The 53,551-nt window shown below is 65.7% G+C and carries 60 protein-coding genes and 1 tRNA gene (1 of these 61 only partly in view); 29 read left to right on the plus strand and 32 right to left on the minus strand.

Going from position 1 to position 53,551, the window contains the following annotated elements; translation table 11 throughout:
• Positions 1-109: 109 nt before the first annotated feature.
• Complete coding sequence (locus J2T47_RS09865) at positions 110-616, minus strand: DUF3015 domain-containing protein (RefSeq protein ID WP_253445365.1); 507 nt, start codon at positions 614-616, stop codon at positions 110-112.
• Between the two features lie 175 nt (positions 617-791).
• On the opposite strand from J2T47_RS09865, the gene J2T47_RS09870 reads away from it, so the two are divergent.
• The gene (locus tag J2T47_RS09870; RefSeq protein ID WP_045216617.1) at positions 792-1,160 is read left to right on the plus strand and encodes a PilZ domain-containing protein; all 369 of its coding nucleotides are present in this window, start codon (positions 792-794) and stop codon (positions 1,158-1,160) included.
• 68 nt (positions 1,161-1,228) lie between these two features.
• Here J2T47_RS09870 and radA read toward each other — a convergent pair whose 3' ends face one another.
• The 3 genes from radA to J2T47_RS09885 form a co-directional block, all read right to left on the minus strand.
• Positions 1,229-2,608: a DNA repair protein RadA gene (gene radA / locus J2T47_RS09875; RefSeq protein WP_253445369.1), complete on the minus strand. Its 1,380-nt coding sequence runs from the start codon at positions 2,606-2,608 to the stop codon at positions 1,229-1,231.
• Positions 2,609-2,681: 73 nt separating this feature from the next.
• Positions 2,682-2,924: a hypothetical protein gene (locus J2T47_RS09880; RefSeq protein WP_253445373.1), complete on the minus strand. Its 243-nt coding sequence runs from the start codon at positions 2,922-2,924 to the stop codon at positions 2,682-2,684.
• Between the two features lie 76 nt (positions 2,925-3,000).
• The gene (locus tag J2T47_RS09885; RefSeq protein WP_081520069.1) at positions 3,001-3,243 is read right to left on the minus strand and encodes a YdcH family protein; all 243 of its coding nucleotides are present in this window, start codon (positions 3,241-3,243) and stop codon (positions 3,001-3,003) included.
• Positions 3,244-3,414: 171 nt separating this feature from the next.
• On the opposite strand from J2T47_RS09885, the gene mscL reads away from it, so the two are divergent.
• Entirely contained in the window at positions 3,415-3,831 is a 417-nt protein-coding gene (gene mscL / locus J2T47_RS09890; protein WP_045216609.1) for a large-conductance mechanosensitive channel protein MscL, read from the plus strand.
• A gap of 24 nt (positions 3,832-3,855) precedes the next feature.
• Here mscL and J2T47_RS09895 read toward each other — a convergent pair whose 3' ends face one another.
• The 3 genes from J2T47_RS09895 to J2T47_RS09905 all read right to left on the minus strand — a co-directional run bounded on the left by J2T47_RS09895 (position 3,856) and on the right by J2T47_RS09905 (position 7,525).
• The gene (locus J2T47_RS09895) at positions 3,856-5,406 is read right to left on the minus strand and encodes a TerC family protein (RefSeq protein ID WP_253445377.1); all 1,551 of its coding nucleotides are present in this window, start codon (positions 5,404-5,406) and stop codon (positions 3,856-3,858) included.
• Between the two features lie 229 nt (positions 5,407-5,635).
• Entirely contained in the window at positions 5,636-6,412 is a 777-nt protein-coding gene (locus J2T47_RS09900; protein WP_024764776.1) for a ferredoxin--NADP reductase, read from the minus strand.
• A gap of 120 nt (positions 6,413-6,532) precedes the next feature.
• Positions 6,533-7,525 carry a TRAP transporter substrate-binding protein gene (locus tag J2T47_RS09905; protein WP_253445380.1) on the minus strand — a complete coding sequence of 331 codons (993 nt, stop codon included), beginning with the start codon at positions 7,523-7,525 and terminating at the stop codon, positions 6,533-6,535.
• A gap of 336 nt (positions 7,526-7,861) precedes the next feature.
• On the opposite strand from J2T47_RS09905, the gene J2T47_RS09910 reads away from it, so the two are divergent.
• The gene (locus tag J2T47_RS09910) at positions 7,862-8,986 is read left to right on the plus strand and encodes a methyltransferase (RefSeq protein WP_253445385.1); all 1,125 of its coding nucleotides are present in this window, start codon (positions 7,862-7,864) and stop codon (positions 8,984-8,986) included.
• Between the two features lie 65 nt (positions 8,987-9,051).
• Positions 9,052-9,915, plus strand: coding sequence for an alpha/beta fold hydrolase (locus tag J2T47_RS09915; RefSeq protein ID WP_253445388.1), 864 nt, complete (start codon positions 9,052-9,054; stop codon positions 9,913-9,915).
• A gap of 201 nt (positions 9,916-10,116) precedes the next feature.
• Here J2T47_RS09915 and J2T47_RS09920 read toward each other — a convergent pair whose 3' ends face one another.
• From J2T47_RS09920 to J2T47_RS09940, 5 genes are read right to left on the minus strand one after another with little or no spacing between them, the layout of a single operon-like run.
• On the minus strand, positions 10,117-10,683 hold the full coding sequence (locus tag J2T47_RS09920) for a nucleotidyltransferase family protein (RefSeq protein ID WP_253445392.1): 567 nt from the start codon (positions 10,681-10,683) through the stop codon (positions 10,117-10,119).
• Positions 10,680-11,651: an XdhC family protein gene (locus J2T47_RS09925; protein WP_253445395.1), complete on the minus strand. Its 972-nt coding sequence runs from the start codon at positions 11,649-11,651 to the stop codon at positions 10,680-10,682. Before J2T47_RS09925 ends, J2T47_RS09920 begins: the two co-directional genes overlap by 4 nt.
• 3 nt (positions 11,652-11,654) lie before the next feature.
• Positions 11,655-12,866, minus strand: a complete 1,212-nt coding sequence (locus J2T47_RS09930) for a cytochrome c (RefSeq protein ID WP_253445398.1) — start codon at positions 12,864-12,866, stop codon at positions 11,655-11,657.
• Between the two features lie 2 nt (positions 12,867-12,868).
• On the minus strand, positions 12,869-13,408 hold the full coding sequence (locus J2T47_RS09935) for a (2Fe-2S)-binding protein (RefSeq protein ID WP_253445401.1): 540 nt from the start codon (positions 13,406-13,408) through the stop codon (positions 12,869-12,871).
• Entirely contained in the window at positions 13,401-16,232 is a 2,832-nt protein-coding gene (locus J2T47_RS09940; protein ID WP_253445404.1) for a xanthine dehydrogenase family protein molybdopterin-binding subunit, read from the minus strand. Before J2T47_RS09940 ends, J2T47_RS09935 begins: the two co-directional genes overlap by 8 nt.
• Before the next feature lie 321 nt (positions 16,233-16,553).
• Between J2T47_RS09940 and J2T47_RS09945 the strand changes: the two genes are divergently transcribed.
• The gene (locus tag J2T47_RS09945; RefSeq protein WP_253445408.1) at positions 16,554-17,765 is read left to right on the plus strand and encodes an MFS transporter; all 1,212 of its coding nucleotides are present in this window, start codon (positions 16,554-16,556) and stop codon (positions 17,763-17,765) included.
• 83 nt (positions 17,766-17,848) lie between these two features.
• Here J2T47_RS09945 and J2T47_RS09950 read toward each other — a convergent pair whose 3' ends face one another.
• Genes J2T47_RS09950 through J2T47_RS09960 form a run of 3 tightly spaced genes read right to left on the minus strand, consistent with a single transcriptional unit; the run spans position 17,849 to position 20,457 of the window.
• A complete protein-coding gene (locus tag J2T47_RS09950) occupies positions 17,849-17,998 on the minus strand; it encodes a DUF2474 domain-containing protein (RefSeq protein WP_253445412.1) in 150 nt (49 codons plus the stop codon).
• Positions 17,999-18,009: 11 nt separating this feature from the next.
• Positions 18,010-19,017 carry a cytochrome d ubiquinol oxidase subunit II gene (cydB, locus tag J2T47_RS09955; protein ID WP_151188409.1) on the minus strand — a complete coding sequence of 336 codons (1,008 nt, stop codon included), beginning with the start codon at positions 19,015-19,017 and terminating at the stop codon, positions 18,010-18,012.
• Positions 19,018-19,020: 3 nt separating this feature from the next.
• Positions 19,021-20,457, minus strand: coding sequence for a cytochrome ubiquinol oxidase subunit I (locus J2T47_RS09960; protein ID WP_253445415.1), 1,437 nt, complete (start codon positions 20,455-20,457; stop codon positions 19,021-19,023).
• A gap of 478 nt (positions 20,458-20,935) precedes the next feature.
• Here J2T47_RS09960 and J2T47_RS09965 point away from each other — a divergent pair, with 478 nt between their 5' ends.
• From J2T47_RS09965 to J2T47_RS09975, 3 genes are all read left to right on the plus strand, one after another.
• On the plus strand, positions 20,936-21,715 hold the full coding sequence (locus J2T47_RS09965) for a MetQ/NlpA family ABC transporter substrate-binding protein (RefSeq protein ID WP_253445418.1): 780 nt from the start codon (positions 20,936-20,938) through the stop codon (positions 21,713-21,715).
• A 118-nt stretch (positions 21,716-21,833) separates the two neighbouring features.
• Positions 21,834-23,024, plus strand: coding sequence for a trans-sulfuration enzyme family protein (locus J2T47_RS09970; RefSeq protein ID WP_253445421.1), 1,191 nt, complete (start codon positions 21,834-21,836; stop codon positions 23,022-23,024).
• Positions 23,025-23,043: 19 nt separating this feature from the next.
• On the plus strand, positions 23,044-24,018 hold the full coding sequence (locus J2T47_RS09975; RefSeq protein ID WP_253445424.1) for a sigma 54-interacting transcriptional regulator: 975 nt from the start codon (positions 23,044-23,046) through the stop codon (positions 24,016-24,018).
• A gap of 54 nt (positions 24,019-24,072) precedes the next feature.
• Here J2T47_RS09975 and J2T47_RS09980 read toward each other — a convergent pair whose 3' ends face one another.
• Positions 24,073-24,408, minus strand: coding sequence for a hypothetical protein (locus J2T47_RS09980; protein WP_253445427.1), 336 nt, complete (start codon positions 24,406-24,408; stop codon positions 24,073-24,075).
• Between the two features lie 772 nt (positions 24,409-25,180).
• On the opposite strand from J2T47_RS09980, the gene betT reads away from it, so the two are divergent.
• Complete coding sequence (gene betT, locus J2T47_RS09985) at positions 25,181-27,139, plus strand: choline BCCT transporter BetT (RefSeq protein ID WP_253445430.1); 1,959 nt, start codon at positions 25,181-25,183, stop codon at positions 27,137-27,139.
• A gap of 106 nt (positions 27,140-27,245) precedes the next feature.
• Here the strand turns inward: betT and J2T47_RS09990 are convergent, their stop codons facing one another.
• From J2T47_RS09990 to yedA, 9 genes are all read right to left on the minus strand, one after another.
• Positions 27,246-27,611, minus strand: a complete 366-nt coding sequence (locus tag J2T47_RS09990; protein WP_253445433.1) for a type II toxin-antitoxin system VapC family toxin — start codon at positions 27,609-27,611, stop codon at positions 27,246-27,248.
• Entirely contained in the window at positions 27,605-27,820 is a 216-nt protein-coding gene (locus tag J2T47_RS09995; RefSeq protein WP_253445436.1) for a ribbon-helix-helix protein, CopG family, read from the minus strand. The genes J2T47_RS09990 and J2T47_RS09995 overlap by 7 nt, the downstream gene beginning before the upstream one ends.
• A gap of 134 nt (positions 27,821-27,954) precedes the next feature.
• The gene (locus J2T47_RS10000; protein WP_253445439.1) at positions 27,955-29,994 is read right to left on the minus strand and encodes an OPT family oligopeptide transporter; all 2,040 of its coding nucleotides are present in this window, start codon (positions 29,992-29,994) and stop codon (positions 27,955-27,957) included.
• Positions 29,995-30,283: 289 nt separating this feature from the next.
• Complete coding sequence (gene tauD, locus J2T47_RS10005) at positions 30,284-31,120, minus strand: taurine dioxygenase (protein ID WP_253445442.1); 837 nt, start codon at positions 31,118-31,120, stop codon at positions 30,284-30,286.
• Between the two features lie 231 nt (positions 31,121-31,351).
• Entirely contained in the window at positions 31,352-32,170 is an 819-nt protein-coding gene (locus J2T47_RS10010; protein ID WP_253445445.1) for an ABC transporter permease subunit, read from the minus strand.
• A complete protein-coding gene (locus J2T47_RS10015) occupies positions 32,160-32,951 on the minus strand; it encodes a taurine ABC transporter ATP-binding protein (RefSeq protein ID WP_253445448.1) in 792 nt (263 codons plus the stop codon). The genes J2T47_RS10010 and J2T47_RS10015 overlap by 11 nt, the downstream gene beginning before the upstream one ends.
• A 181-nt stretch (positions 32,952-33,132) precedes the next feature.
• On the minus strand, positions 33,133-34,152 hold the full coding sequence (tauA, locus tag J2T47_RS10020; protein WP_253445450.1) for a taurine ABC transporter substrate-binding protein: 1,020 nt from the start codon (positions 34,150-34,152) through the stop codon (positions 33,133-33,135).
• A 215-nt stretch (positions 34,153-34,367) separates the two neighbouring features.
• Positions 34,368-35,270 (minus strand): acyl-CoA dehydrogenase family protein, encoded by a 903-nt coding sequence (locus J2T47_RS10025; RefSeq protein WP_253445452.1) that lies wholly within the window; start codon positions 35,268-35,270, stop codon positions 34,368-34,370.
• Positions 35,271-35,431: 161 nt separating this feature from the next.
• The gene (yedA, locus tag J2T47_RS10030) at positions 35,432-36,319 is read right to left on the minus strand and encodes a drug/metabolite exporter YedA (protein WP_253446164.1); all 888 of its coding nucleotides are present in this window, start codon (positions 36,317-36,319) and stop codon (positions 35,432-35,434) included.
• Between the two features lie 166 nt (positions 36,320-36,485).
• Between yedA and J2T47_RS10035 the strand changes: the two genes are divergently transcribed.
• Positions 36,486-36,929, plus strand: coding sequence for an Lrp/AsnC family transcriptional regulator (locus J2T47_RS10035; protein WP_253445454.1), 444 nt, complete (start codon positions 36,486-36,488; stop codon positions 36,927-36,929).
• Positions 36,930-37,224: 295 nt separating this feature from the next.
• Here the strand turns inward: J2T47_RS10035 and J2T47_RS10040 are convergent, their stop codons facing one another.
• Entirely contained in the window at positions 37,225-38,502 is a 1,278-nt protein-coding gene (locus tag J2T47_RS10040) for an acetyl-CoA C-acetyltransferase (protein WP_253445456.1), read from the minus strand.
• 166 nt (positions 38,503-38,668) lie between these two features.
• Here J2T47_RS10040 and J2T47_RS10045 point away from each other — a divergent pair, with 166 nt between their 5' ends.
• The gene (locus tag J2T47_RS10045; protein ID WP_253445458.1) at positions 38,669-40,024 is read left to right on the plus strand and encodes a 3-oxoacyl-ACP reductase; all 1,356 of its coding nucleotides are present in this window, start codon (positions 38,669-38,671) and stop codon (positions 40,022-40,024) included.
• 134 nt (positions 40,025-40,158) lie between these two features.
• On the opposite strand, the gene J2T47_RS10050 is transcribed toward J2T47_RS10045, so the two are convergent.
• Together J2T47_RS10050 and J2T47_RS10055 are read right to left on the minus strand one after the other, a co-directional pair.
• The gene (locus tag J2T47_RS10050) at positions 40,159-40,563 is read right to left on the minus strand and encodes an EF-hand domain-containing protein (protein ID WP_253445461.1); all 405 of its coding nucleotides are present in this window, start codon (positions 40,561-40,563) and stop codon (positions 40,159-40,161) included.
• A gap of 64 nt (positions 40,564-40,627) precedes the next feature.
• Positions 40,628-41,635 (minus strand): AraC family transcriptional regulator, encoded by a 1,008-nt coding sequence (locus tag J2T47_RS10055; protein WP_253445463.1) that lies wholly within the window; start codon positions 41,633-41,635, stop codon positions 40,628-40,630.
• A gap of 205 nt (positions 41,636-41,840) precedes the next feature.
• On the opposite strand from J2T47_RS10055, the gene J2T47_RS10060 reads away from it, so the two are divergent.
• Genes J2T47_RS10060 through J2T47_RS10075 form a run of 4 tightly spaced genes read left to right on the plus strand, consistent with a single transcriptional unit; the run spans position 41,841 to position 44,464 of the window.
• Positions 41,841-42,698, plus strand: a complete 858-nt coding sequence (locus J2T47_RS10060; protein WP_253445465.1) for a MaoC family dehydratase — start codon at positions 41,841-41,843, stop codon at positions 42,696-42,698.
• A gap of 46 nt (positions 42,699-42,744) precedes the next feature.
• Positions 42,745-43,062: a nucleotide pyrophosphohydrolase gene (locus J2T47_RS10065; protein WP_253445468.1), complete on the plus strand. Its 318-nt coding sequence runs from the start codon at positions 42,745-42,747 to the stop codon at positions 43,060-43,062.
• The gene (locus J2T47_RS10070; protein WP_253445471.1) at positions 43,059-43,829 is read left to right on the plus strand and encodes a methyltransferase domain-containing protein; all 771 of its coding nucleotides are present in this window, start codon (positions 43,059-43,061) and stop codon (positions 43,827-43,829) included. Before J2T47_RS10065 ends, J2T47_RS10070 begins: the two co-directional genes overlap by 4 nt.
• A gap of 53 nt (positions 43,830-43,882) precedes the next feature.
• Entirely contained in the window at positions 43,883-44,464 is a 582-nt protein-coding gene (locus tag J2T47_RS10075) for a DUF4136 domain-containing protein (protein ID WP_253445474.1), read from the plus strand.
• Here the strand turns inward: J2T47_RS10075 and J2T47_RS10080 are convergent.
• On the minus strand, positions 44,449-45,375 hold the full coding sequence (locus J2T47_RS10080; protein ID WP_253445477.1) for a glycerophosphodiester phosphodiesterase family protein: 927 nt from the start codon (positions 45,373-45,375) through the stop codon (positions 44,449-44,451). The genes J2T47_RS10075 and J2T47_RS10080 overlap by 16 nt on opposite strands.
• Before the next feature lie 144 nt (positions 45,376-45,519).
• Between J2T47_RS10080 and J2T47_RS10085 the strand changes: the two genes are divergently transcribed.
• From J2T47_RS10085 to J2T47_RS10125, 9 genes are all read left to right on the plus strand, one after another.
• Entirely contained in the window at positions 45,520-46,080 is a 561-nt protein-coding gene (locus J2T47_RS10085; RefSeq protein WP_437180971.1) for a DUF4136 domain-containing protein, read from the plus strand.
• Between the two features lie 23 nt (positions 46,081-46,103).
• Positions 46,104-46,598: a GNAT family N-acetyltransferase gene (locus J2T47_RS10090; protein WP_253445484.1), complete on the plus strand. Its 495-nt coding sequence runs from the start codon at positions 46,104-46,106 to the stop codon at positions 46,596-46,598.
• Positions 46,585-46,959, plus strand: coding sequence for a DsrE family protein (locus J2T47_RS10095; protein ID WP_253445488.1), 375 nt, complete (start codon positions 46,585-46,587; stop codon positions 46,957-46,959). The genes J2T47_RS10090 and J2T47_RS10095 overlap by 14 nt, the downstream gene beginning before the upstream one ends.
• A complete protein-coding gene (locus J2T47_RS10100) occupies positions 46,935-47,417 on the plus strand; it encodes a glycine cleavage system protein H (RefSeq protein WP_437180972.1) in 483 nt (160 codons plus the stop codon). Before J2T47_RS10095 ends, J2T47_RS10100 begins: the two co-directional genes overlap by 25 nt.
• Positions 47,414-48,097 carry a M15 family metallopeptidase gene (locus J2T47_RS10105; protein ID WP_253445494.1) on the plus strand — a complete coding sequence of 228 codons (684 nt, stop codon included), beginning with the start codon at positions 47,414-47,416 and terminating at the stop codon, positions 48,095-48,097. Before J2T47_RS10100 ends, J2T47_RS10105 begins: the two co-directional genes overlap by 4 nt.
• Before the next feature lie 203 nt (positions 48,098-48,300).
• A complete protein-coding gene (locus tag J2T47_RS10110) occupies positions 48,301-48,924 on the plus strand; it encodes a GrpB family protein (RefSeq protein WP_253445497.1) in 624 nt (207 codons plus the stop codon).
• A 72-nt stretch (positions 48,925-48,996) separates the two neighbouring features.
• Positions 48,997-49,200 (plus strand): hypothetical protein, encoded by a 204-nt coding sequence (locus J2T47_RS10115; RefSeq protein ID WP_253445500.1) that lies wholly within the window; start codon positions 48,997-48,999, stop codon positions 49,198-49,200.
• Between the two features lie 83 nt (positions 49,201-49,283).
• Positions 49,284-49,499 carry a DUF6434 domain-containing protein gene (locus J2T47_RS10120; protein WP_253445503.1) on the plus strand — a complete coding sequence of 72 codons (216 nt, stop codon included), beginning with the start codon at positions 49,284-49,286 and terminating at the stop codon, positions 49,497-49,499.
• On the plus strand, positions 49,500-49,922 hold the full coding sequence (locus tag J2T47_RS10125) for a hypothetical protein (RefSeq protein WP_253445506.1): 423 nt from the start codon (positions 49,500-49,502) through the stop codon (positions 49,920-49,922).
• On the opposite strand, the gene J2T47_RS10130 is transcribed toward J2T47_RS10125, so the two are convergent.
• Together J2T47_RS10130 and J2T47_RS10135 are read right to left on the minus strand one after the other, a co-directional pair.
• On the minus strand, positions 49,884-50,321 hold the full coding sequence (locus J2T47_RS10130) for a hypothetical protein (protein ID WP_253445509.1): 438 nt from the start codon (positions 50,319-50,321) through the stop codon (positions 49,884-49,886). The two genes, J2T47_RS10125 and J2T47_RS10130, sit on opposite strands and share 39 nt — an antisense overlap.
• Positions 50,322-50,383: 62 nt before the next feature.
• Positions 50,384-50,620: a DNA-binding protein gene (locus J2T47_RS10135; RefSeq protein ID WP_253445512.1), complete on the minus strand. Its 237-nt coding sequence runs from the start codon at positions 50,618-50,620 to the stop codon at positions 50,384-50,386.
• A 291-nt stretch (positions 50,621-50,911) separates the two neighbouring features.
• On the opposite strand from J2T47_RS10135, the gene J2T47_RS10140 reads away from it, so the two are divergent.
• A complete protein-coding gene (locus tag J2T47_RS10140; protein ID WP_253445515.1) occupies positions 50,912-51,205 on the plus strand; it encodes a hypothetical protein in 294 nt (97 codons plus the stop codon).
• On the plus strand, positions 51,202-51,498 hold the full coding sequence (locus J2T47_RS10145; RefSeq protein WP_253445518.1) for a hypothetical protein: 297 nt from the start codon (positions 51,202-51,204) through the stop codon (positions 51,496-51,498). Before J2T47_RS10140 ends, J2T47_RS10145 begins: the two co-directional genes overlap by 4 nt.
• 133 nt (positions 51,499-51,631) lie before the next feature.
• Here the strand turns inward: J2T47_RS10145 and J2T47_RS10150 are convergent.
• A tRNA-Sec gene (locus J2T47_RS10150) sits at positions 51,632-51,727 on the minus strand.
• 145 nt (positions 51,728-51,872) lie between these two features.
• Here J2T47_RS10150 and J2T47_RS10155 point away from each other — a divergent pair.
• The 3 genes from J2T47_RS10155 to J2T47_RS10165 all read left to right on the plus strand — a co-directional run.
• Positions 51,873-52,118 (plus strand): carbon storage regulator, encoded by a 246-nt coding sequence (locus J2T47_RS10155; protein ID WP_253445522.1) that lies wholly within the window; start codon positions 51,873-51,875, stop codon positions 52,116-52,118.
• A gap of 120 nt (positions 52,119-52,238) precedes the next feature.
• Complete coding sequence (locus J2T47_RS10160) at positions 52,239-52,937, plus strand: hypothetical protein (RefSeq protein WP_253445525.1); 699 nt, start codon at positions 52,239-52,241, stop codon at positions 52,935-52,937.
• A gap of 39 nt (positions 52,938-52,976) precedes the next feature.
• A protein-coding gene (locus J2T47_RS10165; protein ID WP_253445528.1) for an alpha/beta hydrolase crosses the window boundary here: on the plus strand, positions 52,977-53,551 show its beginning. Its footprint extends 3,316 nt past the window's final position; the window shows 575 of its 3,891 coding nt (coding positions 1-575); its start codon is at positions 52,977-52,979; the stop codon falls past the right edge of the window.

Consider the following 53,551-nt stretch of genomic DNA (forward strand, 5'->3'; position numbering starts at 1 on the left):
TTAGTCTAGAGCGGTTACGCGCTTATTGCCGGAGGTCAACGCGCTCGACCGCCGGGTCAGGAAATGAAAAAGCCCGCCTGAGGCGGGCCTTTTGCGGTGCAACAGTCGGTCAGGCCGGCTGCTTGGCATACTGCGCCAGGGTCTGGTCACGGCTCATCACGGCCAGGGTGTTGTTCAGCACCTGCTCGCCGGTGGCGTCCTTGGAAGTGAAGATCTCACCGAAGTGCTGTTGGGTGACCTGGGCGAAGTGCGCGCGATCCTGGGTCGGAATGCCGAGCAGGACGGCGTAGGCGTCCAGGGCCTCGCCATGGCCCTGGGCCATGTTCTCGGCGATGTTGTCGAGCATGCCGTTCATGGCGAAGATCGAGCGACCGCCGTAGCCCAGACGCACACTGGAATCACAGCCGTTAGTACCGGAGGTCAGGCCGAAGGTGGCGTTGCCCGAGGTCCCGTTGGTCGTGGTCGCCAGCAGATGCGGGAACAGCCCGCGCTGGCCCTCGAACACCATGTTGCCCCAGCCGCAGCCACCGCCCCCCGCCTGGTCGGCCTGCGCCAGCAGACTGGCGGCACTCAGTACGCCGAAGATCAACCCCTTGCTCACGAGCTTTTTGTCCATGTTATGCACTCCGCAGTTGTAGTGGTTAGACGCACATGGAGCTTTGGCGAGGGTCCGTAGGCTGTCAAACCGGCGCAGGCTGCGTCTGACGGAACGTCAGCAATCGACGTACGACGCGTCAGTAATGCCTTACGTCTATAGTGAGGCGAAGCAGAAACGGCCGGAGAGCCACGACATGACTGACGATCACGACGAGCGCCGGCGCTTCCAGCGCATCGCCTTCGACGCCGGCACCGAGATCAGCCAGGGCGACCTGCGCTGGAAGGTGACGCTGCTCGACCTGTCCCTGCAGGGCCTGCTGGTGCAGCGGCCGGAACACTGGAGCATCGTCGCGCAGGAACCGGTGCAGGTGCGCATCTACCTGGGCTTCGACGTCAACGTCTATATGGAGGCCGACCTCGCCTGGGAGCGCGAAGGCCTGCTGGGCTTCAACTGCCGGCACATCGACCTGGATTCGATCAGCCACCTGCGCCGGCTGGTGGAGCTGAACCTGGGCGACGAGTCGCTGCTGGAGCGTGAGCTGACGCTGCTCAGCGAACACTGAAACTCCCTGCAGGAGCGCCCCATGGGCGCGATCGCGGGCATGGCCCACTCCTACAGGAGCACGACGATCTATTCGAACAACGCATCCAGCGCCTGCTCCAGGCGCGTGACCGCAATCACCTGCAGGCCGGGCGGCGACTCCTTCGGCGCGTTGCCCTTGGGCACGATGGCGCGCTTGAAGCCGTGCTTGGCCGCTTCCTTCAGACGTTCCTGACCGCTGGGCACCGGCCGCACCTCGCCAGACAGGCCGACCTCGCCGAACACCAGCAACTGGTGATCCAGCGGACGGTTGCGCAGGCTGGACATCACCGCCGCCATCAGCGCCAGGTCTGACGCCGTCTCCAGCACCTTCACACCGCCGACCACGTTGAGGAACACATCCTGGTCGTAGGTCGGGATGCCGCCGTGGCGGTGCAACACCGCCAGCAGCATGGCCAGGCGGTTCTGGTCCAGGCCCAGGGTCACGCGGCGCGGATTGGCCAGGTGGCTGGTGTCCACCAGCGCCTGCACTTCCACCAGCATCGGTCGCGAGCCTTCCCAGGTGGCCATGACCACGCTGCCCGGCACCGACTCCTGGGCGCGGGTGAGGAAGATGGCCGACGGGTTGGAAACTTCCTTCAGACCACGGTCGGTCATGGCGAACACGCCCAGTTCGTTCACCGCGCCGAAGCGATTCTTCACCGCCCGCAGCAGGCGCAGGCGGCCGTCGGATTCGCCCTCGAAATACAGCACCGTGTCGACCATGTGCTCCAGCACGCGCGGGCCGGCCAGGGAGCCTTCCTTGGTGACGTGGCCGACCAGGAAGATCGCCGTGCCGCTCTGCTTGGCGAAGCGCACCAGCAGCGCCGCACTTTCGCGCACCTGAGCAACTCCGCCGGGCGCGGACTGCAACTGTTCGGTGAAGATGGTCTGGATCGAGTCGATCACCATCACCTTGGGCTGCTCCTGGCGCGCCGTGGCGATAATGGTTTCGATGCAGGTCTCGGTCATGACCTTGAGCTTGTCTTCGGGCAGCCCCAGGCGGCGGGCACGCATGGCGACCTGCTGCTGGGATTCCTCACCCGTGACATAGAGCGCCGGCAGACGCGTGGCGATGTTGCAGAGGGTCTGCAGGAGGATGGTGGACTTGCCGATGCCAGGGTCGCCGCCGATCAGCACCACCGAGCCGTCCACCAGACCGCCGCCCAGGGCGCGGTCGAGCTCCGCCGAGGCGGTGGAGAAGCGCGGCATTTCCTCGACGCTGACTTCGGCGAGGGTCTTGATGTTGGCCTGCTGGCCGGCCCAGCCGCCACGGCCGGACGGGCTGCTGCCCGAGCCGCCGGTGGGAGTGGTGTCGATGACGGTCTCGACCAGGGTGTTCCAGGCGCCGCAATCAGGGCATTGACCGGCCCACTTCGGGTAGGTGGCGCCGCACTCGGTGCAGCCGTACATGCGCTTGGCCTTGGCCATGGGGGACTTCCGTCGAATGCAAAGTCCCCATCATAAGCCAATCGAGGGAGCGCTTCAGAACGTAAAAAAGTTCTTAGCTCGCCAGGCGGCGGTACTGGCTCTCCATATCGTGCTTGAGGCTTTCGCGACGCATCAGCAGCGAAGCCAGGGTGCAGTCGGGGCGTTCGATGCCTTCTTCCACGCGACCGATGCGCTGGTCCAGCAGCTCGTATTGCAGCTTCAGGCGGACCAGGCGCTCCTGGGCGCGCAGGGCTTCGACGTTGCGTTTCGGGAGCTTGGTGACGGACTTGCCAGAGGACGAGATGGCTTTACGCATGGCGGTGGCACCGGTTGGAAAGAGATGACGGGAGCCTACGCCTCGCTCCGACACACACCTTTGACTTTGATCAAGCTCAGCCGGATCGCTTGAGCAGGTCGGAAATCTCGTCCTTCAACGCCACGCGCTGCAGCTTGAGGGAATTGAGAGCGAGGTCGTCCATCGCCTGGCGGCCGTCCTCGATGTCGTAGATCTTCTTGTCCAGCTCCTCGTAACTGGCAGCCATGCGGGTGAAGTTCGCGTCCTTCCCGTGCAACCGGGTCATCAGCGCCTTCTGGTCGGGGAATTCACGGGACAGGGGATGATGCTCGAGCGGCATGACGGGCCTCCTTCATGTTGATGGGCTGCCCGATAAGCCTAGACCACAGCACGATGACGCCCAGCGCCGCCGGTCATACCGCAGGAATTGACCGCGTGCGGGGTGTTCAGACGGCGACGGGCCGCTAAACTGCGCCTGTCCCCTCTATCTTGCGTAACAAGGAGTCTGTGCATGAGTCTGCTCAACGAATTCAAGGCCTTCGCGGTCAAGGGCAACGTGGTCGACATGGCCGTCGGCATCATCATCGGCGCTGCGTTCGGCAAGATCGTCTCGTCCTTCGTCGGCGACGTGATCATGCCGCCCATCGGCCTGCTGATTGGCGGCATGGACTTCTCCGACCTGGCGATCACGCTCAAGGCCGCCGAGGGTCAGACACCGGCGGTGATGCTGGCCTACGGCAAATTCATTCAGACCTGCCTGGACTTCATCATCGTGGCATTCGCCATCTTCATGGGCGTGAAGGCCATCAACAAGCTCAAGCGCGAAGAGGCCGTGGAGCCCAGCGCCCCGCCGGTGCCGAGCGCTGAAGAAACCCTGCTGACCGAGATCCGCGACCTGCTCAAGCAGCAGAACAACCGCGCTCCCTGAGCAGATCGCTGAGCGGGCACGCCGTCAGCCCGGCGGCGTCAGCAGCACACGACCGATGCGCCGCTCGCTGACGTCCGTCACCTCCAGGCGCCAGCCGCCCAGTTCCAGCGTGTCTCCCTTGGCCGGCAAGCGGCCAAGGTGCTTGAGCGCCAGCCCGCCGAGGGTCTGGTACTCCGCCGTCGGGCGGGCATGGAAGCCGACCCGTTCGGCCAGCGCCGACAGCGTCACGGCGCCGTCCACCCGGTAAGCCCCCGCCTCCGCTTCGATGTCCGTACCGGACACCTCGCTGGCGTCCGGCAATTCGCCGGCGATGGCCTCCAGCACGTCGGTCATGCTCAGCATGCCCTCGAAGCCACCGAACTCGTTGACCACGAAGGCCAGGTGGGTCGAGGCCTCGCGCATCAGCTCCAGAGCGCCCAGCACCGTGCTGCTGTCCGGCAGGCTCAGCGGCTCGCGCAGCAGCGGCAGGATGTCCAGCTCACGCCCCTGCAGCAGGGCGGAGAACAGCTCCTTCTTGTGCACATAGCCCAACGGCTCGTCGATGTTGCCTTCGCGAATCACCAGCAGGCGCGAGTAGGGCGACTCCAGCAGCGCACGGCGGATGTTCTCCGGGCTGTCGGCCACGTCCACGCGGTGTACGCGCTGGCGGTCGATCATCACGGCCTTCACCGGACGCTCGGCCAGGCCCAGCACGCCGCTGATCATCACCCGCTCGCGGCGGTGGAACGGCGCGTCGCCGCCATCGTCCGGGCCCACCAGGTCGGCGATGTCTTCGCCCACTTCGTCGGCGTCGACCTTGCCGCCCATCAGGCGCAACACGGCGTGGGCCGTGCGCTGACGCAGGCCACGCTGGCCGCGCTGGCTCTTCTGGCGTTTCCAGCGGACCAGCTGGTTGGCCATCTCGATCAGCAGGCTGAAGCCGATGGCGGCGTACAGGTAGCCTTTCGGGATATGGAAGCCCAGGCCTTCGGCCGTCAGGCTGAAACCGATCATCAGCAGGAAGCCCAGGCACAGCATGATCACCGTCGGGTGCTCGTTGACGAAGCGGGTCAGCGGCTTGCTGGCCACCATCATCAGGCCGATGGAGAAGATGACCGCGATCATCATCACTTCCAGCTGCTCGACCATGCCCACGGCGGTGATCACCGCGTCGAGGGAGAACACCGCATCCAGCACCACGATCTGCGCGACCACCGGCCAGAAGGCGGCGTAGACGCGCTTGCCGTTGGATGTATGCACGCGGCCTTCCAGGCGCTCATGCAGCTCCAGGGTCGCCTTGAACAACAGGAACAGACCACCGAACAGCATGATCAGGTCGCGGCCGGAGAAGCTCTTGCCGAACACATCGATCAGCGGCTCGGTGAGCGTGACCAGCCAGGAAATGCTCGCCAGCAGGCCCAGGCGCATCAGCAGCGCCAGCGACAGGCCGATCAGCCGCGCGCGGTCACGCAGGTGCGGCGGCAGCTTGTCCGCGAGGATCGCGATGAAGACCAGGTTGTCGATGCCGAGCACCAGCTCGAGCAGGATCAGGGTGAGCAGGCCGAGCCAGGCCGTGGGGTCCATCAACCATTCCATGTCGAACGACCTCGCTGGGCGCGCGCCATGGCAGGCTGGGAAGGCTTATCCGCGAACGCGGGTGCCGGGGGAGGTTCGCCGAACGCCGGCTCTACACAGGTAGATACGGGGATCGGCGTTGTACTTTGACTGTCCATAAGGTCCGAAAAAAGGGAAACGGACGCCCATCCTAAGGGCAAAGCCTCGCGGCCCTAAGGGGACAATCTTTTCAAAATCTATCGAGCCGACCTTACCAATAGTTTTCCACGGCGATCTGGCCGGGCTTGCGCGTCAGCGCCAGGCTCATGCCACGGGCCTTCAGCACGGCGCGGGTGTCCTCGATCATCTGCGGGTTGCCGCAGAGCATCACCCGCGAATGTTCCGGGGTAAGTTCCAGACCGGCGGCGCGTTCCAGCTCGCCGTTCTCGATCAGCGTGGTGATCCGCGCGTTCAGGCAGCCGGGTACCTGTTCGCGGGTGACCACCGGGATGAACTGCAGCTTGTGGATATGCTCGGCCAGGTGCTCCATCGCACCGAAGCTGGCGATCAGGTCGCGGTAGGCCAGTTCCTTTTCCTCGCGGGCGCTGTAGACCAGCTTGATGGTCTCGAAGCGCTCCCACACCTCGAAGTCCTGCAGGATCGACAGGAACGGCGCCAGGCCGGTGCCGGTGGACAGCAGCCAGAGGTCGCGACCGTCGGGGAAGCGGTCGAGGGTGAGGAAGCCGAAGGCCTGGCGATCCACCAGCAACTGGTCACCGACGCGCAGGCGGCTGAGCTCGCTGGTGAATTCACCGCCGGGAACGACGATGGAGAAGAACTCGAGGAAGTCGTCGTGGGGCGCCGAAACCATCGAGTAGGCGCGCCAGACGATGCTGCCGCTGGGCTTGTACACGCCCAGGCGGGCGAACTGCCCGGCGCGGAAGCGGTAGCCGCTGTCGCGGGTGGTGCGCAGGGTGAACAGGCTCGGGGTGAGCGTCTGCACCTCCACCAGGGTCTGGCGGGTGAACTTCTCTTCGCTGGCGGTCATCGTCCGCTCCTTTGCAGGCAACGGCCCATTTTCCCGTATTCCCGGCGCGAGAAACACCCGCAAGGCTTGTGGCTATCCGGGGAGATCGCCACAAGCCTGCGCTGGATCAGTGTCTGCTGATCAGTGCTTGCGGTTCACCACCTGGGCGGCGCGCAGCACATCGGTGCCGATCTCGCCTTCGAACTGTTTCCACAGCGGCTGCATGGCGGTGCGCCAGGCTTCGCGCTCGGCCGGGGTCAGGGCGATGATGCGCGCCTTGCCGTTGCCGACCACGTGCTCGCGTTCCTTCTGGTTCAGCGCCTCGGCGTCCTTGTTCACCTCGACGGTGACCTCTTCGATGATGCTTTCCAGCTGGGTGCGCACCGGGTACGGCATGCTGTTCCAGAACTTCTGGTTGCTGATCACCATGTAGCTGAGCACACCGTGGTTGGTCTCGGTGATGAACGGCTGGACGCTGTCGAGCTTCTGGCTGCCGATGTTCGACCAGGTGTTCTCGGTACCCTGCACCTTGCCATCCTGCAGCGCCTTGAGGGTCTCGGCGAAGGGCATCTTCACCGCGGTGGCGTCGAGCAGGCCGAACTGGGCGTTGATCACCGAAGACGGCTGGATGCGGAAGGCCAGGCCCTTGGCATCGGCCGGCGCGCGCAGCTCGCGGTTAGCCGAAAGCTGCTTCATGCCGTTGTTCCAGTAGGCCAGGCCGTAGATGCCCGAACGCGCCATGGAATGCAGCAGTTCGCGGCTCTTGTCGCGCTTCTGGAAGCGTTTCACCGCTTCCAGGTCGTCGAACAGGAACGGCAAATCGAACACTTCCAGCTGCTTGGTGTAGCCCTCGAACTTCGACAGCGACGGCGCCAGCATCTGCACCTTGCCGTCCTGCAGCGCCTGCAGTTCATCGGCATCGCCGAACAGGGTGGAGTTGGGGAACACCTCGACCTTCACCTGGCCGGCCAGGCGCTCTTCCACCAGTTTCTTGAACAGCAGCGCACCACGGCCCTTGGGCGTGTCATCGGCGACGACGTGGGAGAACTTGATCACGATGGGCGCATCGGCGAAAACCGGCTGGGCCACGAGGAAAAGGGCGGACAGCGCCACCCCGAGCAACGACTTGTACATCGACATCCTTATGCAATGGCAATAGCCCGGCGCGCGAACGGGAGTCGCGTGTCGAGGATTCGTGAAGACTTGGAAGGGTGGCCGTCGGTCGGCGGAGACGCGCTCCGGGATCGGGCCCTACCGGGTCGCAAGGAGCGCCCGGTTATTATTGGGAGGCCGCCGCGCAGACGAGCGCGAACGGATAGGTCATAATTTTTCGGTATAACGCGCGCCCGCACAAGCAGGAACACGTAAACCACGTCTCAATTTGATGACAATATCGTTGCAATAAGCCATCACTCATTGCCAGCGAAGCAACACCTCTATCTCAGCCATTTCCGTCGTTTCGAGAGCCCCATGCCCGTCCTCGCCAGCCCCTTCGCCCAGCTCGACCTGGTCCGCCACCCCGAACAGCGCGAAGACCCGCTGCAGGCCTTCGATGCGGCCGACGAGTACCTGCTCGCCCATCTCCACGAGCAGGGTGTCGCTGCGGACAGCCGCGTTCTGGTACTCAACGACAGCTTCGGCGCCCTCGCCGCCAGCCTCGCGCCCCACGTGCGCCTGACCAGCAGCGGCGATTCGCACCTGGGCTTCATCGCCCTTGAGCGCAACCTCGAACGCAACGGCCTCGCCGATGCGCCGCTGACCTTCGTCCCCGCCAGCGAAACGCCGCAAGGCCCGTTCGACCATGTGCTGGTCCGCGTACCCAAGACCCTCGCCCTGCTGGAGGAACAGCTGATCCGCCTGCACGGCCAGCTCGCGCCGGGCGCCAAAGTGGTCGCCGCCGGCATGGTCAAGCACCTGCCGCACGCCGCCGGCGATCTGCTGGAGAAGTACATCGGCCCGATGCAGGCTTCGCTCGCCGTGAAGAAGGCCCGCCTGCTGGTGGCCACGGCCGAGGATCGCCCGGCGCCCTCCTCGCCCTACCCCAGCCGCTACCGTCTGGACAAACCTGCGCTGACGCTGCTGAACCACGCCAACGTGTTCTGCCGCGAAGGCCTGGACATCGGCACCCGCGCCTTCCTCCCGCACCTGCCGCAGGTGCACCACGCCGTGCGCGCGGCCGACCTGGGTTGCGGCAACGGCGTGCTGGGCACCGCCTTCGCCCTGCTCAATCCGCAGGCCGAGCTGACGCTGGTGGATGAGTCGTACATGGCCGTGCAGTCTGCGCGGGAGAACTGGCAGGCCGCCCTGGGCGACCGCCCGGTGGACATCCACCCCGACGATGGCCTCGCCAGCCAGCCTGCCGATTCCCTGGACCTGATCCTCTGCAACCCGCCCTTCCACCAGCAGCAGGTAGTCGGCGACTTCCTCGCCTGGCGCATGTTCCAGCAGGCCCGCGCCGCACTGGTCACCGGCGGCGAGCTGTGGATCGTCGGCAACCGCCACCTGGGCTATCACGCCAAGCTCAAGCGCCTGTTCCGCGGCGTCGAGCAGGTGGCGGCGAATCCGAAATTCGTGGTGCTGAAAGCGACCAGATAAGCTGTCGGGATTGCTCCGGCCCGCGCGCCGGAGCAGCATGGATCGCCCCCACTCGGAAGCGCGCCATGACCGCACAGGAAGCCGCCCTCATCCCTCCCGAACTGATCCGCACCGCCGACGGAGTCGATCTCGCCCTGCGCCGCGTAGGCCCGGCGGACGGCGTGCCGGTGGTGCTGACCCACGGCACCTTCTCCAACCACCGCAGTTGCCTGGGCCTGGCCAATTACCTGGGTAGCCAGGGCTTCGCCTGCTGGCTGTTCGACTGGCGCGGGCATGGCGACAGCGGGCGCAACGATTTCCTGCACAGCTTCGACGACGTGGCCGAGCAGGACGTGCCGGCGATTCTCGAGGCCGTGAGCCAGCGCAGCGGGCAGGCGGCGCTGCACTGGGTCGGCCATTCCGGCGGCGGGCTGATCGTCTCGATGTGGGCGGCGCGCCACCCCGAGCTGGCGCAGCGACGGTTGCGCTCACTGGTGCTGATCGGTTCACAGGCCACCGCGGCCGGCACCAGCCCACGGCACTGGCTGATGCTGCAGGCTTTCGACTGGATGCTGCGCTGGCGGCGCATCGCGCCCAGCCGCGCGAAGAGCGTCGGGCCCGAGGCGGAGAGCGCCCGGCTGATGCGCCAATGGTGCCAGTGGAATTTCCGCCGGCGGTTCGATTCGCTGGAAGGCTTCGATTATCTCCAAGGTCTGCGCGGCGTCGAGCTGCCCGTGCTAGGCGTGGCGGGTAGCGGCGATACCTTCATTGCACCGCTCGCGGGGTGCGAGGCGCTGGTGAGGGCCTTTGGCGGGACGCAGGCGAATCTGGAGCTGTTCGGGCTGGCGACCGGGGCGCGGGAGGATTACAGCCACAACCGCCTGCTGCTGTCGCGCAATGCCAGCCTGGAAATCTGGCCGCGTATTGCGCAGTGGTTGGCAAAGCACTGACTCGTAGGGCGCATAACCTGGAACAGGTTATGCGCCGTTGGCTTTGGCGGCGGATAACGCTGGCGCGTTACTCGCCCTACAGCGAGCACCTGGCGCATAGGCGCCGCCGGGGTTCGCGAGCAATAACGATGGCGTCCCCCTCGCTCCTACAAGGGAAACGCCGGTGCCAACCTGTAGGAGCGAGCTTGCTCGCGAACCCGGTCAGCAACGCAGAGCGTCGGGGGTATCGACGTCGCGCAGCACGCCGGCGTCGGTGACTTCCAGGGTGATGCAACGATCTCGATTTGCCTGAACCACCGTGCGGGCGCCTTCGTCGCCGGTGAGCTGCGTCAGTGCCGGCCAGAACTCACGGCCGAACAGCACGGGGTGGCCGCGCTGGCCATCGAATAGCGGAAAGAGAATGCTCGCGGCCGATGCAGCGTCAGCCAATTGCTGCAGGGTCTGCGGGGCGATCCACGGCATATCGCCGAGCAGGATGGCCACGGCCTGCGCCTGCGAGTCGATCAGCGAAGCCGCGCCGGCCGCCAGACTGTGCCCCATGCCGAGCGCTGCGTCCGGACTGTGGAACACCCGGCAGCCGGCGGGCAGGCCAAATTCTTCCGCCCGCTCGCCGTCACGCAGCACCACGCGCACCTCATCGAATACCGCCAATGCACGTTCGACGCTGTGCGCCAGCAGGCTGCGCCCATCAGGCAAGGTTGCGCGGCGCTTGTCCGCGCCGAAGCGCGAGCCCTGGCCGGCGGCCAGGACCAGCGCCACGACCATCACAGCGCCTCGCGGGCGATGCCGCTGCGGGTACGCAGGATGTCGGCGAGCACGGCCAGGGCGATTTCCGCCGGGGTCTTGCTGCCGAGGTTGAGGCCGATGGGGGCATGCACGCGCGCCAGGTCAGCGTCGTTCAGGCCACCGATGCGGTGCAGGCGCTCGCGGCGCTTGTCGGAGGTGGTGCGCGAACCCATCACGCCGATATAGAAGGCTTCTGTACGCACGGCTTCGAGCATCGCCAGGTCGTCGATCTTCGGGTCGTGGGTCAGGGCGACCACGGCGGTGTCCGCGTGGCAGCCGCCGTTGGCGATGAAGATCGACGGCAGTTCGCGGCGGATTTCGATGCCGTCCAGCACCACGCCGTCCAGCGCCTCTTCGCGGGGATCACAGAGGATCACCTCAAAACCCAGGCCCTTGCCGAACTCTGCACAGAAATGCGCAACGCTGGAGTACCCCGCCAGCAGCAGGCGTTGCGCAGCACCGACGCGCAGCTGCACGCGGGCTTCGTCACGCTCGACCCGCGGGCCGTGCTCGTGGTCGTCGCTCAGGCGGCGGCTGCCGTCCTGGAGATTCACTTCGCGCAGCAGGCGACGCTGGCCGAGCAGCGCCGATTCCAGCTCGCGCAGGTGGGCCTGCACGTCGCAATCGGGCGCGAGGTTTTCCACCAGCACGTCGAGGATGCCGCCGCAGGGCAGGCGGATGTTCGTGCGGGTGTCGCTGCCGTCGCCGTAGCGCACGACCACCACCGGCTCGCTGAACTCGCCTTCGGCGACACGCTCGAGGAAGTCATCCTCGACGCAGCCGCCGGACAGCGAGCCCACCCACTGGCCGCTGGCGTTGACCGCCAGCAGCGAGCCCGGCGCGCGGGGCGCCGAGCCATAGGTGAAGAGCACGCTGCACAGCCACACGCGCTGCCCGGCGTTGGACCACTGGAGCGCCTGCCGGACTACTTGCAGATCGAGATGCTGCACGACTCACTCCGCCTTGAGTTGAGCGACCTGTTGTACGCCCATGTCACCCGGCAGGCCACCCCAGGCCTGACGCAGGTAGTTGATCAGGTCGGTGAGCTGCTCGTCATTGAGCTTGTCGGCGAAGCCCGGCATCGGCTGCATGCGCTCGAAACCGGTGAACTGCTGCTCGCGGATGCCCTCGACAATGACCTTGGCCAGGTTGCGCGAATCGGCCAGGCGCAGGGTGGTGTTGCCCTGCATGGCCACGGCGATGTGCGGCTTGCCCTCGCCGTCGTTGCCGTGACAGCCGGCGCAGACGTTGAGGTACTGCTGGCGGCCACGCTTGGCGCTGTCGCTGAGCTTGTCCTCGGTCACCGCCTGCACCACCTTGGCCTGCGGCGGCTGCTCGCCGAGCAGGTAGGTGGACATGGCGGCGAGGTCCTCGTCACCCAGGTGCTGGGTGCTCAGGTGCATCACCGGGAACATCTCGTTGAACATGCTGCCCTGCGGGCTCATGCCGTGCTTGAGGAAGCCCGTGAGGTCGGCGCTGGTCCAGCCGCGCTCGGCCAGGTCCTGGGCCAGCAGGCTCGGGGCGCTGTAGCCGTTGAGCAGGCCGCCGGTCAGGCGCTTGTCCTGCTGCAGGGCGCCGATCTGGTTGCGCGGGGTATGGCACTCGCCGCAGTGGCCGAGCACTTCCACCAGGTACTGGCCACGCTGGTACGCCGCGCTCTTGCCCTCGGCGTTCTCCAGCTGGACGCTCTCGCCGTAGAGCATGTTCCAGCCCGACAGGCCCATGCGCACGTTGAACGGGAAGCTCAGGCTGGTTTCAGGCGCGGCGCGGTGCACCGGCGTCTGGCTCATCAGGTAGGCGTAGAGGGCATCGCTGTCCTCGCGTTTGATGAGGTGGTACGAGGTGTAGGGCATGGCCGGGTAGAGATTGGCCCCGTCCTTGCGCTTGCCTTCGGTGAGCGCGGAGAAGAAGTCGTCGGCACTGTAGTTGCCGATGCCGAAGTCCTTGTCCGGGGTGATGTTGCTGCCGTAGATAGTGCCGAACGGCGAGTGGATCGGCAGACCGCCGGCGAACGGCGCGCCGCCCTCGGCGGTGTGGCAGGCCATGCAGTCGGCGGCGCGGGAGACGTATTCGCCGCGCTTGATCAGCTCCTGGTCGGCCGCCTGGGCACTGAGCGCCAGACCAAGGCCGATGGCCAGCGTGAGACCGGAAAGAATGCGCTGCATGCTTAGCCCTCCTTGACCAGGCCGAGATCGGTCAGCACTTCACGGGTGGCGTCGTAGTAACGCACGTACCCGGTGCAGCGACAGATGTGGTGGCCGAGGCTCGCCTCGATGGTCGATTCCAGTTCGCTCTTCTTCAGCGGCTGGCGCTGGGCCTTCTCCACCAGCACGGTGGCGGCGTTGACGAAGCCGGGCGCGCAGTAGCTGCACTGGAAGGCGAAGCGGTCGACGAACTTCTGCTGGATCGGGTTCAGCTCCTTCAGCGAACCGTCTTCCTCGCGCTTGGCGTGGCCCTCGATGGTGCGCACCTTCTTGCCTTCGAAGTAATGCGCGCCGGTGATGCAGGTGCGCACCTCCTCGCTGGTGCCGTCGGGGTTGTCGACGATCACCACGCAGGCGTGGCAGATGCCCTGGCCGCAACCCAGGCGCGAACCGGTGAGGTTCTGGTATTCGTGCAGGTAGTCGATCATCGGCAGGTCCTCGGGAACCTCGACCGGACCGACGGTTTGACCATTGAGGGTCAGGTTGAGCGGACGGTTAGCCATTGAGGGCCTCCTTGATGCGAGCGGGGGTGATGGGCAGGTCGCGGACGCGCTTGCCGATGGCGTGGGCCACGGCGTTGCTGATGGCGCCGACCACCGGGATCATCACCACTTCGGCGATGCCCTTGGACGGGTCGCTGGGCGACAGCGGCGGAAGGATTTCCGAGCTCTGCTGCCAGACGGCCACATCCTTCGCCTTCGGGAGACGGTAGCGGTTGAAGTTCCAGTCGCCCTCGCCCGGGCCACCCTCGTACAACGGCATGTCTTCGAGCAGCGCATGGCCGATGCCCATGGCAGTGCCGCCTTCGATCTGGCCCTTGACCAGCTCGGGCACCAGCACCCGGCCGCACTCGATCCAGCTGTGGTGGTTGAGCACGCTGACTTCGCCGTTGCCCTTGTTCACCTTCAGCTCGACGATGGTCGCCACCGGGCTGTAGTAGGTCACCGCGGCGTTGTTCAGTTGCACCGGCGGATAGGCCACGTTCTGCCGGTCCAGCAGGTGGAAGCCGGCGCTGTTCATCTGCGCCTTCTTCACGCCCGGAGCGCCGTCGCCGTATTTCACGGCCAGGGCGTCCAGCGGCAGGCGGTCACGCACGCCGTCGATGACGTAGTCGCACTCCGCCCAGCTCCAGCGGTTGAAGCCGTGGACGGTGGCACCGGTGACCAGGCCCTTCTCGTGGGCAACCTGGGCCAGCTCGGCGAACGACAGCGGTTGCAGGCCGTTGGCGGTGAGCTTGCCGTCGACCCAGTGGGCGTCTTCGCGACGCACCACCAGCGGGTTGGCCGCGCCGTTGAACGGACCGCGACGCCAGATTTCCAGGGCCGCCGGCCACAGGCCGTGGTTGAACAGCACGCGTGCCGCTTCACGGGTGGCGTGGCTGAAGTAGTAGGCCGAGTTGGTCGCCGACGACGCCGAGGCGTACTTGCCGACCCAGCGCGGGTTGCGCAGCTTCTCGTCCTGGGTGGGCTGGCTCATGGTGTAGGGGTCTTCGCCGCTGAGCAGTTGCAGCTCCGGCCACTCGGTCTCGGCGGTCTTCATCTCGTCCGCCGGTTTGCCGAGGAAGTCGGCCACCACCAGCGCCTGGGAGGTGGACATGCCGGTGCCGATCTCGATGCCGATATGGCGCATGTGCACCTTGCCCTGCGCATCGAACTCGATGCTCGCCATGGGCGCTTCGGAGCCGGTGCCGAAGTCCTTCTGGCAGATGGCGAAACCAACGCCGTACCAGTGGTCCGGGTCCTTGGCGTCCATCTCCTTCTTGCGTGCGTCGCGGGTCTTCCACCACTCGTGGGCAGCAGCCTTGTCGAGGATCTCGTGCAGGCGCAGGGCACCGGCGGGGATCGCGCCCTGGGTGTTCTTCATGCCCGACTTCAGCGCGTTGACGCGACGCAGCTCGATGGCATCGACGCCCAGGCGACCGGCGATCTCGTCCACCATCATCTCGGTGGCGGCCATGCTCTGCAGGGTGCCGTAGCCACGCATGGAACCGGCCTCGACGGCGCGGGAATGGTAGGCAGTCACCTGCAGGTCGTTCTGCGGCATGTAGTAGATCGACTGCGCGGCGGTAGCGCCCACGGCAGCCACGGACGGGCTGTAGTTGATGCGGCCGCCGCCGTCCACGCTCATCTCGGTGCGGAAGATCTTGAAGGTCATGTCCTTCTTGTCCACCGCCAGCTGGTAGCGAATGTCGAACGGGTGGCGCTTGATGCCGCTCTGGAACTGCTCGTAGCGGTCATTGGCCAGGCGCACCGGGACACCGTTGCCATACAGCGCAGCCAGGGCCGCGTAGTAGACGAAGATGTTGTGGTCCTTGGAGCCGTAACCCACGGTGTAGCCGGGGTGCATGTTCAGCTTGGCCAGGCCGAAGCGCGACGGGGCGATCATGTGCGCCGTCTCGAAGGCCGCCTCGAAGGGGCACTGGGTGGCGACGACGAAGTGCAGGGTCTTGCTCGCCGGGTCGTACCAGCCGTTGCCGTTGTCCGGCTCCATGGCGGCTGGTTCGATGGACGGGGTCTTGTAGCGCTCGTCGAAGACCAGCCAGTTCTCCGGCGGGTTGTCGATCTGCTCCTTGATCTTCTGCGCGTAGAATAGGCCCTGCTCGGTGAGGTCGCCGTGCTGGTTGGGCTGCTGGTTCCACACCGGTTTGCGCTCGCGGATCATCGGGAACAGGATCGAGTCCTTGAGGCTGGAGAACTCGTCCGGATCGGCCGAGGTCGCGCCACCGACGCGCACGTAGCGGAAGCTGCCGTAGGGATCGCCCTGGTACAGCGGGGCCTGCGCGCCGTAGCGGATCGCCTTGTCGTTGAACTTCATCTTCAGCTTGGCCTGACGGAAGCGCTCGAAGTCGTTCCAGATCAGGATGGCCACCGGGTGGCCGATGAACATCGGCACCTTGCCGCGCGGCAGCAGCGGGTCCGGGGCGTGGGCCTCGGGGAAGACGATGCCGTCCTTGTCCAGGTCCTCGGCGGTGACGATGCGGTCGGGCTGCAGCTCGGCGCCCAGCCAGGCGAGGTCGATGCCGTCGAAGATGCGGTCGGCCTTGATGGTCTTGAGCAGCATGGCGTGGCCCTGCTGCTGCGGCCAGCCGGGCATGTCTTTCGAACGGATGTCGCGGGCGAACACCTTGTTGCCGCAGACCTTGGACAGCGCGTCGTTACGGAAGCGCGCCTTGCCGTCGTGGCCCATCCACTGCTGGGGGGAGACGGTGACGGAGTTTTCCATCAGGGCAGCGAAAGCCCGGCTGCCGAGCGGCGCCATGGTCACGCTGACACCGGCAATCAGCCCGCCTTGCAGGAAGGCGCGCCGGGAAATATCACGGTTGGACATGGTTCATCCTCTGGACGGTGAAGGCCCGCCCATGTCGTTTTTTCTGTGCTGGAGAGAGTTCGGAGGCCGCGGAATCGCGGGCGTCTCGGGGATGGCGCCGAAGGAAGGATCCTGCAGGAAAACCTGACTCTTCTGTCAACTTTAACGCACCTCAATAGTGCGAAGCAAAGTCAATCGGGCGGCTTGTCGCGGCGATGAAAATTTTAGTCGACGCATCGAGACTATTCGCCAATTGCGGGCTTCGCCGACGACAGGCGTAAAAGTGTTACAGCGTGCTACGCTGCGCAGCCCTTGCTTAGCCTCCTAACAAAAGCCCTTTCCATGACCGCCGAAGCCACGTCCCTGCTGCGTCACCGCCCCTTCCTCGCCTTCTGGCTCGCGCGCGTCTGCACCGCCAGTGCGTTCCAGATGATCACCGTGGCCATCGGCTGGCACATCTACGAGCTGACCCACAACGTGCTCGACCTCGGCCTGGTGGGATTGGTGGAATTCACCCCGCGCGTGCTGTTCATGCTGCACACCGGCCACGTCGCCGACCGCTACGACCGCCGGCGCATCGCCTCGCTGTGCCAGATCGGCCAGGGCCTGATCGCCGTCGCGCTGGTGATCGGCGCCAGCACCGACAACGTGACCCGCGAGATGATCTTCGTGATGGCCTTCCTGCTGGGCACCGCGCGGGCCTTCGAGATGCCGACCACCCAGGCGCTGCTGCCGAACATCGTGCCCACGGCGCTGTTCCCCCGCGCCGTGGCGGCCTCCGCCTCGGCCATGCAGGCGGCAACCATCGCGGCACCGGCCTTCGGCGGCTTCCTCTATGCCTTCGGCGCCTTCTGGGTCTACACACCCACCGCGGTGCTCTACTTCATCGCCTGCACGCTGGTGCTCACCCTGCCCAAGCGTCAGGCACCGGCCGCGCAGGGCAAGGCGACCCTGGAATCGCTGCTGGCCGGCATCCGCTTCATCCGCAGCCGCCCGGACATCTTCGGCGCCATCTCCCTGGACCTGTTCGCCGTGCTGCTGGGGGGCGCCACCGCGCTGCTGCCGGTATTCGCCAAGGACATCCTGCTGACCGGCCCCTGGGGCCTGGGCCTGCTGCGCTCGGCCCCGGCGGTGGGCGCGTTGCTGATGTCGTTCTGGCTGGCGCGCTTCCCCATCGAACGCAACGTCGGGCGGATCATGTTCCTCGCCGTCGGCATCTTCGGCGTCGCCACCATCGCCTTCGGCCTGTCGACCTCCTTCTGGCTCTCCCTGGCGGTCCTGGTGGTGCTGGGCGCGGCGGACATGATCAGCATGGTCATCCGCGGCGCCTTCGTGCAGCTGGAAACCCCGGACGAGATGCGCGGCCGGGTCAGCGCGGTGAACGGCCTGTTCATCGGTGCCTCGAACCAGCTGGGCGAGTTCGAGTCCGGCCTCACCGCCCACTGGCTCGGCACCGTGCCGGCGGTGGTGCTCGGCGGCGTCGGCACGCTGGTGGTCACCGGAGTGTGGATGAAGCTGTTCCCGACACTGGCCAAGCGCGACAAGCTGCACTGAAAAAAATCCCCCGCTGGAAGCACCAGCGAGGGATGTGGGAACGGGCGCTGCGAGCAGCGCCCGGATGGGATCGATTACGCAGCCTAGTGCGCTGGCCCTAACCCAGCAGCGCTCATGAACAGGCGCATCAGCCAGGCCGCGACACCCAGGCCTGCAACGCTCAGCGCCCAGATCAGCACCAGCCAGCCCAGCCGCTTGCGCAGCGGCGCCTTCTGCGGTTCCTCGTGAGTCATGCTGCGCACCTCTAGTGGTAGCCGTCGCCGTGCTTCACCTTGCCGCGGAACACGTAGTAGCTCCAGGCGGTGTAGACGAGGATGAAGGGAATGATGAACAGCGCGCCCACCAGCATGAAGCCCAGGCTCTGCGGCGGCGCCGCGGCATCCCAGATCGACATCGACGGCGGGATGATGTTCGGCCACAGGCTGATGCCCAGCCCGCTGTAGCCGAGGAAGATCAGCGCCAGGGTGAGCAGGAACGGCTTCACGTGGTCATTGCGCGCCACCGAGCGCAGCAGGCCGTAGAAGGTCAGCAGCACCAGCAGCGGCACCGGCAGGAACCAGAACAGGTTCGGCAGGCTGAACCAGCGCTGGGCGATGTCCTCGTGGGCCAGCGGGGTCCACAGGCTGACGATGCCGATCACCGCCAGCAGCACCAGCGCCAGCGGCCTGGCCAGGTCATGCATGCGCTCCTGCAGGCGGCCTTCGGTCTTCATGATCAGCCAGGTGCAGCCCAGCAGGCTGTAGGCGACTACCAGGCCGAGGCCGCAGAACAGCGGGAAAGGAGCCAGCCAGTCCAGCGAGCCGCCGGCGAAGGCGCGGTTTTCCACCGGGATGCCCTCGATGAACGCCCCCAGTGCCACGCCCTGGAAGAAGGTCGCCACCAGCGAGCCGATGATGAACGACTTGTCCCACAGGTGACGCTTGTTGGCCCGCGCCTTGAAGCGGAACTCGAAGGCCACGCCGCGGAAGATCAGCCCGACGAGCATCAGGATCAGCGGCAGGTACAGCGCCGAGAGCACGGCCGAATAGGCCACCGGGAAGGCACCGAACAATGCCGCGCCGCCCAGTACCAGCCAGGTCTCGTTACCGTCCCAGACCGGCGCAACGGTATTCATCATCACGTCGCGGTCGCCCTCGTCCTTGAAGAACGGGTAGAGCATGCCGATGCCCAGATCGAACCCATCCATCACCACGTACATCATCACGCCGAAGATGATGATGATCGCCCAGATCAGCGGAAGATCGATTCCCATGGCTCAGTTCCTCCCCGCTTCAGTGCTGTCATCGTCGTCAAGTCCCTCTTCGGTGGCCGACAGCGGCCGCGCAGCGGTACGTTTCTGGCCGGCGCCGCCATGGCTGGTCTCGCGCCCTTCGTGGGTGACCGGGCCCTTGCGCACCAGGCGCATCATGTAGCCGATGCCCACGCCGAACAGGCTGAAATACACCAGCACGAACATCACCAGGGTCAGGCTCATCTGCGCGACGCTGTGGTTGGACACCGCGTCCGAGGTGCGCATCAGCCCGTAGACGACCCACGGCTGGCGACCGATCTCGGTGGTGAACCAGCCGGCGAGGATCGCGATCAGGCCGGACGGCCCCATCCACAGCACCAGATGGAGGAACGCGCGGTTCTCGAACAGCCGCTTGCGCCAGCGCAGCCAGACGCTCCACAGGCCCACCAGGATCATCAGCAGCCCCAGGCCGACCATGATGCGGAACGACCAGAAGATGATGGTGGAGTTGGGCCGGTCGGCTTTCGGGAAGTCCTTCAGCGCCGGGATCGGCTCGGTCAGGCTGTGGTTCAGGATCAGGCTGCCGAGGACCGGAATCTCGATCTTGAAGCGGGTTTCCTCGCGTTCCATGTCCGGCCAGCCGACCAGTATCAGCGGCGTCGGGCCGCCTTCGCTGTTGTCCCAGTGGCCCTCGATGGCGGCGATCTTCGCCGGCTGGTGCTTGAGGGTGTTCAGACCGTGGGCGTCGCCCACCATGGCCTGGATCGGCGCGACGATCAGCGCCATCCACATGGCCATCGAGAGCATCTTGCGGATCGCCGGGTTGTCGCGGCCGCGCAGCAGGTGCCAGGCCGCCGAGGCGCCGACGAAGAACGCCGTGGCGACGAACGAGGCGATCGCCATGTGCAGCAGGCGGTAGGGGAACGACGGGTTGAAGATGATCGCCAGCCAGTCCACCGGCACCACGATGCCGTTGACGATCTCGTGGCCCTGCGGGGTCTGCATCCAGCTGTTGGAGGCAAGAATCCAGAAGGTCGAGATCAGCGTGCCGATCGCCACCATCACCGTGGCGAAGAAGTGCAGGCCCGGGCCGACGCGGTGCCAGCCGAAGAGCATGACGCCGAGGAAGCCGGCTTCGAGGAAGAACGCCGTGAGCACTTCATAGGTCAGCAGCGGGCCGGTGACGCTCCCGGCGAAGGCCGAGAAGGCGCTCCAGTTGGTGCCGAACTGGTAGGCCATGACGAGGCCGGAGACCACGCCCATGCCGAAGTTGACGGCGAATATCTTCGACCAGAAGTGATAGAGGTCGCGGTAGACCTCCTCATGGGTCTTCAGCCACAGGCCTTCGAGCACCGCCAGGTAACTGGCGAGGCCGATGGTGATGGCAGGGAAGATGATGTGGAAGGACACGGTAAAGGCGAACTGGATCCGGGCCAGGTCGAGCGCCTCTAATCCGAACATGACGATTCCTCTTCAGGCTGACGCCTACCCCACGGAAGGGTCGGGCACCGTACCTTGCGCATGCGCAGGGCGTTCTTGCGTGATGTCTGTGTTTGCTAATGACTCAGTTTCGAGCCACCGATCTGGCGTCGGTTCGGGTTCTTTTCGCCGCTCAATCAGAATGGACCACCATCTGCATTGACGCCGCTCAAGAAACTGCATCGATCTTACGCGCCCGGTGATCGGGGGCTGGAGTGGTGGGTTGCCGCGCGACGGGGTGTCGCGCGACAGCTTGTCTCAGGGCAGGCGGCGATCCTCCATATGAACAAAATCGAATATGAAAATGAAAAATTAATATTTTATTGGAATAAAAAGACCGGGTAACTTTCGCTGCAACCGCTGCCGAGTGAGCCGCGGAAAAAGACTCCACCGCCCGTACGAAGGCCCCATCCCGGCCGGCCCGGACGCCAGCGGTCATCTGCCCCACAAGGACATCGCAATGAAAAAGCTGCTGCTTCTGACCGCCCTCGCCGCTGCCTTCAGCACCACTGCCTTCGCCAACGAGAAACTCGTTGTCGCTGCCACGCCGATCCCCCACGCCGAGATCCTCGAGCTGATCAAGCCGACCCTGGCCAAGGAAGGCGTGGACCTGGAAATAAAGGTCTTCACCGACTACGTACAGCCCAACGTGCAGGTCGCCGAGAAGCGCCTGGACGCCAACTACTTCCAGACCAAGCCGTACCTGGACAACTTCAACGCCGGCAAGGGCACCCACCTGGTCACAGTGACCGGGGTGCACGTCGAGCCCTTCGGCGGCTACTCGAAGAAGTACAAGTCCATCGACCAGCTGCCTGACGGCGCCACCGTCGCCATTCCCAACGAAGGCAGCAACAGCGGCCGCGCCCTGCTCCTGCTGCAGAAGGCCGGCGTGATCAAGCTCAAAGACCCGAGCAACGCCCTGGCCACCCCGAAAGACATCGCCGAGAACCCCAAGCACCTGAAGTTCAGGGAGCTGGAGTCGGCCCTGTTGCCGCGCGTGCTGGACCAGGTCGACCTGGACCTGATCAACACCAACTACGCACTGGAGGCCAAGCTCAATCCGGTGAAGGACGCGCTGATCCTCGAAGACCGCAACTCGCCCTACGTGAACTACCTGGTGGCGCGTCCGGACAACAAGGACAGCGATGCCCTGAAGAAACTCTCCGCTGCCCTGACCAGCCCGGAAGTCAAAGCCTTCATCGAGAAGAAGTACAACGGCGCCGTGGTGCCGGCCTTCTGATCCGTCGCCCGGCCGCTGGCCGGGCGCAACGACTCCCACGCTGGGCGCACCTCAGGTGCACCCGCTTCGACGCCGGTGGGCAGGTTCCACCGGCGTTTTTCTTTCCCAAGGACCTGCCATGAGCGCCCCCGCCAAAGGCCCCTCCACCCGCGCCGTCCATGCTGGCCACGATGCCGACCGGCGCATGGTCACCCGCGCCAAGAGCCAGCCGATCTACCAGAGCTCGGTGTTCGTCTACGACTCCCTGGAACAGGTCGACGACTTCCTCGCCGGCAACCCCGACAACTACATGTACACGCGCATCGGCAACCCCAACCACAGCGCCGTGGAAGAGCTGCTGCGCGAGCTGGAAGGTGGCGAGGACGCGCTGTTCTCCGCCTCCGGAATGGCAGCGATTTCCGCCGCACTGCTGGGTGTGCTGGGTGCCGGCGATCACCTGATCGCCAGCCGCGAGCTGTACGGCACCACCCAGAGCCTGATCGAGAAGGAACTGGCGCGCTTCGGCATCGCCTCCAGCCTGCTCGACCTCAACGACCTGGCGGCAGTGGAAGCGGCGATCACCCCGACCACGAAGCTGATCTACACCGAGACGGCCTCCAACCCGCTGGTACGCATCAGCAACGTCCCGGCCCTGGCCGAGCTTGCCCACCGTCGCGGCCTCAAGCTGCTGGTGGACAACACCTTCCTCTCGCCGGTGCTCTACCAGCCGCTGCGCGATGGCGCCGACCTGGTGATCCACAGCACCACCAAGTACCTCAACGGCCACAGCGACGCCATGGGCGGCGCACTGGTCGGCGAGGCGAAGTGGATCGCCGCCGCGCGGCGCTTCCAGATCAACGCCGGCGGCAGCGCCAGCCCCTTCGAGAGCTGGCTGAACTTCCGCGGCGCCAAGACCCTGGCCCTGCGCATGAAAGCCCACTCGCAGAACGCCCAGGCACTGGCCGAAGCCCTCGAAGCGCACCCGCAGGTGGCCCGCGTGTACTACCCCGGACTGCCCTCGCACCCGGACTTCGAGCTGGCGCAGCGGCTGTTCCGCAAGGGTCATTCGGGCATGTTGAGCTTCACCCTGAAGGGCGGCCTCGATCAGGTCGACACGTTGGTCGGCGAGCTGCAACTGGCCGCCTTCGCCCCCTCGCTGGCCGGCGTCGCCAGCAGCATCACCCACCCCGGCAAGACCTCGCACCGCGCGCTGTCCGCCGAGGCCCTGACCGCGCTGGACATCCACGACGGCACCATCCGGGTGTCGGTGGGCATCGAGGACAGCGAGGACATCGTCCACGACTTCCTGCAGGCGCTGGACGCGCTGTAACAGCAGAAGGAGATTTCCCATGAATGCACCCCACGCGCCGCTACCGCTGCTGACCTTCCCCGACGCCGACAAGAGCCCGCTGAGCATCCGCGCCAAGGCGCTGGTGTTCTTCGACCCGCGCTCCCATGCAGTGCGCGACGAGGTGGAGCGCCTGGCGCCGTTGCCGCAACCGGTGCTGATCCACGGCGAGACCGGCACCGGCAAGGAGCTGCTGGCCCGTCACATCCACCGCGCCAGCGAACGTCCCGGCCTGTTCGTCGCGGTGAGCTGCAGCGCACTGAGCCGCAACTACGCCGACGCCGAGCTGTTCGGCTACGCGCCGGGCGCGCACAACGGCCCGGTGAGCAGTCGCGCCGGCTGGTTCGGCTCGGCCAACGGTGGCACCCTGTACCTGGACGAGATCGCCGACCTGCCGCTGTCGTTGCAACAGAAGCTGCTGCGCGTGCTGCAGGAGCGCGAAGTGCTGCGCGTCGGCGCCCGCGAGCCGGTGCCGGTGGACGTACGCCTGGTCGCCGCCACCAGCATCGATCTGGGGCAGGCAGTGAAGGCGGGGAAATTCCTCGAGGGACTGCAGCAATACCTGCACGACGGCAACCTCACGCTACCGCCGCTGCGCGAACGCGTCGGCGATATCCAGCCGCTGGCCGAGTACTTCCTCGGCGTGCATGCGCAACGCCTGGAACTGCCGGTGCCGCAGATCGCCAGCGACACCCAGCGCGCGCTGGAAGGCTATTCGTGGCCGGGGAATATCCGCGAGCTGGAAAACGTCATCCACTTCGCCCTGCTGGTCAGCCCGGACGAGGAGATTCGCCCGGAGCACCTGAATTTTTCAGGCGGCGTTGCGGGGTCAGGCGGCGTGGCGGGGACGAACGACGGAAAGCAATTGAGCCAAGGAGCGCTGGAGCGTCTGGCGCGCCAGCCCGGCGTCGAGGCGCAGCTGCGTGCGCTGCTGCAACGCCTGGAGCACGAGCGCGGCCAGGACGCCGCGCTGTAGTCGCCAGCGCGACCCGAAGGGCCGCGCACGGGCGACAGCATGCAACTGGGGGTATTACTTGGTGGCGGTGTTCGAGTGAGCAACCACCGGGGTGCACGACGGGTTGGTCAGCTTGGCCGGATCGGTCAGCAGGCCCGGCATCATGCGCGAGGTGCAGTTGAAGATACGGCCCTTGGTGGTGGTGGCCACGTAGGAGAGCTCCTGGCCACCCAGCGCGTCCGGCTGGCCGGCTTTCACGTCGCTGACGACCAGTTCGTCGGAGGAAGCCAGACCGATCATCTGAGCGGTAGCGGCTTGCAGCGGAACGATGGCCTGGTTGGTGGTCATGGTCTGGCAACCGGCCAGCAAAGCGAAGAGTGCAGTGGCAATGGCGATGCGTTTGAAGTCCATCTCGAGATACTCCCTGTTGGTGGTTTTTTGTCCTGCCGGGGGAGACTAACGGAATCAGCAAGTCAATCGCCATAGCCGTTTCACATGTTTTTCACGAAAAATTGCACACTCGTTCAAGTTTCCGGACTGGAACCCGCTCTATTCCGGTAACTGTGCTATGCGAGGAACTGTTTCACCCGCCTGACAGCCGGTAATCGCGGCAAAACCACGAACGGCGCTGAACCGTTTCACCTTTCGCGACGAACGGTCGCAGTGAAAGGCTTTGCCGAGTTGCAGGTCGGCAGGAGGGAATCCTGAGCAGGAAGTCAAAATCAGGACTATTGCCCGCAAATATCGACAAAAGCAGTCTCATCGACCAGCTCAATACTGCTCATCAAGACCATTCACTTCTTTTCGTCACAATCTTCAGGGAAAATGGCTATCAGGCGGTCGGGACCCATTTTCCCCGGCGCCATTGGAGACTATCGTGACCAGCTTTGCCGCTCTTGCTAACTTCTTCGCCGCCACCGCTTTCCTGACCGCGCCCGCGAAGGCCGACCCGGAACGCCGTGAGATCCGTGAGGCGAAAAAGAACCGTCGCAAGTAAAGCAGTACCCGCTCCGCTCGGCCCTTGAACAGGGCCGGCGGCGGGACCACCGGTCCCGCCGATTGGCCTTCCAGGGCCTTCCCGTGTTTTCATTGAATGCTTGTTCAAGGAAAACTTCGAGGGACCCCGCCCGTTTTGTCCGCTGCACAATCCCCCCCGTCCGTAACGCCCTCCCCCAGCATGCGCATGAACCCACCGGTCTTCTACGGTGCGGCCGCGCTGATCCTCATCTTCGCCCTCACCGTCATCGCCCAGCCGCAAAGGGCCGGTGAATGGCTGCTCGCCGCGCAGTCCTGGGCCGCCGACAGCGTCGGCTGGTACTACCTGCTGGCGATGACGCTGTACCTGATCTTCGTGGTGGTCACCGCGCTTTCCGGCTACGGAAAGATCAAGCTCGGTGCCGACCACGACGAGCCGGAATTCAGCTACCTGTCCTGGGCCGGCATGTTGTTCGCCGCCGGCATCAGCATCACCCTGTTCTTCTTCTGCGTGTCCGAGCCGCTGACCCACTTCGCCCAGCCGCCGCAGGGCGAGGCCGGCACCCAGGAGGCGGCGCGCCAGGCCATGCAGCTGCTGTTCCTGCACTGGGGCCTGCACGGCTGGGGCGTGTTCGCCCTGGTGGCGATGGCGCTGGCCTACTTCGCCTACCGCCACAACCTGCCGCTGGCGCTGCGCTCGGCCCTCTACCCGCTGATCGGCAAGCGCATCAACGGCCCCATCGGCTACACCGTGGACTGCTTCGGCATCATCGCCACGGTGTTCGGCCTGGGTGCGGACATGGGCTTCGGCGTGCTGCAGCTCAACGCCGGCCTGGACTTCCTGTTCGGCATCGCCCACAGCCATCCGGTGCAGATGACGCTGATTGCGCTGATGATGGGCGCGGCCATCCTGGTGGCCGTGTCCGGCGTGGACAAGGGCATCCGCCTGCTGTCTGACATCAACATGCTGCTGGCCTGCGCATTGCTGCTCTTCGTGTTGTTCGCCGGCCCCACCCAGCACCTGCTCAATACCCTGGTGCAGAATATCGGCGACTACCTCGGCAGCCTGCCGACCAAGAGCTTCGACCTCTACGCCTACGGCAAGGACGGCAGCGACTGGCTGGGTGGCTGGACGGTGTTCTACTGGGCCTGGTGGATCGCCTGGTCGCCCTTCGTCGGCCTGTTCATCGCGCGCATCTCGCGCGGGCGGACGATCCGCGAATTCGTCTTCGGCGTGCTGTTCATCCCGCTGGGCTTCACCCTGGCGTGGATGTCGATCTTCGGCAACAGCGCCCTGGACCAGGTGCTCAACCATGGCTTCAGCGAACTGGGCCGGGTGGCCATCGCCGATCCGTCCATGGCGCTCTACCAGATGCTGCAGAACTACCCGGCCAGCCGGGTGGTGATCGCGGTGACGGTGCTGGTCAGCTTCGTGTTCTTCGTCACCTCGGCGGACTCCGGCACCGTGGTGCTCTCCACCCTCTCCGCCCACGGCGGCAGCGCCGACGACGACGGCCCGAAGTGGCTGCGGGTGTTCTGGGGCGTAGCCACCGCGCTGGTCACCGGCGGCCTGCTGTTCGCCGGCAGCATCGATGCGCTCAAGTCAGCGGTGGTGCTGACCTCGCTGCCCTTCTCGCTGATCCTGCTGCTGATGATGTGGGGGCTGCACAAGGCCTTCTATCTGGAATCCCAGCGCCAGCGCGCCCGCACCCATTCGCTGGCGCCGCCACCCTCGGCCAAGCCCGGCGGCTGGAAACGGCGCATCTCCCAGGCGGTGCACTTCCCTACCCGCGACGAGGTGTACCGCTACATGGTCGACGTGGTCAGCCCGGCGATCGCCGAAGTTTCCCAGGTGTTCCGCGAGAAGGGCCTGCAGGTGGATTCCGACCTGGACCTGAGCAACCTGGAAATCGGCCTGGAGATCGGCCACGGCGCGCAGCATCCGTTCCTCTACCAGGTGTCGATGCGCGGCTACTTCACCCCGTCCTTCGCCCGCGCCGGCATGGGCGGCCTGCACCTGAAGAACCGCCGCTACTTCCGCGCCGAGGTGCATCTTTCCGAAGGCAGCCAGGACTACGACCTGATGGGCTACAGCAAGGAGCAGATCATCAACGACATGCTCGACCAGTACGAGCGGCACCTGCAGTTCCTGCATCTGGTGCGCTGATCCAGCGCCTACGCACGTCCTTGTAGGAGCGAGCTTGCTCGCGAACCGGCCCGAGCGTCACTGCCAGCTGGTGTTCGCGAGCAAGCTCGCTCCTACAGGCTGGGTCTCACAACTGGTACGGCAATCGCACGCCTGGCTCGCGCTCGTCGAAAATCTTCACGTTGCGCGTCACCAGCAGCCGGCCTTCGACTTCCGCCGAGGCCTTGATGATCGCGTCCGGCAGCTTCACCTTCAGGCGCTGGCGCACTTCCACCGCGCGCTCGGCAATGCGCGCATCCAGTGCCAGCAAGGTGAAGCTGGAGAGAAAGGCGCGGGTCGCCGCTTCGGTCTGCGGCGTGGCGCCGATCAGCACTTCCATCCAGGTGATGATGCTGATAGCGCGGTCGTCGTAGAGCGCCAGCTCATCGCGCGCCTGTGCAAGGCCGTTGAGGTAATCGATGAGGATGTTGGTGTCGAACAGAACCTTCACCATTCCTCGCGCACCTTTTCCTGATACGCCAGGCCATCGACCTGGTTTTCTCGCCAAAGGCCGAAAGCGGCGTCAGCATCCGCCTGTGCATGGTTGACCAGATATTCGGCGATCGCCTCGCGGATGACCGAGGCACGGGATTGCTGCTGGCGTTCGCTGATGTCGTTCAGGCGTTCCAGGTATTCGACGGGGATATCCACCAGGGTGCGCATGTGAATCTCCGAAATCCGATATCGGCATCACATATCACAGGCGGAATCAAGAGACTGCCCCGCGACGAACAACCGAAAGCTCCGACAACGAAAAAGGCGCCCCGTAGGCGCCTTTTTCGCATCACGGCGAAGGATCAGCCACGAACGCCGCTCAGCACCTTGCGGTAGAACAGCACGCAGATCGCCACGAAGACCACCAGGCCCAGCCACTGTGCAGTGTCCTCGAAGCCGTCGCCGACCAGGGCCAGGGGCGTGGCAGAACCGGTGGTGCCGATGATGGCGGCGAGCAGGATGCCCATCAGGCTCTCGCCGACGATCAGACCCGAAGCCAGCAACACACCACGGCGCCTGGGCTCATCGGAGAATTTCTCCACGTCCTTGCCGGCCGCCACCGCGCGCTTGGCCAGGGCGGTTTCCAGCAGCCAGCCGATCACCGCACCGACCACCAGAGTCATGCCGATGGTCGGCGGCAGGTAGATGCCCAGGCCGACGGCCAGTACCGGCAGGCTGGCCTTGCCGGTGCGGCGCAGCAGCACGTCCACCAGGATCAGCGCGATGCCCAGCGCCACGCCGATCAGGATCATGTTCCAGTTCAGCGCGTTGTGGAAAATCCCGCTGGCAATCGCCGTCATCAGTGTCGCCTGCGGCGCGGCCAGCGCGGCGTTCGGGTCCATGCCCTCGCGCGGCAGGGCGCCGGTGAAGCCATAGGCGTTGAACAGCAGCTCCAGCACCGGCGGGATCACCAGGGCGCCCACCAGGCAGCCGACGATCAGGGCTACCTGCTGGCGCCACGGGGTCGCGCCGACCAGGTAACCGGTCTTCAGGTCCTGCAGGTTGTCGTTGGAAATCGCCGCGATCGCGATCACCACCGAGGTGGTGAACAGCGCCAGGGCAATGGCCAGCTTGCCGCCCTGCTGATCGAGGAAACCGGTTTCCAGCGAGCCGACGCCGAGGATCAGCAGCGACACCAGGATCACCGCGATGATGCCGATGCCGGAGATCGGGCTGCTCGAGGAGCCCACCAGGCCCGCCATGTAGCCGCAGGCGGCGGCGATCAGGAAGCCGAAGAAGAAGGCGAAGATCACGCAGACCGCCACCAGCCCCCAGAAGCCGAAGCCATGCAGATCCGGCGCGGCCTCGCCGAGGAAGTAGGAGAACACCAGGAACAGCGCCAGCAGCAGCAGGCCGGCGATGGCGACGATCCACTTTGCCGACAGGTCCCGCTCGGTGCGCAGGTCGCTCACTTCGCTGCGTCCGCGCACGGCGCTCAGCGACGACCAGACGCCCTGCACCATGGGCTTGAACAGGGTCGCCAGGGTCCACAGCGCGGCAATACCGATGGTGCCGGCGCCGAGGAAGCGCACCTGGCTGCTCCACAGCTTGGTGGCCAGTTCCGGCAGACTCTGCCCGGCGGCCAGCACGCTGTTCACCGAGAGCAGCGGCACGGCCACGCCCCAGGCGATGACCACGCCGATCAGGATGGCGATGCCGGCGGTGATGCCCATCAGGTAACCGGCGCCCACCAGCGCCAGGGAAAAGCCGGTGGACAGGCGGAACGCCGCCTGCCCGGCGGTGAGCCAGAAGCTGAAGCCTTCGGCGAGCACCTTGAAACCGCTGCTGAGCAGGCTGAACGCGGCGGCGACCACGCCACCGGCGAGGATGTCACGCAGGCCCGGGCCACCGGCTTTCGCCGGCTTGCCGGCCTTCTCTTCCTCCTCGTCCTGGCTGCCGACGCGGAGGATCTCCGCCGCAGCCACGCCCTCGGGATACGGCAGGCTGCTCTGCACCACCATCACCCGGCGCAGCGGAATGGTGTAGAGCACGCCGAGGATGCCGCCGATGGAGCAGATCGCGGCGGTCTGCCAGAACGGGAAGCCGCTCCAGTAGCCGATCATCAGCAGGCCGGGAAGGATGAAGATGATCGAGGACAGGGTGCCGGCCGCCGAGGCCTGGGTCTGCACCATGTTGTTCTCGAGGATGTTGGAGCCGGAGAAGTAGCGCAGCACGGCCATGGAGATGACCGCGGCGGGAATCGACGAGGCGAAGGTCAGGCCGACCTTGAGGCCGAGGTAGACGTTGGAAGCGGTGAACACCACGGTGATCAGCGCGCCGAGAATCAGGCCGCGAACCGTCAGCTCGGCGAGGTTGGACTCGTCGGGAATCCTTTCTTGCATGTAGGCAATCTCTTAATGAAGCGAAACTGCCAAAGCGTAGGACAGCGAGCCATCCGCCGCGACCCAGAATGGCGACGAATGCGGTCTGCGGTGCGGCTTCGTTGCCGCAAGTCACGGGGATGGCAGGAAATTTCGCGCCGAGAACCGCACGACTGCCCTTGTAGGAGCGAGCTTGCTCGCTCCTACGAAAAGCCGATCGGACCGTAGGGCGCATAACGCCTATGGCGTTATCCGCCATTGCGGCGGATAACCCGTTCCGGGTTATTCGCCCCAACAGAGCGAAAAGCCGTCAGAACGGCTTGTCGCCGAGAATCGTCGCGCGGTGCATCACCCGGCGTTGCGGGCGGTAGTCATCCACCGCGTAATGCTGGGTCACGCGGTTGTCCCAGAAGGCCACGTCGTTTTCCTTCCAGCGCCAGCGCACGGCGAACTCCGGGCGGGCGAAGTGGGCGAACAGCAGGTCGAGGATGCCGCGGCTTTCCGCCGGTTCCAGTTCGTTGATGCGGGTGGTGAAGCCGTCGCTGACGAACAGCGCCTTGCGCCCGGTGACCGGGTGCGTGCGGATCACCGGATGGCTGCGCGGCGGATTTTTCCTGCGTGCTTCCTCAAGGCGCGCGAGGTCCGCATCGCTGGCGCCGAAGCGTTCCTGGGGGAAGGACTTGCTGATGTCGTGGGTCGCGGTGAGGCCGTCGAGCAGCTGCTGCAGTGGTTTCGACAGCGCCTCGAACGCCGCGATGCCACTGGCCCACAGGGTATCGCCACCGTAGGGTGGCAGCTGCTTGGCAGCCAGCACCGCGCCCAGCGCCGGGGTCTCGAGGAAGGTCACGTCGGTGTGCCAGATGGCGTTGTCGCGCACGTCGGTGACGGCGGTGTCGAGGACGATGACTTCGCGCTGCTCGGGGGAGCTGGGATAGATCGGGTGGATGTGCAGGTCGCCGAAGCGCGCGGCGAAGTTCGCCTGCTGGCCCGGCGTCAGCGGCTGGTCGCGGAAGAACAGCACGTGATGGTCGAGCAGGGCCTGCTCGATCTGGCGCTGCGCCGCGTCATCCAGCGAGTCGGCCAGGCGTACGCCGGAAACGATGGCGCCCAGGGCCGGGCTGATGGGTTCGATGCTCAGGGTGGTCATGTTCGTGTTCTCTCGTGAGGTTCACGGGGTAGGCGGCTTGGCTTGCCCTCTCCCCAACCCTCTCCCTGAAGGGAGAGGGAGCCGTTCGGTGTGTTCGGATATCCCGGCGCAGTCCTGCATCCGCATGACATTTCCGGGTAGCAGAGGTACTCGCCTCCACTCAGGACCAGTCCCCTCTCCCGCTCGCGGGAGAGGGTTAGGGAGAGGGGCCCTTGCGCTGACTCGGCAAGGTCACTCCCAGGAAGCGAACCGCTTCTGCAACCAGCGCAGCCCCAGCTCGAAGCTCAGCGCGATGGCGGCGATCAGCAGGATCCCCAGCACCACCACATCGGTGGCGAGGAACTGCGCGGCGGACTGCACCATGAAGCCCAGACCGCGGTTGGCGGCGATCAGCTCGGCGGCGACCAGGGTCGACCAGCCCACGCCCAGGGCGATGCGCAGGCCGGTCAGGACATCCGGCAGCGCGCTGGGCAGGATCACATGGCGCACCACCTGCAGGCGGCTGGCACCCAGGCAGCGCACGGCCTGGATACGTGACTTGTCCACGCGGCGCACGCCGGCTGCCGTAGCGATCAGCAACGGCGCGAACAGCGCGAGGTAGATCAGCAGCACCTTGGACAGCTCGCCGATGCCGAACCAGATGACGATCAGCGGCAGGTAGGCCAGCGGCGGCACCGGGCGATAGAACTCCACCAGCGGATCGAAGGCCGCGCCCACCAGCGGGTTGAGGCCCATCAGGATGCCCAGCGGGATGGCCGTCAGCACCGCCGCACCCAGCGCCAGCAGCACGCGCAGCAGGCTGGTGCCGATGTGCTGCCACAGCGACGCGTCGACATAGCCTTCGGCGAGCAGGCGCTGGAGGGCTTCCAGCAACTGCTCCGGCGCAGGCAGGAACAGGGTGTCGACCCAGCCCAGGTGCGTGGCCAGCCACCAGAGCACGAAGATCGAGCCGACGCTGCCGGCAGCGGCCCAGCGGCGGTAGTCGCGCGGTACGCTGCGGGCAGTCGGCGCAGCGGCCGGGAGTTTGCCGGCGAGGGTATCAGTGGGCATGTTCGGCCTCCGGCTCTTCCAGGAACTCATCCAGCAGCAGCTGGCGCAGGCGCGCGAATTCCGGGTCGGACTTGATCAAGCGCACCGGCTCGCCGGCGGCGTAGCGGCGGGCGAAGTCCAGCGGCAGGCGCTTGACGATGCGCGCCGGCGGGCCGTCCATCACCACCAGGTCGGTGGCGAGGAACAGCGCTTCATCGACGCTGTGGGTGATCAGGAACAGGCCCTTGCCGGTCTTGCGCCACAGGTCCAGGGTCAGCACCTGCATGCGCTCGCGGGTCAGCGCATCGAGGGCGCCGAAGGGCTCGTCGAGCAGCAGGAAGTCCGGCTCCACCGCCAGTGCGCGGGCCAGGCCCAGGCGCTGCCGCTGGCCACCGGAAAGCTGCGAGATGCGGTAGTCCGCGTGCTCGCCCAGGCCAACCAGTTTGAGCACTTGATGGGCGCGGGCATTGCGCTCGGCGGCGCCAACGCCACGGATACGCAGGCCCAGGGCGACGTTGTCCAGTGCGCTCAGCCAGGGCATCAGCGCGTCGTCCTGGAACACCACGCCGCGCTCGCCGCCGGGGCCGCTGAGGGTGCGCCCGTCGATCTGCACGCGGCCGCTGTCCGGCGCCTGGAAGCCCGCCAGCACGTTGAGCAGGCTGGACTTGCCGCAGCCGGACGGGCCGAGCACCACCAGGGATTCGCCCTTGGCCAGGCTGAGAGTGAGGTCCTGCAGTACGACGCGCTCGCGTCCGCGCTGCTGGAAAGTGAGGCTGACTGCCTCGGCCGTCAGACGGCTCATGTTCTGCCCTCCGTAGGGTGAGAAAGGGATGTTTCGGTGCCGTGCTTGCCCTCTCCCTGAAGGGCGAGGGGACCGTTCGGTGCAGGTTGAGAACTTGGCGTCAGCCGGCACGGACAGCTCCCTCTCCCTTCAGGGAGAGGGCGGGGGGAGAGGGTGCCCCGCGAATGGAGTTGCAGGCTGATCAGCGCTGCCCAACCTGCACGCTCTCCGCCTGGCGCACGTATTCGGCGCTGACGTAGGGCGAGTAGTCCTTGAGCACCGAAGGCACACGCTTCTGCTCTTTCAGGAAGGCGGCGGTGCCGGCGATGTCCCTGGCGGTGCCGCCACCCAGCAGGGCGGACGACAGCTGCGCCTGGGATTCGGGGAAGGCGGAGCCGGCCAGCAGCTCGGGCACGTCCTTCGGATCGGCGCCGGTCAGGCGGGCGATCTTCTTCACCTGCTCGGAGTCGGCGGTCCACTGCGCCTTGTGCGCGTTGTAGTCGGCGAAGGAGTCCAGGCTCACGCGGGCAAACTTGGCGATGACTTCCGGGTGCTTCTCGGCGAAGTCCTTGCGGGCCACCCAGACCTCGAAGGTCGGAGCGCCCCACTGGCCGACTTCGGCGGCGTCGGTCAGCACCTTGCCGGACTTCTTGATCTCGCCCAGGGCGGGCGACCAGACGAAGGCGCCATCGATGTCGCCACGGCGCCAGGCGGCAGCGATCTCGGTGGGGTTGAGGTTGACGATCTTCACCTTCGTCGGGTCGATGCTCCAGTGCTTGAGCGCGCCCAGCAGGCTGTAGTGCGAGGTGGAAACGAAGGGCGTGGCGATGGTCTTGCCGATCAGGTCTTCGGGCTTCTCGATCCTGCTGCCGTTGCGCACCACCAGGGCCTCGGCGGCGTTGATCTGTGCGGAGACGACGAAGGCCACGATCGGCAGACCGCGCGAGGTGGCGGCGGCCAGCGGGCTGGAACCGAGGTTGCCCAGTTGCACATCGCCCGAGGCGATGGCGGCAACCACTTCCGGGCCGCTGTTGAAGCGGCGCCAGTCGAGCTTCTCGCCGATGACCTTTTCATAGGTGCCATCGGCCTGCGGAACCTTGGTCGGGTCGATGCCGGTCTGGTAGCCCAGGACGATGTCGGCGAACGCGGCGCTCTGGAAGGACAGGGCAGCCGCCACAGCGACGCCGGCCACGGCACGGCGTACGAAACGAGGTTTGTTCATGGTGTTTCCTCTGAAAGTAACGGCGGTGCCGGCCTCACAGAGGGACGGACCACGGACGGGATTCAATGGGGTGAAAGCTGCTTTGAAATCTTGTCCGGTGGTCCGGTAGAGCTAGATTACCGATATAAAAAACTTCGAATAAATAATTTTTAGTTCTTAACTTATGAGCGCCAGCGCTTATCTCGACCCCGCTACAGCCCCCGTGGTACGGCGTCTCAGGTGGCGCCGGCAAGCACGCGGGCGCGAGTACCCTCCTGGCGCAGGCCGACCTGCACCGCGTGCTGCGCCACCGCGGCAGTTTCCGCGACCAGGGTCGCCAGCGCCGCGCTGCGGCTGAAGCTCAGGCCGTTGCCCGCTGCCTGGGCGGATTCGAAGGCCACCGCCGACTGTTCGGACAGCCGCAACCCCAGCGCCAGCAGCCGCTGCAACTCCCCCGCCGCCGCCCGCGCCGGCAGGTTCTCGAAGGCCTGCACGGCCAGGCCCAGGGCAATGTTCGCCTGCAGCAGCCCGGCGAGGCTGCCACGCAATTGCGCTCGGGGCGTCCACGGCAGGCCGGGTGGCAGCAGGATGTCTTCGGGATGCAGGCGCACCTCGTGGCAATGCAGCAGGCCGCCGCCATTGGGTTCGAACAGGTCCAGCCCGCTGCGATCTGCCGGCAGTGCGGCAATCAGCAAACCCTCGCTGGGCGCATGGCGCGCCGAGATCAGCAGCCAGTCCACCGCCTCGGCGCCGAAGCAGTCGTGGCGCCCGCCCTGCAGCAGGAAGCCACCGCGCCGATGCTCGCGCGCCAGCAGGCGGCCTTCCTGGTGATCCACCGCCTCGCCCCACAACCATTCGCGCTCCACGCTGAGCGGCAGCAGGCGCTCGCGCTGCTCGCTGCTGCCCAGCAGCAGCACGCTGGTCAGTTGCAGGTGATGCAGGGCGAACAGCCGCGCCAGTGTGCCGTCACGCTCGGAGAGATCGCGCAGGGTCTGCAGCACCTCGTCCCAGCCAGCGCCGCGCCCGCCGTATTCGCGTGGCACGGACAGGGCCAGCAGGCTGGACGCGCGCAGGGCATCGCTCCAGCGCTGGGTAGGAGGCAGTTCGGAAAGCGTGGAAAGCGGCACCACCAGGCTCATGCACACCTCGGTTCGAAAGGTGGATCAGTGGCCTGGGCGTATGGCGCGCGGGTGTACTGAAAGGAAGGAAGAGAACGGCCTCCGAATGGAGGCCGTTGCATACCCTAGCGAATCGCGCGGGGGGCGCGAAATAACCTTTCGGGCTTAGCTCATGCCGCGAGTCAAAGGGCTTCCTTGCGCCGCCACTGCGGCAGGCCGATCAGCACCACGGCGCTGATGATCACCGCCATCGCCAGGGATTCGGCGAGGCCGATGTGCTCGCCGGCGAACACCACGCCGAGCATCACCGCCACCGCAGGATTCACATAGGCATAGCTGGTGGCGGCTGCCGGGCGCACGTTGGCCAGCAGGTACATGTAGGCGCTGAAGGCGATGATCGAGCCGAACACCACCAGATAGGCCAGCGCACCCCATCCCGCGGCCGTGGGCATCTGCTCCATGCGCTCGCCCGTGAGGAAGCTGCCCAGCAGCAGCACGCCACCGCCCACCAGCATTTCCACCGCGCTGGCCATGGCGCCAGCGGGCAGGTCCAGGCGCCGGCTCCACACCGAGCCGAAGGCCCAGGTCGCAGCCGCGAAGATAATCAGCGCCGCACCCGCCGGGCTGCCCTGCAGGTTCGAACCGAGGTTGAGCAGCACGATGCCGAACAGGCCTAGGGCGATGCCGGCCCATTCCAGCGCGTTGGTCCTGTTACCGAAGAAGCGCCCGAACACCAGGGTGAACAGCGGCACGGTCGCCACCGCCAACGCCGCCACGCCCGAAGCCACGCCCCAGTGCTCGGCCACCGTGACCCCGCCATTGCCGCAGCTCAGCAGGAGGATGCCGATGGCCCCCGCCGACAGGCATTGCCTGAGCGTCGGCATTGGCGCGCCGCGCGAGAGCATCCAGACGAACAGGATCGCCCCGGCAATGATGAAGCGGCAGCCGGCCATCAGCATCGGCGGCCAGGACTCGACCCCGATGCGGATCACCAGATAGGTCGAGCCCCAGATGAAGTAGAGGGCGAAGAAGGCAGCGATCAGGGTCAGTGAGACGCGGGCTCTGGGCATGGGCAGGGTGGTCATGGGAGGGGGCTCGACAAGGCAGGCAGGGCGATTCATTTTATGCAGGTCAATCGCCCCGGATAAGGCACAGACAACGCCATTACGGGCATAACACTTTTCTTTCGATGGATTTTCACAAGGCTCGCCGTCGAATAAAAACCGGAGTCATTGCATGGACAAGTACGACCGCGCGCTGCTCGCCGCCCTGCTCGAAGACGGCCGCCTGTCCTTCGCCGAACTGGCCCGGCGGATCAACCTCTCCCCGCCTGCCGTGGCCGATCGCGTAGCGCGCCTGGAGGCCGAAGGAGTGATCACCGGGTACCACGCCAGCGTAGACCTGTCGAAGATGGGCCGCTCGATCCAGTGCCTGATCGAAATGCGCCTGAACGACCACCGCAGCAAGACCATGCTCGACCCGCTGCTGGAGATCCCGCAGATCATCGACTGCTACCGCATCACCGGCGAGGCCTGCGTGATGCTCAAGGTGGCGGTCAGCTGCACCCAGGAGCTGGAGGAGCTGATCGATCGCCTCGCCCAGTTCGGCACCAGCAAGACCTCGCTGGTGCTGTCCACGCCCTTCTCGCGGCGTATCCATCCCGGCATGTTGCAGGGCTAGCGACGATATCCCTATAGGAGCGGGCCTATGGGGCGCCCCTGCAGGAGAGTTCAGTGCGTGCCGGTGGGGATATTGTTGGACGGCCGGAAATATCTCTAGAAGGAAATTGCACACGCCGCTTTCGTAGGCGCGGACTTTGTCCGCGATCGCGGGCATGGCCCGCTCCTACAGGAGTGCTGCGCTCTGCTCGCTCTCCCGGCGGATAAAAAAAGGCGGCGCCGCTCGCGCGGTGCCGCCTGAAGTCACGGAGTTGCTACATCGCGGGACCGAAAAACATCGGTCCCGCTGTATTGGATTACCGTTCGATGATCGCGGTCACACCCTGACCGCCCGCCGCGCAGATGGAGATCAGCCCGCGCCCCTTGCCAGCGCCGTCCAGCAGCTTGGCCAGGTTGGCGACGATGCGCCCGCCGGTGGCGGCAAAAGGGTGGCCGGCGGCCAGCGAGCTGCCCTTGACGTTGAGCTTGCTGCGGTCGATGGAGCCCAGCGGCGCGTCGAGGCCCAGGCGGGTCTTGCAGTACTCCGGGTCCTCCCAGGCCTTGAGCGTGCACAGCACCTGCGCGGCGAAGGCTTCGTGGATTTCGTAGAAGTCGAAGTCCTGCAGGGTCAGGCCGTTGCGCGCGAGCAGGCGTGGCACGGCGTAAACCGGCGCCATCAGCAGCCCCTCGTGGCCGCCGACGAAATCCACTGCCGCCGCTTCACCATCCTTGAAGTACGCCAGGATCGGCAGGCCGCGCTCCTTCGCCCACTCCTCGCTGGCCAGCAGCACCACCGAGGCACCATCGGTCAGCGGCGTCGAGTTGGCCGCCGTCAGCGTGCCGCGCGAGCCGCGCTCGAATACCGGCTTCAAGGTGCCGATCTTCTCCAGGTTGATGTCCGGACGCAGGTTCTGGTCGCGCACCAGGCCGCGGAACGGCGTCATCAGGTCGTTCTGCCAGCCCTCGTCATAAGCCGCCGCCAGCTTGTGGTGACTCTCGTAGGCCAGTTTGTCCTGCTCGTCGCGGGGGATGGCCCAGGTCTGCGCCATCAGCTCGCAGTGTTCGCCCATCGACAGCCCGGTACGCGGCTCGCCGTTCTTCGGGATGTGCGGCATCAGGTGGCGCGGGCGGATTTTCAGCAGGCTCCTGATCTTCTCGCCGTTGGACTTGCCGCGGTTGGCTTCCAGCAGGATCTTGCGCAGCCCTTCGTTGACGCCGATGGGTGCGTCGGAGGTGGTGTCCACGCCGCCGGCGATGCCGCAGTCGATCTGCCCGAGGGCGATCTTGTTGGCCACCAGGATCGCCGCTTCCAGGCCGGTGCCGCAGGCCTGCTGGATGTCATAGGCCGGGGTTTCCGGGGCCAGGCGCGTGCCCAGTACGCACTCGCGGGTCAGGTTGAAGTCGCGCGAATGCTTGAGCACCGCGCCGGCGACCACTTCGCCCAGGCGTTCGCCGTGCAGCTTGTAGCGCTCGATCAGCCCGTCCAGCGCGGAGGTCAGCATCTCCTGGTTGCTCGCCGTGGCATACACGGTGTTGGAGCGGGCGAAGGGAATACGGTTGCCGCCGACGATGGCGACCCGGCGCAGTTGGGTCATGCAGGGCTCCTGAGAATGAGCGTTGAAGTGCGGTCAAGGCTAACCTTAGCCGCTTGTGTCGCATTGGCCGCCCCGCCGTTGCGCAGGTCAGCGCGGTCAATTGCGCCGAACCCGCCGCTGCGTAGAGTGGTCAGCACTTTAGAGACCCTGTGCAGGAGCCCGTTCCATGACCGATCGCTACATCGCCTTCGCCAACTCCAACGTCGGCCGCCGCCTGGTCGGAGCCCTCGGCCTGCCCGCGCCGGTCCGCCTGGAGCGCTGGAGCGCCGGGCGCACGCGACCGGTGGACGGGGCGCTGCTGCTCGGCGGTGAGGGCAACCTGAACGAGGCGGTGCTGCCCTTCGCCGAGCGCCTGACCGACGCGCTGTTCTCCTTCAGCGACGGCCAGTACGGCCTGCCACGCTGGACCGCCGAGCATGGGCCGAAGCTCAAGGCCATCGTCTTCGACGCCAGCGGCCTGAGCCGTTTCGAGCAGACCCTCGAGCTGCGCACCTTCTTCCAGGGCGCCCTCAAGGGCCTGGATAAATGCCCGCATGTGGTGATCCTCGGCCGCGCGCCGGAGTCGCTCAAGGACCCCATCGCCGCCAGCGTGCAGCGCAGCCTGGAAGGCTTCAGCCGCTCCCTGGGCAAGGAAATCCGCCGCGGTGGCAACGTGCAGCTGGTGTACGTCGGCAAGGGCGCCGAGGACCAGCTCGAAGGCGCGCTGCGCTTCTTCCTCTCGCCCAAGAGTGCCTACGTATCCGGTCAGGTGGTGCGCCTGTCCGCCTATGACAAGCAGGTGCAGGACTGGAGCCGCCCGCTGGTGGGCAAGCGCGCGCTGGTGACCGGCGCCGCCCGTGGCATCGGCGCAGCCATCGCCGAGACCCTCGCCCGTGACGGCGCCGAAGTGGTACTGCTGGACGTGCCGCCGGCCAAGGAAGCCCTCGACGCGCTGGCCGCGCGCCTGGGCGGCCGTGGCGTAGCGCTGGACATCTGCGCCGCCGACGCCGGCGCGCAGCTGGTCGAGGCGCTGCCCGAGGGCGTCGATATCCTGGTGCACAACGCCGGCATCACCCGCGACAAGACCGTCGCCAAGATGAGCGAAGCGTTCTGGAACTCGGTGATCGAGGTGAACCTCAAGGCCCCGCAGGTGCTGACCCAGGCCCTGCTGGACGCCGGCAAGCTGCACGACGACGGCCGCGTGGTGCTGCTCGCCTCCATCAGCGGCATCGCCGGCAACATGGGCCAGACCAACTATGCGGTGAGCAAGGCCGGGCTGATCGGCCTGGCGCAGGCCTGGGCGCCGGCGCTGGGCAAGAAGGGCATCAGCATCAACGCAGTGGCGCCGGGCTTCATCGAGACCCAGATGACCGCCGCCATCCCGCTGACCATCCGCGAGGCCGGCCGGCGCATGAACTCCATGGGCCAGGGCGGCCTGCCGCAGGACGTCGCCGAAGCCGTGGCCTGGTTCGCCCAGCCGGGTTCGGGCGCGGTGAGCGGGCAGGTGCTGCGTGTCTGCGGGCAGAGCTTGCTGGGTGCGTGATCCGGCATGGCCAGCTTGTACAACAGCCCCGTACCTCGATCTTCGATGTAGGGCGCATAACGCCTACGGCGTTATCCGCCGTCGTGGCGGATAACCCGTTCCGGGTTATTCGCCCTACGGGTGCCAGCGCTCAATCACCCCCGCGCCGCCACCAGTTCGCGGAACTCTTCTGCACTCACCCGGTGATCGCCGTCCAGGTCTGCACGCACGATCAGCGCCGGTTCCTGGGTCATGAACTCCGCCTGGCTGACCTTGCCGTCGCCATCCCGGTCCGGCCAGGCAATGGCGTTGGGGGAGACGTTCACGCCGGGGTTGGGCGGGGTCACTTCTTCGCGGGTGAGCAGGCCATCCTGATTGCGATCCAGCCGGTGGAACATGCGCACGCGCATCGCGGACAGGTCATCAGCCTCGATATAGCCGCTGCCATCGCGGTCCAGACGGGAGAACGCCGTCTGCTCCATTTCCCCTGCCACTGCATACGGCGCGCTCAGCAGCAGGACGGCGGACAGCAGCAGGGGCTGGCGGATTCGGCTTTGCATCGGTGACTCCTTGAATGGGGAAGACCGGCAAAGCCTATCCAGAGGCCGACTCGAATCGGTTCGATCACTCCGCCGGCGGTTGCGGGCGACCGCGGCGGCGGAACTCCACGGGGGTCTCGCCGACCCAGCGCTTGAAGGCGCGGTAGAAGGTGCTCGGCTCGGAGAAGCCGGTGCGCTCGACGATCACCTCGATGCGTTCGTCGGTCTTGAGCAGCAGCTCCTTGGCCAGGCGACAGCGGTAGTCGGTGACCAGGTCGTTGAAGCGCACCCCGGCCATGGCCAGGCGCTCGCGCAGGCGCCGGGCCGGCATGTCGAGACGGGCGGCGACCTGCTCCAGGGTCGCGCCGCCATCCACCAGCAGCACGCCGATCAGCTCGCGCACCTTGCGCACCAGGTCCAGCCGCTCCACTTCCGCCAGTTGCCGGCGCGCCAGGGACTCGTGCATGCGCAGCAGTTCCGGCGCGGCGTGGCGCGAGGGCTTCTCCAGCACTTCGGCGTCGAACACCAGCGCATAGCGATCAGCGCCCAGTACCGCCGGGCAACCGTAGACCTCGCGGTAACGCTCGGCGGGCGCACCTTCCTCGTGCATCAGCTGCACTTGCTGGGGTTTGAAGTCGCCCTCGGTAAGCGCCTGGAACAGGCGCACCACCGCACCGGCGAGCATTTCGGGGAAGTGCCGGTTGGTCCCGGCGCTATGGCCGAGCAGCAGCACGGCCTTTTCGCCCTCCACTTCCAGGCGGGCGTTGAGGGTGTCGGAGAGCAGGCGTACGTAACGCAGCGCGTGGCGCAGGCCTTCGCCGAAAGTGGCGCTGGAGAGGAACAGGTACTCCAGCAGCAGGCCATGGAAGGCGGGCAGGTGGCCGGCCAGATAGAGGCCGACGTGCTCTTCGCCGCACTCTTCGGCGGCCGCCTTCCAGAACAGGTTCTGTGCGCTGTGGGGGAATCGTCCGGCAGGCAGGCTGCCGGCAGGCAGGCCGACGCGAGCCAGCACGCGGTCAGGGTCGGTACCGCTGGCGCGCAGGGCGTCGATCACCGGGCGCATCAGCGCCACATCGTCGGTCAGATCACGCATGGTGTTTTTTCTAGTTATCCATGAGGCGGGCCCATCTTAGGCAGCTTTCCTATCGCCCCTCAAGAGAATCAGGAACCAGCGTGCGGGAAATATCCGAGCTATCGGACGGTCACATTGACTTGCCTGCCGCGCACCGCGTTGCCACGGCCAATGCCCGCCAGTGACCGGCGGCTAAGCTGAGTGAATATTCGTCAGGAGATACCCGATGCCCCGCGATTGGCTTGACCTGTCCGCCCCACCCGCCCTCACCGGCCTGTTCGCCCGCGCCGCCGTACGCCGCGGCGTGCGTGGCCGCAGCCTGCCGACACGCGGCCTGCGCTGCCCGGTCACGGTCGACCCGAAGCACCTGGAGCGCTACCGCAAGGTCTGCGGCTTCGCCGACAACCACCTGCTGCCGCCGACCTACCCGCATATCCTCGCCTTCGGCCTGCAGATGGGCCTGCTGACGGACGCACGCTTCCCCTTCCCGCTGCTGGGCCTGGTGCACCTGGAAAACCGTATCAGCGTGTTGCGCCCGCTCGGCGGCCTGGGACCGTTCAATGTCAGCGTGCGGGTGGATGACCTGCAGCCCCACGAGAAGGGCGTGACCTTCAGCATCATCACCCAGCTGCACGACCAGCTCGGGCTGCTCTGGGAGGGCGACAGCCGCATCCTGTTCCGCGGCATGCGCCTGGACGGCACGCCGCCGACCCGCGAAGAGGTGACCGAGCTGCCGCTGGAGCAGATCGACGCCTGGAACTGCCCGGCGGACATCGGCCGGCGCTACGCCCGCGTGGCCGGCGACTACAACCCGATCCACCTGTCGGCCGCCAGCGCCAAGCTGTTCGGTTTCCCCCGCGCCATCGCCCACGGCCTGTGGAACAAGGCGCGCAGCCTGGCCGCCCTGGGCGAGCGCCTGCCGATGGCCGGCTATCGGGTCGACGTGCGCTTCCAGAAGCCGGTGCTGCTGCCCTCCCAGGTCAACCTGCTGGCCAGTGATGCAGCACCCTCCGGGCAGTTCAGCCTGCGCGGCAAGGACGGCCTGCCGCACATGGCCGGCAGCTGGAGCCCGCTGGACGTTTGACGCGCCAGGCTTGAAGCTATGGGGCTCACGTTGGAGCCCCATCTGCATGAACCTCGAAGCCATCACCGCGCGCCTGCACGCCATCCGCGACCACAACGACTGGAGTCGCTTCCACAGCCCGAAGAACCTGGCCATGGCGGCCAGCGTGGAAATGGCCGAACTGGTGGAAATCTTCCAGTGGCTGCGCGAGGACGAATCACGCCAGCTGTCGCCGGAGCAGCTCGCCCATGCCGGCCAGGAAGTCGGAGACATCGTCCTCTACCTGCTGCTGATGTGCGCGGAACTGGGCATCGACATGGACCAGGCGGTGCTCGCCAAGTTGGCCGACAGCGAGCGGCGCTTCATCGAAGGGGGCGCCAAGTGAGCGATTCCCCGAAGACCGGCGACCGCCATTTCGACGAACTGGCCACGCGCTTCGCCGAGAAGATCTACGGCGGTGCCAAGGGCGCCATCCGCCTCGCCGTGCTGCAGGCCGACCTCGCCGAAGCGCTGCCCGATCGCCCACTGCGCGTGCTGGATATCGGCGCGGGGCTGGGCCACATGTCGCTGTGGCTGGCCGGGCGCGGCCACGACGTCACCCTCGCCGAACCCGCCGCGCCGATGCTCGAAGGCGCGCGCCAGCGCTTCGAAGAGGCCGGCCTGCAGGCCACCTTCATCGCCGCGCCCTGGCAGGACCTGCTCGGCCAGCTCAATGAACCCTATGACCTGGTGATCTGCCACGCCGTGCTGGAATGGCTGGCCGAACCGCTGGCCATCCTGCCCGTGCTGCACCAGCTGACCCGCGCCGACGGCTGGCTGTCCCTGGCCTTCTACAACCGCGATGCGCTGATCTACCGCAACCTGCTCAAGGGCCACTTCCGCAAACTGCGCAAGAACCGCTTCTCCGGTGAAGGCCAGAGCCTGACCCCACAGGAACCGCTCGACCCGCGCGTACTCGAAGCTGCCATGTCCGGGCACTGGAACATCCAGGCGCGCAGCGGCGTGCGGGTGTTCCACGACTACATGCCGGTGGAGTTCCAGCACAAGGCCGAGCCGCTGGACCTGGTGGAGATGGAGCTGCAATACCGTCGCCACCCCGCCTTCGCCGGCCTCGGCCGCTACCTGCACTGGCTGTGCCAGCCGCAGGATTAGGTGCATAGTTGCCACTGCGCACGCCTTACCAAACCGGCGTGCGGGAGTCCGTCATGCCGCGTTACCTGTTGATCCTGCCGCTGCTCACTGCCCTGGCCGCCTGCCAGGGCCAGAACCCCTACAGCAACACCTCGCTGCCAATCCCACCCGCACCCGCGCAGGCCGCCAACCCCGGCCTCGACCCCGGCAGCTACCCGGCCCCGCCACTGGACTACGGGCGCTACCGCTCCTGGAGCTGGGTGGACGGCAGCGGTTTCGGCGGCCCGTTGCAGGACGCGGTCAGCGAAGCCCTCGACCAGCGCGGCCTGCGCCCGGCGCGCGCGAATGCCCCGGCGGACCTGACCGTCAGCGCCCATCTATCCAGCGAGCAGCGCACCCGTCAGACCACCGACTATTACGGCGGCGGCTACTACGGTGGCTGGAACGATCCCTGGTACGGCGGCGCTTCCTACCCCGTCACCCGCACTTACGTGGTCACCGTCAGCGTGGTGCGCATCGCCCTGTTCGACGCCCATAACCACCAGGAAATCTGGAGCGGCAGCGCCGAATACGAAAACGCCAGCAGCCAGACCGACCAGGCCCGCGCCCTGCGCGAAGCCGCGCGCAAGGCCATGGACGGTTACCCGCCGGGCTGAGCCTCGGCGCGTCGGTAGGCAGGCACGCTCGCCGGCGAATCCACCATCACCGCATCCGCTCCCAGTTGATGGGCGGCGCCATACGCTGCCGCCGAGTTGATACCGAACATCACCACCTTCGTGCCGGCGGCGTGGCGCACGCACTCCATGGCCTGCTGCGTCCACAACCGCGCCGGCTTCACCTGATAGGACGACGAGCCAAGAGTGAACTGCTCCGTCACCGTCAGCTCGCGCTCCAGTTCGATGCCCATCCAGGTTCCAGCGACCGGCGCTGAGCAACGGCCGGCCAGCGCCAGATCGACTAGCCGGTTGCGCGTCGCGTCACGGCTCTCGAAGCGCTGCGCCCGGTCCGCGTGGTGCTGCGCCAGGTAATCGCTGGCATCCCGCTCGGTGGAGTAGAAGCGCACCCGCGACCACGCCTGCTGTTCATCCAGCGTGCGGGCCACCGCCTCGATGACATCGCCCACCGGTTGCGACTTGATATCGAGGAAAAGCGGAACCGACGGTGGAATGGCCCGCAACGCCTCGGCCAGTGTCGGGATCGCCTGCGGCTCTGCGCGGTACGGGTAATTGCCCGCGGCATCCTTGTATTGATAACCCGCATTCACCGGGCGCAATTGCGCCAGCGACTTCGAGCCCACCGCCCCCTGGGCATCGGTCAATGCCGAGAGGTCCGCCGGCCGGTACAGCACCGCGACGCCATCGGCGGAAACCTGCACCGACAGCCACAAGGCATCGCTGTGGTTGGCCAGCGCCTTGCGAATCGCCAGCAGCGTGTTCTCCGGCGCATCCGCCGTACCGGCTCGATGCGCCACCACCTCGGGGGGCGGCAACGACGTCCGCACACCATCGCTACTGCATCCCGCCAGCAAAGCCAATCCCAGCAGCGCGCCTGTCCGTTTCAGTTTCATTTCCCACTCCGACGCATGAACGAGCCACGACTCTAGCAACGGGAAGCACCGCGCTAGACGCTGAACATTCCCCGCTTGCCATTCCCTCTGCCTTGCGCTTGGATGGAATTCTCTGACAGGAGTATTGCGATCATGATCCGCCGTTTGCTGTCCCGTTCACTGTTGCTGGGCCTGCTGCTCGGCCTCGCCGCCTGCGAGACCACCAGTGTCAGCCGCGACTACGACACCACCCGCGACTTCTCCCGCTACCTGACCTGGAGCTGGGCGCAGCCAGCCTTCGAGTACCGCCCGGACGACCCACGCATCAAGAGCGACCTCACCGAGCAGCGCATCAGCGACGCCATCGTCGGCGAGTTCGACCAGCGCGGCCTGCGCCAGGCACAGGGCGGCCACCCCGGCGACGTGAAGCTGCGCGCCTACCTGATCGTCGACCAGCGCCAGGACCAGGTCACCACCTACACCGGCGGCTACTGGGGCGGTTACTGGGGAGGCTACTGGGGCCCGCCGCCCATGGCCGAGAGCCGCACCGTGACCTACAAGGTCGCCACCATTCAGGTCGACATGTTCGACGGCAAGGATGGCAAGCTGGTCTGGCGCGGCAGTGGCGAGCAGATCATGCGCAGCAGCCCGCCGACGCCCGCCGAGCGTGAAGCGGCGATCCGCGAGACGGTGCAGAAGATCATCGCCCAGTACCCGCCGCACTGATCTGCAAAGACACCGGAGAACGCGTGAACCAGACTGCCCTGCAGCACCGCCCCGCCCTCGCCGACGACCTCGGTGCGGTGGTCGGCTTTCCCCAGGACGCCGACGAACTCTTCTACTGCTACCCCAAGGCAAGCTGGCCGCTGACCATCGGCCAGCTCGCCGCTGCCATGGCCGAACGGCGCGGCAGCAGTGTGGCGCTGCTGGACGGTCGGGTCGCCGGCTTCGCCAACTTCTACCAGTGGCAACCCAACGAATTCTGCGCGCTGGGCAACATGATGGTCGCGCCCTGGGCGCGGCGGCATGGCGTAGCGCAGTACCTGATCGAGGTCATGGAGAATCTCGCCCGCGACCAGTACAAGGCGCAGGTCATGAAAGTGTCCTGCTTCAACGCCAACGCCGCCGGCCTGCTGCTGTACGCACGCCTGGGCTACAAGCCGCAGGGCATCGTCGAGCGCGCCGACCCGCAGGGCCGGCGCATCGCCCTGGTCCAACTGGAGAAAGCCCTTGTCCACACCTGAGCCCCAGCGTGTGCTGATCATCGTCAGCAGCGGCCCGAGCACCCCGGCGCGCTGCGCCGCCCCCTTCTACACCGCCACGCTGCTGGCGTGCATGGATGCCAGGGTCACCCTGTTCCTCAGCGGCGAAGGCACACGCCTGGCCTTCCAGGACATCGCTGACACGCTCTACGCCGCCGAGGATGGCGAGCCCATCAGCCACTTCATCCAGCAGGCCAAGGAAGCCGGCGCCCGCCTGCTGATGTGCCGTGCACCCGGCGTGGCCATCGACGAAAGCCGGTTGATCGAGGAAGTCGACGAGATCGCCAGCGGCGGCGAACTGGCGCGCATGATCCTCGAATACGACCGGGTGCTGACGCTGTGAAGCTGCACGGCCTGGAGTTCCCCGACGACCTGCTCTACGCCCCCGACTACAACCTCTGGCTGCGCGAGGAAGAAGGCGGTGCCGTCACCCTCGGGCTCACCGCCTACGGTTGCGCGGTCTACGGGCAGATCTTCGCCTTCACTCCCAAGCGCGATGGCTGGCACATCGACTGCGACCGCAGCTTCGGCGTGGTGGAATTCGCCAAGGCCGCCTCGTCGGCGCGCAGCCCGCTCGACGGCAGCGTCCTCGCCAGCAACGAAGCCGTGGTGCGCAGGCCAGGGCTGATCAACCAGGACTGCTACGGCGAAGGCTGGATGGTGCGCCTGAAGCCCGACGACTGGGCCGCCGCCCGTGGCCGCTTCCTGCAGGGCGAAGCCGCGCTGGAGGCCTTCGCCCAGCGCATGCACCTGGACAACTTCGACCCCGACGACGACGGGGTCCAGGCCCTGCGCCCATGAGCCGGGCAGGCGCGCAGTTCACGCTGCTGCTCTGCCTGCTCACCAGCCCGGCACTCCGCGCCGACCAGCCAGCGCAGGACGGCTTCGTCTACCTCGACCAGATACTGAAATCCGCACGCTATGACGTGCGCTACGCCGGCGCCGACAACTTCGTCGGCGAGCCCATCGACGGTTACCAGAAGGCGCGGATCATCCTCACCCGCGAGGCTGCCAGCGCCTTGGCGGCGGTGGAAAAGGACGTCGCCCTCAGCGGCCTGGCGCTGAAGATCTTCGATGGATATCGCCCGCAACGTGCGGTGAATGACTTCCGCCGCTGGGCTGCCGACCCGCAGGATGTCCGGCAGAAGGCCAACTACTACCCGCAACTGGACAAGCCTGCGCTATTCCGCGACGGCTACATCGCCAAGCACTCCGGGCACTCGCGCGGCAGCACCGTCGACCTCACGCTGGTGGATTCGAAAACCGGGGAAGAACTGGACATGGGCAGCCCGTTCGATTTCTTCGGGCCCATCTCCCATCACGGCACCGCGCTGGTCAGCGTGCAGCAGACGCGCCACCGCGAGACGCTGCGCCAGGCCATGCTGCGGCACGGCTTCGAGCCCTACGGCGCCGAGTGGTGGCACTACACCCTGAAGGCCGAACCCTACCCGAAGACCTACTTCGACTTCCCGGTGCAGTGAGCGTCCCGGCATGCTCTTCGTAGGAGCGAGCTTGCTCGCGAACCTCCCAACACCGATGCCGCCAGCTAATTCCCTTCGCGAGCAATAACGATGGCGTCCCCCTTGCACCAACGGGACTGGCACCGGCACCTGACATTCGCGGAACCCTCTGTGTGAAACCCTCCTCCAACCCTCGCCCCGCCCACCGCATCACTGGAGCGCCCATGTCCCCGCAAGCCCCCGAATTCGACGGCCAGCGCTGGAGCAACGCCGAAGAAGACCGCATCGAAGTCGTCGCCGCCGATCCCTGCTGGCCCCGGCGCTTCACCGAAGAAGCCGCCGCCATCGCCCGGGCAGCCAGCCTTCCCGGCCTGGGCATCGAGCACATCGGCAGCACCGCCGTGCCGGGGCTGGACGCCAAGCCGATCATCGACATCCTCCTGCTGCCGCCACCGGGCAGCGATCCGCACCAACTGATCGAACCGCTGCAAGAACTGGGCTACCAGTACTGGGCCGAGAACCCCGACACCTCGCGGATGTTCTTCGTCAAAGGCATGCCCCCGCTGGGCAGCGGGCGCAGCCACCACGTCCACGTCATGGGCCTGAGCGACGCCTCGCGCCGCCTGCTGTTCCGCGACTGGCTGCGCACCCACCCCGACGACGCGCAGCTCTACGCCCAGGTAAAGCACGAACTGGCGAAGCGCTTCCCCACTGACCGCGACGCCTACACCGAAGGCAAGGACGAAGTCGTCGCGCAGATACTCGGCCGCGCGCTCAATCCGCCCGAGCACCACCGCGACGGCGAAGCAGCCCACGGCGGCGAAATCCAGGGGCCGGACAGCCGCTGAAGAACGCCACGCGTTAATCCGCCGTTAATCCAGCCGGCCGAAGCTCGGGGCTCCCCTTCAGGAGGAAGTCCCATGCTCAAGCTCTCCGTGGTCACCTTCGCCTGCGTCACCCTGGTCGGCTGCGCCGACTCCCCGCACTTCAGCCACTTCAACGCCATCGAATCGCCGGTGCGCGAATCCTTCGGCGAAGACAACCTCGAACGCCAGCCCACCCGCGTGCGCCTGCAAAGCGACGATTACTCGGCGCAACAACAGCGGATGATGTGGGGCCAGTGACGCCGCAACACCTCGGCAGACCGCGCCAGCGGCTGCCGATTGCGCTATAACGCTTGCTCCCCCAAGGCACAGGAACGGACACCATGGCCTTCGACTGGCACAGCGACCCGATCACCCGCCAGACCCCGCTCGACGCCCACTACCGCAACACCCAGAACGTCCGCCGCTTCATGACCGAGCACTGCGGCGAAGGCTTCCATTTCGACCGCGCCTTCATGGCCTGGGTACGCAGCGACGCGCCAGCGGACATGGGGGCAGTGGTGGATGAGTGGCGCCGCCGCAAGCAAGGGAAGGGCTGAATGCACCAACCGACATTCACGCCCGAGGGGGTATGCCATCGCACCGGCCTCGGCAAGCAGGACAAACTCGTGCGCCAATGGCTAGTCGGTATTCCGCTTGCCGACAGGACAGAGTTCCTCAGGCAGCTCTGGCCGCTGAACTACCGGTACGCGCTCGATCTCTTCCAGGCCGCGCAGCTTCCCGCCAATGAGAACAGGCAACTGGTGCGGCATTGGCTTCGCTCAGGCCATCACAATGCAGCACAGGCGCTTATCCAGCGGGCGACTCCTGTCCTGGGAGAGAAGACGTTCTGGCGGATTGCCTCAGAGGAAACACTGACTTCTGCCATGCGTGACTTTCTGAACTACTACGGCGGCAATCTTCTGGACGAGGCGCGCCTGACCTCAACAGCCGTCAGCGTTGACTCCAGCTCCCAGCCATAGCGTGAAGCTGCCATCGCGGATCGGCATCGCCTGCCGCACCACGCTGTAGCGCAGCGGCAGCACGCCGCCGGTGCTGACCTTCAACCGGTCAGCCAGCGCCAGCACCTCCTCGAAGGAAGCCTCCGGCAGGTACTTGTTGAAGGAGTAGCTGTCGCGGCCGATCAGCACCTGCACCGCGTACACGTCCTGCCCGACCGGGTCGTAGACCAGCAGCCCCTGCAACTCGATGCCCGCCGGCAACCGGAACAGCGCCCGCACCAGCAGCAACGAAACACCGGGCGCCACCTCCGCCGCCGTCGCCAGCGGCACCAGGAACACCTCCTCGCGAGCGCCGTCCTGCCAGCGCCACAGGTCGCTCAGTTCCAGATGGTCTTCGGTGAACTGGTCCAGTCTGACCATGGCTCGACTCATCCTTGCGGGAATGCCTGCCGCGACCTCGGGACAGCGTGTTTACTAAGGCCCTAGCCGTCCACGTCCGGGGCAATTTGCCCACGCGCAGCGTCTGTTTCGCCCTTCCACAGCCAAAGTTCGTATTCCGGAAAGGCGGCGATCACCTGCTCGAGGTCTTCCACTCGCGTTTTGGTCTTCAGGTCCGTGGCGACGGTCTGCCAGCGGCGGCGGTTGCTGTTGGCAGTTTCAGCTGCCAATCGCGCAGGCCCCAAGTGGCGAACAAGAACCCTAAGGCGTTCTTCGATCATAAAGTCGCTCGCAGAAACTAACGAAATATTTGACTGACGAATAATTCGTCTATAGCCTCAAACGGAATGACGAAATATTCGTCAAGCACGTTAGCCATTTGAACTGTCAGGCTTGAAGCGCTGCTCGACCGATTCAAGGCTTGGTCAACTGCTGGCCTTGCCGTGCAAGGAACCACCGTGGTCCATCGATGCGAATAGTGAATCAATGGATATAGAACTGGAAGCCCAAGACGGGCGGCCCGGCTGGACCGGCCGAAAAGTGCCAATCAAGGGTCTCGCAAGGAGCTGTGCATGGCTGGCTACGACTTCTCCACTGCAATAGCGCTGATAGGGAAATTCGCCCTGGTAGAAACGGCCCACGGCGAAGGCTCCGCTCCTGGCTGGTACTGCGTGCAAATCCTGGGGGTTGTACCGCCATTGGAAGGAGTTTTTGCCCACCCCTATTTTCTGGTGCGCGACATTCCATTCGAGTCCGATCTGCCGGAAGAGCTGTTCTGGGAAGAAATCAGGTCTCTTCAGGTATTGGATTCGGAGGAAGTACAAGCATGGAAGAACAGCGGGTTGCCCTCAGGAGTATCCCCATGACCCGATACGGCTCGGCGAATCCCATATCCCTGCTCGGCCAGTACGCATTGGTATCCACCACCTGCGACGCCGACCCCACCCCGGAACTGCACTGCATCCAGATCGTCGGCGTGGTGCCTCCGCTGGATCAGATCATCAGCCGCCCCTACTTCCTGGTGATGGACCAAACGCTCCGCCGCCCTTATCCACAGGAGATGTTCTGGCACAACATCCAGTCGCTGAAGGTTCTCGAACCGGGAGAGGTGGAAGCCTGCAAAGACCTGATTCCCCAGGACGGGATCATGATGTGCTGACGCGGCCTGCCAGAGACCTTTTGATCGCGGGCGTAACATCGGCGCCTGCGGCACCCGCAGACAAAAAGTACTTTGAATCGCTCCGCAATCGAGTACGAGCGCGACAAACCGCGCGGACCGAAGCAAAGGAAATTGGCGGAAGGCAGTGAGAGTCGAACTCACCCAGGAACGGCTGCCGTCCCCCACCGGGTTTGAAGCCCGGCCACGCCACCGGGCGTGATTGCCTTCCCTGGTCAGAAGCCGGCTGCACGAAGGCAGCGGCGAAAGCGGGAGCCCGGATGTTGCCATCATTGCCATGACCGATGCCAGCGCAGCGATGCCGCAGCAGCCAATCCATCACCCAACCCCACCCGCCACCGAACAAGCGAGCCCCCATGGGAAACCTGCTGTTGAGCCGCAACATCTTCGAAGCCATTCACCTCTTCGTCGACCCGGAATGCTCCGACGAAGAACTCATCCGCCAACTACGCAGCCAAAAGCTGGTGATCCGAATCGGCAGAGTGCAGGACCAGCAAGTGCGACTCGTCATCGCCGCGCCGCCCTGCGTCCGAGTTCTGCGCGAGGAACTGCTGCCGGCGGACGCGCATCAGTATCGCCGCGCGAAGAACAACCCACTCTGACGGATCGACTGCGCCCCTAAAGCATTCACCTTCGACGAAGCCCCTTCCCTACCCCTTCAGAAAGTAGGAGTATCTACTGGCACAATGACAGTGCAGCACAACTCAAGGGACTGAGTGCAGATGAAAGCAGACTGGGACGACGCCCCGCAGCACCTCAGGCGCAAACGCCAAAGCGCTGCAAAGTGGGTGGTTGCCGTTACCCTCGGAGTCGCCTTCACCGCACTGGCCGCCTACGTGGCCGATCACAAGCTCCCTTTCCCACCTGAGCCACCAATCGCCCAGGCGCCTCCCGCAGAAAGCTACACGCCTAAATACAAATTCAACGAACCTACCGGCCAGCGCGAGGCGACGCCAGAGCAACTGTTCTGGGATGACGTAAACAAGCGCAACCGCCAGCAGGCCCAGCCAAAGCAAACCGTCTACAACGACACCAACTACGTTCCCAAGGGCGCCACAAACGTCGTGGACATGGAAGCCGTGCGCCAATCCGAGGCGTACCGGAACCCCACTGCGGCATCGAGCAGGTCGTCCCGCAATAGCATCGAGCAGTCCGGCGCCTGGGTCGATAAGTGGAGCGGTGGCGCGCATTACTTCGCAGAGTGGACGGTATTCAATAATTACATTGACGATACCTCGGTATGCGCCAATCACAAGCGAGGATCAATTTATTATCGCGAATGCAGAAAAGGAGCTAAGCAATTCTTCAAAGAAGAATGCCGCTCCTGGGAAGGCAGATGGCAAAGCGATCGCAAGCCAAACAGCGATTATATGAAGCAGCGATATTGCTCTGCGGCGAGTAGCTTCAACCCTATGGGTTGAAGGTTCCGAGTAGATAAAAAGGCAATTGCAGGAGCAGAAATGGCCAAAATAATCATGCTTGTTCACGGTCTCGGCGGGACGGCAGACGAAACATGGGGAAAATTTCCAGAATTTCTCAAGTCAGACGCAGACATCGACTTTGACGTATTACAATTTGGATATACATCACCTCCCTTATATAAATTCTGGAAACGCGCCCCTAACATAACCAACATTGCAAATGCCTTAATTACAGAGCTAACACACAGGTGTGATATAGAGAATGACGAGATCATTCTCGCAGGACATAGCCTGGGTGGTTTGATAGTAAGGAAGGCCCTATTAAGACTGAAAGCAAAGAGCCAAAACCATAAGATCCAAAAAGTTTGCTTCTTCGATACCCCTCATAACGGCTCAAATTACGCAAACATCGGAAAGTACATCACCTTCCGAAATAGACATTTAAAACAGCTCTGCACCGACGCAGGCGAATTGGACGACCTCAACGATCAGTGGGTCGATCAAAAGCTAAGCAACCAATTCGAGATACTAACTGCCTTAGCTGAAAATGACGACATCGTCTCGCCAAATAGTGCAAAAGGTCTATTCAGGGAAGGGCAAGTCGAGACCATACC

The organism is Pseudomonas nitroreducens, from assembly GCF_024170165.1.
GTDB lineage: Bacteria > Pseudomonadota > Gammaproteobacteria > Pseudomonadales > Pseudomonadaceae > Pseudomonas > Pseudomonas nitroreducens_C.

What these genes read in the sequence shown, in the direction of transcription:
- J2T47_RS09865 (WP_253445365.1), bottom strand. Translation starts at nt 616, where the DNA reads ATGGACAAAAAGCTCGTGAGCAAGGGGTTGATCTTCGGCGTACTGAGT.
- J2T47_RS09870 (WP_045216617.1), top strand. Translation starts at nt 792, where the DNA reads ATGACTGACGATCACGACGAGCGCCGGCGCTTCCAGCGCATCGCCTTC.
- radA (WP_253445369.1), bottom strand. Translation starts at nt 2,608, where the DNA reads ATGGCCAAGGCCAAGCGCATGTACGGCTGCACCGAGTGCGGCGCCACC.
- J2T47_RS09880 (WP_253445373.1), bottom strand. Translation starts at nt 2,924, where the DNA reads ATGCGTAAAGCCATCTCGTCCTCTGGCAAGTCCGTCACCAAGCTCCCG.
- J2T47_RS09885 (WP_081520069.1), bottom strand. Translation starts at nt 3,243, where the DNA reads ATGCCGCTCGAGCATCATCCCCTGTCCCGTGAATTCCCCGACCAGAAG.
- mscL (WP_045216609.1), top strand. Translation starts at nt 3,415, where the DNA reads ATGAGTCTGCTCAACGAATTCAAGGCCTTCGCGGTCAAGGGCAACGTG.
- J2T47_RS09895 (WP_253445377.1), bottom strand. Translation starts at nt 5,406, where the DNA reads ATGGAATGGTTGATGGACCCCACGGCCTGGCTCGGCCTGCTCACCCTG.
- J2T47_RS09900 (WP_024764776.1), bottom strand. Translation starts at nt 6,412, where the DNA reads ATGACCGCCAGCGAAGAGAAGTTCACCCGCCAGACCCTGGTGGAGGTG.
- J2T47_RS09905 (WP_253445380.1), bottom strand. Translation starts at nt 7,525, where the DNA reads ATGTACAAGTCGTTGCTCGGGGTGGCGCTGTCCGCCCTTTTCCTCGTG.
- J2T47_RS09910 (WP_253445385.1), top strand. Translation starts at nt 7,862, where the DNA reads ATGCCCGTCCTCGCCAGCCCCTTCGCCCAGCTCGACCTGGTCCGCCAC.
- J2T47_RS09915 (WP_253445388.1), top strand. Translation starts at nt 9,052, where the DNA reads ATGACCGCACAGGAAGCCGCCCTCATCCCTCCCGAACTGATCCGCACC.
- J2T47_RS09930 (WP_253445398.1), bottom strand. Translation starts at nt 12,866, where the DNA reads ATGCAGCGCATTCTTTCCGGTCTCACGCTGGCCATCGGCCTTGGTCTG.
- J2T47_RS09935 (WP_253445401.1), bottom strand. Translation starts at nt 13,408, where the DNA reads ATGGCTAACCGTCCGCTCAACCTGACCCTCAATGGTCAAACCGTCGGT.
- J2T47_RS09940 (WP_253445404.1), bottom strand. Translation starts at nt 16,232, where the DNA reads ATGTCCAACCGTGATATTTCCCGGCGCGCCTTCCTGCAAGGCGGGCTG.
- J2T47_RS09945 (WP_253445408.1), top strand. Translation starts at nt 16,554, where the DNA reads ATGACCGCCGAAGCCACGTCCCTGCTGCGTCACCGCCCCTTCCTCGCC.
- J2T47_RS09950 (WP_253445412.1), bottom strand. Translation starts at nt 17,998, where the DNA reads ATGACTCACGAGGAACCGCAGAAGGCGCCGCTGCGCAAGCGGCTGGGC.
- cydB (WP_151188409.1), bottom strand. Translation starts at nt 19,017, where the DNA reads ATGGGAATCGATCTTCCGCTGATCTGGGCGATCATCATCATCTTCGGC.
- J2T47_RS09960 (WP_253445415.1), bottom strand. Translation starts at nt 20,457, where the DNA reads ATGTTCGGATTAGAGGCGCTCGACCTGGCCCGGATCCAGTTCGCCTTT.
- J2T47_RS09965 (WP_253445418.1), top strand. Translation starts at nt 20,936, where the DNA reads ATGAAAAAGCTGCTGCTTCTGACCGCCCTCGCCGCTGCCTTCAGCACC.
- J2T47_RS09970 (WP_253445421.1), top strand. Translation starts at nt 21,834, where the DNA reads ATGAGCGCCCCCGCCAAAGGCCCCTCCACCCGCGCCGTCCATGCTGGC.
- J2T47_RS09975 (WP_253445424.1), top strand. Translation starts at nt 23,044, where the DNA reads ATGAATGCACCCCACGCGCCGCTACCGCTGCTGACCTTCCCCGACGCC.
- J2T47_RS09980 (WP_253445427.1), bottom strand. Translation starts at nt 24,408, where the DNA reads ATGGACTTCAAACGCATCGCCATTGCCACTGCACTCTTCGCTTTGCTG.
- betT (WP_253445430.1), top strand. Translation starts at nt 25,181, where the DNA reads ATGAACCCACCGGTCTTCTACGGTGCGGCCGCGCTGATCCTCATCTTC.
- J2T47_RS09990 (WP_253445433.1), bottom strand. Translation starts at nt 27,611, where the DNA reads ATGGTGAAGGTTCTGTTCGACACCAACATCCTCATCGATTACCTCAAC.
- J2T47_RS09995 (WP_253445436.1), bottom strand. Translation starts at nt 27,820, where the DNA reads ATGCGCACCCTGGTGGATATCCCCGTCGAATACCTGGAACGCCTGAAC.
- J2T47_RS10000 (WP_253445439.1), bottom strand. Translation starts at nt 29,994, where the DNA reads ATGCAAGAAAGGATTCCCGACGAGTCCAACCTCGCCGAGCTGACGGTT.
- tauD (WP_253445442.1), bottom strand. Translation starts at nt 31,120, where the DNA reads ATGACCACCCTGAGCATCGAACCCATCAGCCCGGCCCTGGGCGCCATC.
- J2T47_RS10010 (WP_253445445.1), bottom strand. Translation starts at nt 32,170, where the DNA reads ATGCCCACTGATACCCTCGCCGGCAAACTCCCGGCCGCTGCGCCGACT.
- J2T47_RS10015 (WP_253445448.1), bottom strand. Translation starts at nt 32,951, where the DNA reads ATGAGCCGTCTGACGGCCGAGGCAGTCAGCCTCACTTTCCAGCAGCGC.
- tauA (WP_253445450.1), bottom strand. Translation starts at nt 34,152, where the DNA reads ATGAACAAACCTCGTTTCGTACGCCGTGCCGTGGCCGGCGTCGCTGTG.
- J2T47_RS10025 (WP_253445452.1), bottom strand. Translation starts at nt 35,270, where the DNA reads ATGAGCCTGGTGGTGCCGCTTTCCACGCTTTCCGAACTGCCTCCTACC.
- yedA (WP_253446164.1), bottom strand. Translation starts at nt 36,319, where the DNA reads ATGCCCAGAGCCCGCGTCTCACTGACCCTGATCGCTGCCTTCTTCGCC.
- J2T47_RS10035 (WP_253445454.1), top strand. Translation starts at nt 36,486, where the DNA reads ATGGACAAGTACGACCGCGCGCTGCTCGCCGCCCTGCTCGAAGACGGC.
- J2T47_RS10040 (WP_253445456.1), bottom strand. Translation starts at nt 38,502, where the DNA reads ATGACCCAACTGCGCCGGGTCGCCATCGTCGGCGGCAACCGTATTCCC.
- J2T47_RS10045 (WP_253445458.1), top strand. Translation starts at nt 38,669, where the DNA reads ATGACCGATCGCTACATCGCCTTCGCCAACTCCAACGTCGGCCGCCGC.
- J2T47_RS10050 (WP_253445461.1), bottom strand. Translation starts at nt 40,563, where the DNA reads ATGCAAAGCCGAATCCGCCAGCCCCTGCTGCTGTCCGCCGTCCTGCTG.
- J2T47_RS10055 (WP_253445463.1), bottom strand. Translation starts at nt 41,635, where the DNA reads ATGCGTGATCTGACCGACGATGTGGCGCTGATGCGCCCGGTGATCGAC.
- J2T47_RS10060 (WP_253445465.1), top strand. Translation starts at nt 41,841, where the DNA reads ATGCCCCGCGATTGGCTTGACCTGTCCGCCCCACCCGCCCTCACCGGC.
- J2T47_RS10065 (WP_253445468.1), top strand. Translation starts at nt 42,745, where the DNA reads ATGAACCTCGAAGCCATCACCGCGCGCCTGCACGCCATCCGCGACCAC.
- J2T47_RS10075 (WP_253445474.1), top strand. Translation starts at nt 43,883, where the DNA reads ATGCCGCGTTACCTGTTGATCCTGCCGCTGCTCACTGCCCTGGCCGCC.
- J2T47_RS10080 (WP_253445477.1), bottom strand. Translation starts at nt 45,375, where the DNA reads ATGAAACTGAAACGGACAGGCGCGCTGCTGGGATTGGCTTTGCTGGCG.
- J2T47_RS10105 (WP_253445494.1), top strand. Translation starts at nt 47,414, where the DNA reads ATGAGCCGGGCAGGCGCGCAGTTCACGCTGCTGCTCTGCCTGCTCACC.
- J2T47_RS10110 (WP_253445497.1), top strand. Translation starts at nt 48,301, where the DNA reads ATGTCCCCGCAAGCCCCCGAATTCGACGGCCAGCGCTGGAGCAACGCC.
- J2T47_RS10115 (WP_253445500.1), top strand. Translation starts at nt 48,997, where the DNA reads ATGCTCAAGCTCTCCGTGGTCACCTTCGCCTGCGTCACCCTGGTCGGC.
- J2T47_RS10120 (WP_253445503.1), top strand. Translation starts at nt 49,284, where the DNA reads ATGGCCTTCGACTGGCACAGCGACCCGATCACCCGCCAGACCCCGCTC.
- J2T47_RS10125 (WP_253445506.1), top strand. Translation starts at nt 49,500, where the DNA reads ATGCACCAACCGACATTCACGCCCGAGGGGGTATGCCATCGCACCGGC.
- J2T47_RS10130 (WP_253445509.1), bottom strand. Translation starts at nt 50,321, where the DNA reads ATGGTCAGACTGGACCAGTTCACCGAAGACCATCTGGAACTGAGCGAC.
- J2T47_RS10135 (WP_253445512.1), bottom strand. Translation starts at nt 50,620, where the DNA reads ATGATCGAAGAACGCCTTAGGGTTCTTGTTCGCCACTTGGGGCCTGCG.
- J2T47_RS10140 (WP_253445515.1), top strand. Translation starts at nt 50,912, where the DNA reads ATGGCTGGCTACGACTTCTCCACTGCAATAGCGCTGATAGGGAAATTC.
- J2T47_RS10145 (WP_253445518.1), top strand. Translation starts at nt 51,202, where the DNA reads ATGACCCGATACGGCTCGGCGAATCCCATATCCCTGCTCGGCCAGTAC.
- J2T47_RS10155 (WP_253445522.1), top strand. Translation starts at nt 51,873, where the DNA reads ATGGGAAACCTGCTGTTGAGCCGCAACATCTTCGAAGCCATTCACCTC.
- J2T47_RS10160 (WP_253445525.1), top strand. Translation starts at nt 52,239, where the DNA reads ATGAAAGCAGACTGGGACGACGCCCCGCAGCACCTCAGGCGCAAACGC.